48 protein-coding genes (2 of these 48 cut by a window edge) are annotated in these 57,671 nt (G+C 70.2%); 27 read left to right on the top strand and 21 right to left on the bottom strand.

All coding sequences use genetic code 11. The features are described 5' to 3' along the window. The 14 genes from PPSIR1_RS08320 to PPSIR1_RS08385 all read right to left on the bottom strand — a co-directional run. Positions 1–992 carry the 5' portion of a nucleotide sugar dehydrogenase gene (locus PPSIR1_RS08320; RefSeq protein ID WP_006970578.1) on the bottom strand. The gene continues 361 nt to the left of window position 1, outside the view, so only the first 992 of its 1,353 coding nucleotides appear in the window; the start codon lies at positions 990–992; the stop codon falls past the left edge of the window. A 36-nt stretch (positions 993–1,028) separates the two neighbouring features. Beyond that, positions 1,029–1,748 carry a hypothetical protein gene (locus tag PPSIR1_RS08325; RefSeq protein ID WP_006970579.1) on the bottom strand — a complete coding sequence of 240 codons (720 nt, stop codon included), beginning with the start codon at positions 1,746–1,748 and terminating at the stop codon, positions 1,029–1,031. A gap of 108 nt (positions 1,749–1,856) precedes the next feature. After that, positions 1,857–2,690 carry an inositol monophosphatase family protein gene (locus tag PPSIR1_RS42190; protein WP_006970580.1) on the bottom strand — a complete coding sequence of 278 codons (834 nt, stop codon included), beginning with the start codon at positions 2,688–2,690 and terminating at the stop codon, positions 1,857–1,859. Continuing rightward, positions 2,687–3,712: a homoserine kinase gene (locus tag PPSIR1_RS08335; protein ID WP_006970581.1), complete on the bottom strand. Its 1,026-nt coding sequence runs from the start codon at positions 3,710–3,712 to the stop codon at positions 2,687–2,689. Before PPSIR1_RS08335 ends, PPSIR1_RS42190 begins: the two co-directional genes overlap by 4 nt. Then, positions 3,709–4,602 (bottom strand): GNAT family N-acetyltransferase, encoded by an 894-nt coding sequence (locus PPSIR1_RS08340; RefSeq protein ID WP_006970582.1) that lies wholly within the window; start codon positions 4,600–4,602, stop codon positions 3,709–3,711. The genes PPSIR1_RS08335 and PPSIR1_RS08340 overlap by 4 nt, the downstream gene beginning before the upstream one ends. Beyond that, a complete protein-coding gene (locus tag PPSIR1_RS08345; RefSeq protein WP_006970583.1) occupies positions 4,599–5,852 on the bottom strand; it encodes a DegT/DnrJ/EryC1/StrS family aminotransferase in 1,254 nt (417 codons plus the stop codon). Before PPSIR1_RS08345 ends, PPSIR1_RS08340 begins: the two co-directional genes overlap by 4 nt. 44 nt (positions 5,853–5,896) lie before the next feature. Then, positions 5,897–7,252: a M20 family metallopeptidase gene (locus tag PPSIR1_RS08350; protein WP_006970584.1), complete on the bottom strand. Its 1,356-nt coding sequence runs from the start codon at positions 7,250–7,252 to the stop codon at positions 5,897–5,899. Next, entirely contained in the window at positions 7,195–8,154 is a 960-nt protein-coding gene (locus PPSIR1_RS08355) for a TIM barrel protein (RefSeq protein ID WP_006970585.1), read from the bottom strand. Before PPSIR1_RS08355 ends, PPSIR1_RS08350 begins: the two co-directional genes overlap by 58 nt. A gap of 1 nt (position 8,155) precedes the next feature. Further along, a complete protein-coding gene (locus PPSIR1_RS08360) occupies positions 8,156–9,409 on the bottom strand; it encodes a DegT/DnrJ/EryC1/StrS family aminotransferase (protein WP_006970586.1) in 1,254 nt (417 codons plus the stop codon). Further along, positions 9,409–10,383 carry an NAD-dependent epimerase/dehydratase family protein gene (locus PPSIR1_RS08365; RefSeq protein ID WP_006970587.1) on the bottom strand — a complete coding sequence of 325 codons (975 nt, stop codon included), beginning with the start codon at positions 10,381–10,383 and terminating at the stop codon, positions 9,409–9,411. The genes PPSIR1_RS08360 and PPSIR1_RS08365 overlap by 1 nt, the downstream gene beginning before the upstream one ends. Before the next feature lie 98 nt (positions 10,384–10,481). After that, on the bottom strand, positions 10,482–11,543 hold the full coding sequence (locus tag PPSIR1_RS08370; RefSeq protein ID WP_006970588.1) for an LLM class flavin-dependent oxidoreductase: 1,062 nt from the start codon (positions 11,541–11,543) through the stop codon (positions 10,482–10,484). Between the two features lie 163 nt (positions 11,544–11,706). Next, positions 11,707–12,615, bottom strand: coding sequence for an alpha/beta hydrolase family protein (locus tag PPSIR1_RS08375; RefSeq protein WP_006970589.1), 909 nt, complete (start codon positions 12,613–12,615; stop codon positions 11,707–11,709). A 28-nt stretch (positions 12,616–12,643) separates the two neighbouring features. Beyond that, positions 12,644–13,831 (bottom strand): LuxE/PaaK family acyltransferase, encoded by a 1,188-nt coding sequence (locus PPSIR1_RS08380; protein ID WP_006970590.1) that lies wholly within the window; start codon positions 13,829–13,831, stop codon positions 12,644–12,646. Beyond that, positions 13,828–15,279, bottom strand: coding sequence for an aldehyde dehydrogenase family protein (locus tag PPSIR1_RS08385; RefSeq protein ID WP_006970591.1), 1,452 nt, complete (start codon positions 15,277–15,279; stop codon positions 13,828–13,830). Before PPSIR1_RS08385 ends, PPSIR1_RS08380 begins: the two co-directional genes overlap by 4 nt. 622 nt (positions 15,280–15,901) lie before the next feature. Here PPSIR1_RS08385 and glmS point away from each other — a divergent pair. Together glmS and acs are read left to right on the top strand one after the other, a co-directional pair. Next, positions 15,902–17,815 (top strand): glutamine--fructose-6-phosphate transaminase (isomerizing), encoded by a 1,914-nt coding sequence (gene glmS, locus PPSIR1_RS08390; RefSeq protein ID WP_045115631.1) that lies wholly within the window; start codon positions 15,902–15,904, stop codon positions 17,813–17,815. A gap of 41 nt (positions 17,816–17,856) precedes the next feature. Further along, on the top strand, positions 17,857–19,833 hold the full coding sequence (gene acs, locus PPSIR1_RS08395; RefSeq protein WP_006970593.1) for an acetate--CoA ligase: 1,977 nt from the start codon (positions 17,857–17,859) through the stop codon (positions 19,831–19,833). 153 nt (positions 19,834–19,986) lie between these two features. Here acs and PPSIR1_RS08400 read toward each other — a convergent pair whose 3' ends face one another. Both PPSIR1_RS08400 and PPSIR1_RS08405 read right to left on the bottom strand, forming a co-directional pair. Then, positions 19,987–21,219 (bottom strand): cytochrome P450 family protein, encoded by a 1,233-nt coding sequence (locus PPSIR1_RS08400; RefSeq protein WP_006970594.1) that lies wholly within the window; start codon positions 21,217–21,219, stop codon positions 19,987–19,989. Positions 21,220–21,279: 60 nt separating this feature from the next. Continuing rightward, positions 21,280–22,452, bottom strand: a complete 1,173-nt coding sequence (locus PPSIR1_RS08405) for a serine/threonine-protein kinase (protein ID WP_086001142.1) — start codon at positions 22,450–22,452, stop codon at positions 21,280–21,282. 54 nt (positions 22,453–22,506) lie between these two features. On the opposite strand from PPSIR1_RS08405, the gene PPSIR1_RS08410 reads away from it, so the two are divergent. Continuing rightward, complete coding sequence (locus PPSIR1_RS08410; RefSeq protein ID WP_006970596.1) at positions 22,507–23,370, top strand: MBL fold metallo-hydrolase; 864 nt, start codon at positions 22,507–22,509, stop codon at positions 23,368–23,370. 19 nt (positions 23,371–23,389) lie between these two features. Here the strand turns inward: PPSIR1_RS08410 and PPSIR1_RS08415 are convergent, their stop codons facing one another. Then, complete coding sequence (locus PPSIR1_RS08415) at positions 23,390–25,198, bottom strand: hypothetical protein (protein ID WP_006970597.1); 1,809 nt, start codon at positions 25,196–25,198, stop codon at positions 23,390–23,392. Between the two features lie 199 nt (positions 25,199–25,397). Between PPSIR1_RS08415 and PPSIR1_RS08420 the strand changes: the two genes are divergently transcribed. The 5 genes from PPSIR1_RS08420 (at position 25,398) to PPSIR1_RS08440 (ending at position 30,482) form a co-directional block, all read left to right on the top strand. Then, positions 25,398–26,102 (top strand): DNA alkylation repair protein, encoded by a 705-nt coding sequence (locus PPSIR1_RS08420; protein ID WP_006970598.1) that lies wholly within the window; start codon positions 25,398–25,400, stop codon positions 26,100–26,102. Continuing rightward, positions 26,102–27,061, top strand: coding sequence for a bile acid:sodium symporter family protein (locus PPSIR1_RS08425; RefSeq protein ID WP_006970599.1), 960 nt, complete (start codon positions 26,102–26,104; stop codon positions 27,059–27,061). The genes PPSIR1_RS08420 and PPSIR1_RS08425 overlap by 1 nt, the downstream gene beginning before the upstream one ends. 80 nt (positions 27,062–27,141) lie before the next feature. Then, positions 27,142–27,798, top strand: a complete 657-nt coding sequence (locus tag PPSIR1_RS42195) for a histidine phosphatase family protein (RefSeq protein WP_006970600.1) — start codon at positions 27,142–27,144, stop codon at positions 27,796–27,798. After that, a complete protein-coding gene (locus PPSIR1_RS08435; RefSeq protein ID WP_006970601.1) occupies positions 27,795–28,478 on the top strand; it encodes a hypothetical protein in 684 nt (227 codons plus the stop codon). Before PPSIR1_RS42195 ends, PPSIR1_RS08435 begins: the two co-directional genes overlap by 4 nt. A 102-nt stretch (positions 28,479–28,580) precedes the next feature. Further along, positions 28,581–30,482: a hypothetical protein gene (locus PPSIR1_RS08440; protein ID WP_006970602.1), complete on the top strand. Its 1,902-nt coding sequence runs from the start codon at positions 28,581–28,583 to the stop codon at positions 30,480–30,482. On the opposite strand, the gene PPSIR1_RS08445 is transcribed toward PPSIR1_RS08440, so the two are convergent. After that, positions 30,469–30,657 (bottom strand): hypothetical protein, encoded by a 189-nt coding sequence (locus PPSIR1_RS08445; RefSeq protein ID WP_006970603.1) that lies wholly within the window; start codon positions 30,655–30,657, stop codon positions 30,469–30,471. The two genes, PPSIR1_RS08440 and PPSIR1_RS08445, sit on opposite strands and share 14 nt — an antisense overlap. Positions 30,658–30,827: 170 nt before the next feature. On the opposite strand from PPSIR1_RS08445, the gene PPSIR1_RS08450 reads away from it, so the two are divergent. Further along, positions 30,828–31,565 carry a hypothetical protein gene (locus tag PPSIR1_RS08450; protein WP_006970604.1) on the top strand — a complete coding sequence of 246 codons (738 nt, stop codon included), beginning with the start codon at positions 30,828–30,830 and terminating at the stop codon, positions 31,563–31,565. 31 nt (positions 31,566–31,596) lie between these two features. Continuing rightward, positions 31,597–32,232 carry a hypothetical protein gene (locus tag PPSIR1_RS08455; protein WP_006970605.1) on the top strand — a complete coding sequence of 212 codons (636 nt, stop codon included), beginning with the start codon at positions 31,597–31,599 and terminating at the stop codon, positions 32,230–32,232. A 457-nt stretch (positions 32,233–32,689) separates the two neighbouring features. On the opposite strand, the gene PPSIR1_RS08460 is transcribed toward PPSIR1_RS08455, so the two are convergent. The 3 genes from PPSIR1_RS08460 to PPSIR1_RS42200 all read right to left on the bottom strand — a co-directional run bounded on the left by PPSIR1_RS08460 (position 32,690) and on the right by PPSIR1_RS42200 (position 36,056). Next, entirely contained in the window at positions 32,690–33,466 is a 777-nt protein-coding gene (locus PPSIR1_RS08460; RefSeq protein WP_157595328.1) for a hypothetical protein, read from the bottom strand. A gap of 184 nt (positions 33,467–33,650) precedes the next feature. After that, positions 33,651–34,952 (bottom strand): cysteine desulfurase-like protein, encoded by a 1,302-nt coding sequence (locus tag PPSIR1_RS08465; RefSeq protein WP_006970607.1) that lies wholly within the window; start codon positions 34,950–34,952, stop codon positions 33,651–33,653. A gap of 81 nt (positions 34,953–35,033) precedes the next feature. Next, positions 35,034–36,056 carry a lytic transglycosylase domain-containing protein gene (locus tag PPSIR1_RS42200; RefSeq protein ID WP_006970608.1) on the bottom strand — a complete coding sequence of 341 codons (1,023 nt, stop codon included), beginning with the start codon at positions 36,054–36,056 and terminating at the stop codon, positions 35,034–35,036. A gap of 311 nt (positions 36,057–36,367) precedes the next feature. On the opposite strand from PPSIR1_RS42200, the gene rplU reads away from it, so the two are divergent. From rplU to hisB, 17 genes are all read left to right on the top strand, one after another. After that, positions 36,368–36,685, top strand: coding sequence for a 50S ribosomal protein L21 (gene rplU, locus PPSIR1_RS08475; RefSeq protein WP_006970610.1), 318 nt, complete (start codon positions 36,368–36,370; stop codon positions 36,683–36,685). 28 nt (positions 36,686–36,713) lie between these two features. Next, on the top strand, positions 36,714–36,992 hold the full coding sequence (gene rpmA / locus PPSIR1_RS08480) for a 50S ribosomal protein L27 (protein ID WP_045115633.1): 279 nt from the start codon (positions 36,714–36,716) through the stop codon (positions 36,990–36,992). 117 nt (positions 36,993–37,109) lie between these two features. After that, positions 37,110–38,573, top strand: a complete 1,464-nt coding sequence (locus PPSIR1_RS51115) for an Obg family GTPase (protein WP_006970613.1) — start codon at positions 37,110–37,112, stop codon at positions 38,571–38,573. Positions 38,574–38,811: 238 nt separating this feature from the next. Further along, positions 38,812–39,720 carry a hypothetical protein gene (locus PPSIR1_RS42210; protein ID WP_006970614.1) on the top strand — a complete coding sequence of 303 codons (909 nt, stop codon included), beginning with the start codon at positions 38,812–38,814 and terminating at the stop codon, positions 39,718–39,720. Positions 39,721–39,734: 14 nt separating this feature from the next. Then, a complete protein-coding gene (locus tag PPSIR1_RS08495) occupies positions 39,735–42,176 on the top strand; it encodes a tetratricopeptide repeat protein (RefSeq protein WP_157595329.1) in 2,442 nt (813 codons plus the stop codon). Beyond that, positions 42,173–45,685, top strand: a complete 3,513-nt coding sequence (locus PPSIR1_RS08500; RefSeq protein WP_086001145.1) for a tetratricopeptide repeat protein — start codon at positions 42,173–42,175, stop codon at positions 45,683–45,685. Before PPSIR1_RS08495 ends, PPSIR1_RS08500 begins: the two co-directional genes overlap by 4 nt. Further along, the gene (locus tag PPSIR1_RS08505; protein ID WP_006970617.1) at positions 45,682–47,118 is read left to right on the top strand and encodes a tetratricopeptide repeat protein; all 1,437 of its coding nucleotides are present in this window, start codon (positions 45,682–45,684) and stop codon (positions 47,116–47,118) included. Before PPSIR1_RS08500 ends, PPSIR1_RS08505 begins: the two co-directional genes overlap by 4 nt. A gap of 506 nt (positions 47,119–47,624) precedes the next feature. Then, entirely contained in the window at positions 47,625–47,948 is a 324-nt protein-coding gene (locus tag PPSIR1_RS47550) for a hypothetical protein (RefSeq protein WP_157595330.1), read from the top strand. 136 nt (positions 47,949–48,084) lie between these two features. Continuing rightward, a complete protein-coding gene (locus tag PPSIR1_RS08510; protein ID WP_045115635.1) occupies positions 48,085–48,717 on the top strand; it encodes a MotA/TolQ/ExbB proton channel family protein in 633 nt (210 codons plus the stop codon). A 138-nt stretch (positions 48,718–48,855) separates the two neighbouring features. Then, positions 48,856–49,434 (top strand): ExbD/TolR family protein, encoded by a 579-nt coding sequence (locus PPSIR1_RS08515; protein WP_006970619.1) that lies wholly within the window; start codon positions 48,856–48,858, stop codon positions 49,432–49,434. A 107-nt stretch (positions 49,435–49,541) separates the two neighbouring features. Further along, positions 49,542–49,988 (top strand): biopolymer transporter ExbD, encoded by a 447-nt coding sequence (locus tag PPSIR1_RS08520; protein ID WP_157595331.1) that lies wholly within the window; start codon positions 49,542–49,544, stop codon positions 49,986–49,988. Between the two features lie 311 nt (positions 49,989–50,299). After that, positions 50,300–52,315, top strand: a complete 2,016-nt coding sequence (locus PPSIR1_RS08525; RefSeq protein ID WP_006970621.1) for an AgmX/PglI C-terminal domain-containing protein — start codon at positions 50,300–50,302, stop codon at positions 52,313–52,315. A gap of 227 nt (positions 52,316–52,542) precedes the next feature. Beyond that, positions 52,543–53,226 (top strand): hypothetical protein, encoded by a 684-nt coding sequence (locus PPSIR1_RS47555; RefSeq protein WP_157595332.1) that lies wholly within the window; start codon positions 52,543–52,545, stop codon positions 53,224–53,226. A 135-nt stretch (positions 53,227–53,361) separates the two neighbouring features. Then, on the top strand, positions 53,362–54,747 hold the full coding sequence (locus tag PPSIR1_RS08535; protein ID WP_006970623.1) for a hypothetical protein: 1,386 nt from the start codon (positions 53,362–53,364) through the stop codon (positions 54,745–54,747). Position 54,748: 1 nt separating this feature from the next. Further along, positions 54,749–55,342, top strand: a complete 594-nt coding sequence (locus PPSIR1_RS08540; RefSeq protein WP_006970624.1) for a polysaccharide biosynthesis/export family protein — start codon at positions 54,749–54,751, stop codon at positions 55,340–55,342. A gap of 102 nt (positions 55,343–55,444) precedes the next feature. Continuing rightward, positions 55,445–57,064: an Hsp70 family protein gene (locus tag PPSIR1_RS08545; RefSeq protein WP_006970625.1), complete on the top strand. Its 1,620-nt coding sequence runs from the start codon at positions 55,445–55,447 to the stop codon at positions 57,062–57,064. Between the two features lie 2 nt (positions 57,065–57,066). Next, positions 57,067–57,671: the 5' portion of an imidazoleglycerol-phosphate dehydratase HisB gene (gene hisB, locus PPSIR1_RS08550; protein WP_006970626.1), read on the top strand. 13 nt of this gene lie beyond the right edge of the window; the window shows 605 of its 618 coding nt (coding positions 1–605); the start codon lies at positions 57,067–57,069; its stop codon lies beyond the right edge, outside the window.

The following is a 57,671-nucleotide window of genomic DNA, read 5'->3' on the forward strand; positions in this document are numbered from 1 at the left end:
GAGAGCCCGCTGACCAGGCGCTCGACCACGTAGCGCGGCATCTCGGCGTTGATCTCCCCGGCGATCTCGAGCAGCCGCGTCTTGGCGTCGAACTCTCGGGCGCGCCACGAGAGGTAGTAGGGGTCGATGGGGATGCAGTGCCCGCCCAGGCCCGGCCCGGGGAAGAAGCGCATGTAGCCGAAGGGCTTGGTCGCGGCGGCGTCGATGACCTCGTGCACGTCGATGTCCACGCCGCCCTCGCTGAAGCGCTGGCAGGCGACCTTGAGCTCGTTGACCAGGCCGATGTTGACCATGCGGAACACGTTCTCGAAGATCTTGGCCATCTCGGCGATCTCGGGGCTCGACACCGGCACGACGTTGTCGATGCCGACGCGGTAGAGGCTGAGCGCGCGCCGGGTGCAGCGGGCCGTCATCCCGCCGACGAGCTTGGGGATGGTCCGGGTGCCGAAGTGGGCGTTGCCCGGGTCCTCGCGCTCGGGGCTGAAGGCCACGCAAAAGTCCGCGCCGGGGCGCAGGCCCGTGCGCTTGGCGATGAGCTCGGCGACGACCTCGCGGGTGGTCCCGGGGTAGGTCGTGGACTCGAGGCAGACCAGGGCGCCGGCTTCGACGTAGCGGCTGATCGAGCGGATCGCCGCGTGGATGAAGCGCATGTCGGGCTCGCGCTGGCGGGTCAGCGGCGTGGGCACGCACAGGATGAAGGCGTCGGCGCCCGCGACCGCGGCGGCCGAGCTCGTCGGGCGCAGGCGGCCGGTGGCCATGGCCGCGCGCACGGGATCGTCGTCGAGGGTGCCGAGGTAGCTGCGGCCCTCGAGCAGGGCGTCGACCTTGCGGGTGTCGACGTCGAGGCCGACGACCTCGGCGCCGCCCTCGACGAAGGACAGGGCCAGGGGCAGGCCGACGTAGCCCAGGCCGATGATCGCGACCTTGGGCTTGCGCGGGGCCTCGCCGGCGGACCACCACGCGTCGTGTTCGGTGTTGGCGATGCTTTGCATGGTTCGTGTTGTCTCCAAGTGAGGGCGAAGGAGGGTTCAGGCCGCGGGCTGGAGGGCGGCGCGGGCCCGCTGCCGGGCGCGGCGCAGGCCCTCGAAGTCGTACTTGCGCGGGGCTCGGACCGCGTCGGCGCAGACCAGGGCCTCGGCGGCCGAGAGCGTGCACAGGGCGGCGGTGGTCAGGGCCTCGGACCGACGCCGGCGCAGGTTCGCGTCCTCGAGGGCGATGAGGGTCTCGACCTGCGCCGGCCGCTTGCCGCCGAGGGCCTCGTAGGCCGCCCAGCCCTGGCCGACGAAGTCGTCGGACAGGCCGTGGTCGCGGAGGCGGTCGCGGAGCGAGGAGCTCTCGGGCACGAGGATGAGCAGCTCGCGGCGCAGCTGGTCGAGGTCGGCGGGGTCTTGCTTGCCCAGGCGCAGGCGGCCGGCGAGGGCGAGGTCGTCGGTGCCGTGCGCGGCGACGTAGCGCTCGGCGGCGTCGTTGGCCTGGGCCAGCCAGGCGCGGGCGGGCTCGACCTCGGGGGTGACCTGGGCGTCGACCTCGACGCAGCCGTCGAGGACCTCGGCCTCGGCCTCGACGCTCGCGCGCAGGCGATCGGTCAGGGCGACGAGGCGCTCGCGGACATGGGCGAGGTCGAGGCCGGCGCGTTCGCGGAAGGCCTCGACGCGGGTCTCGGGCTCTTGGGCCAGGCGCGCGGCGGTGGCCTCGAGGGTCTCGAACAAGGTGGCGGTGGGGACGTGAAAGAGCTGGGCTTCGAACATTTGGACGTAGCGGTGGGAGCCCCCCGAGCGCGCGGGAGGGTGGGGGGCCGCGCCCTCCCAAGGTGGGGCGAGACCGGTTGAAGTTGTTGGCTAGCTAGCGAGGAAGAACTAAGCGGCTCCGAGGAGGTCGCGCATCCACTGCACGCCAGCCTCGCAGCCCGAGATCACCGTGCTGCGCCGGGGATCGTTGCGGTCGGGGAAGCGGGCCACGACGCCGCCCGCCTCCTCGACGAGCAGGCGCGTGGTCGCGAGGTCCCAGCGCTCCATGGCGGCGTCGAGGACCAGCGCCGCGCTGCCGCGGGCGACTAAATAGTGCCCAAAGGCGTCCGTGTACGAGCGGAAGAACTTGAGCCGACCCTGGGCCCGCTCGATCCACTCGCTGTGCCCGGACAGCGCGAAGGTGTAGGGGTCGCCGTGACAGACGATGTCCTGCTCGGGGTCGAAGCTCGGGCTGACTCGCACGGGGCGGCCGTCTTCGTGGGTCCCGCAGCCGCGCACGGCGTGCAGGCGCCGGCCGATGCTCGGGAAGTCGGCGACGGCGACCACGGGCACGCCGCGCTCGCGCAGGCAGATCAGCGTGGCCGCCAGGGGCACGCCGTGGACGAAGCCGGCGGTGCCGTCGATGGGATCGATGACCCACTCGTAGTCGGCCGCGGGCTCCGGTGAAGCTCCGCCTTCGTGGTCGGAGAGCTCCTCGCCGAGGATGGCGTGGTCGGGGAAGTGGGCGCAGATCAGCGCGCGGATCCTGGCCTCGACCTCGAGGTCGACGGCCGTGACCACCGAGCCGTCCAGCTTCATGCGGGCCCCGAGGGAGTCCGAGCCCGAGCCCTCGGCCGCGCGCACGAGCTCGCGGGCGAGATCGGCCGCGCGCAGGGCCAGGGCCAGGGCGCGGCGATGCAGCTGCGGCGCTGCGTCCAGGGGCTGGGCGCGCGGGGTGGTCACGCGGGGACCTCCACGGCCGCGGCGATCATCGCCTCGACCTTCGCCCGGATCTCGGGCCGCGCCAGGTAGTCGATGCGCGCGATGTACTCGTTGCCCAGCAGGGCCTCGCCCGCGTACTCGGGCAGATCGGCGGTGTAGCCGAGGTACTTGTAGCAGGCGCAGATCATCCCGTCGTGGAGCAGGTGGGCCTCGCCCTTGGCCTCGGGCCGGCGGGCGTAGTAGCGCCGGAGCAGGCGCTCGCCCAGCTCGAAGTCGAGGGCGTCGGCCTCGACGAAGGTGAACTCCATCAAGGTCACGGCCAGGTCGATGAGGAACAGGCCGAAGTAGCTGTCGTCGAAGTCGATGACCCCGCGGATCTGATCGCCCTCGACGATGACGTTGTCGAAGTAGAGGTCGGCGTGCACGACCCCGCGCTCGAGGGCCGGCACGCTGCCCTTGGGCTGGTCGAAGCGGGCGTGGCTGCGGGCCCACACCTGGCGCAGGCGCTCGGCCGTGGCCGGACCCTCCCCGGGCAACGCGGCGATGCGGTCCAAGGTGGCCTGGCCGAGCTCGCGCACGAACTCGAGGTCGGCGCGGGGCTTGTCGCCCTCGGGCACGAAGCCGCTGAGGGTGCGCTGCATGTCCGCGAACAAGCTGCCGATCTGGTCGACGACGCCAGCGTCGATGGCCTCCCGGGGCAAGGTGGTGCCGGGGATGAACTCGAGCACGGCGTAGTGGCGGGCGTGGGCCTCGGACCAGGCGACGGTCTTGCCCTCGCGGTTGGCGATCACCCGCGGGCAGGGGAAGTTGGCCTCGGCCAGGCGCGCGAGGGTCGAGAACTCGAAGCGCAGGGCGTCGGCGCTGCGCTCGGGCGGGTACAGGCGCAGGAGGAAGTCGCCGGCGTCGGTGCGCAGGACGTAGTTGGTGTTGATGATCCCCGTGACCAGGGGCTCGACGGAGCGCAGCTCGCCGAGGCTGTAGTCGGCGGTCAGGTCCGCGACGGCGCCGCGGTCGAGGTCGATGAAGGCGTGGAGTCGGTTCATGATCGGGTGTGCTGGGCCGGGTTGGGCAAGCGGAGGAAGGTGTGAAGCTCGGCGCCCCAGCGCCGCTTGTGATCGGCGAGGGCGCGCTGATGGGAGAAGCCGAGGTCGACGCGCTCGACACCGCGGAGGCTCAGGAGCTGGAAGGCGGCGTCGAGCATGGCGTAGTTGGGGCCGAGCTCGCGGGCGCGCGCGCTCCAGCCGTTGAGATAGTAGGCAGCCTCGCGGTTGTTGGGGCTGAGCACGAAGCAACCCACGCTGATCAGCTCGTCGCGCAGCCACGCGCCGACGGCCAAAAAGTTTGGGCTGGGGGCCTCGGGGATCATCCCCTCGATCAGCGCGGGCGGGCTGAGGTAGGGGGACTCGACCCGCGCCTGGGTGGCGTGGATCAGCTCGACGGCGTCGCCGCGCTCGCGCGCCGTCAGCAGCCCGACGCGCAGCCCGGGTCGACGAAGGATCTTGCGCAGGGCGGTCCGCACGGCTCCGTCATAGCTCGCCCGGAGCTCGCCGCCGAGGACTTTGACCGCGGTCTGGGAGCGGTGCGCGTCCCAGCGCGGGGCGCTGAGCTGCTCGGGGCGCAGGGGCGGCGTGACCAGGCGCAGGCAGGGCTCGCCGAGGGTCTCGCCGAGCTGGGCGAGGGCGTCGAGCTGGTGGCGCAAGGGCGCCGGCTGGCCCGCGCGGTCGTAGACCCCGCCGTAGCCGATGTGCCCGCACACGAAGCCCTCGGCGGCCAGGCGTCCGCCCCGGAGGATCGGCACGTGGAGCTCGCGGGCTTTCTTGCCACCCGTACCGAGGGTCACGACGTGACGCTCGAAGCGGCCGCCGAACACCGCGGCGACGTGGCGGCCCCAGGCCTCGCTGGCGTAGGGGGACCAGCGCGCGTCGACGCTCACGGCTGCACCTCCGCGCTCGCGGGCTCGAGCTGAGCGAGGCTGGCGAGGGCCTCGGCGACGCGCTCGACCTGCGCGGGGCTCAGCCAGCCGCGGCAGGGCAGGAGCAGCAGCTTGGGCCACAGCGCCTCGGCGTGGATGAGCGGGGCTCGGGTGTAGCCGGCGTAGCGCGGGCTGTGGTGCAGCGGGAGGTAGAGCCAGCTGGTCTCGACGCCTGCCGCCGCCAGGGAGCCCGCGAGGACGTGGCGCTCGGAGGGCGGGACCTCGACGGCGAAGTAGAGCCGCGGCAGCGCAGGATCGTGGGGTCGCAGACGGAGCCTGGCGGGCGTGCGCGCGGCGAGGCGCTCGGCGACGCGGGCGGCGAGCTCGGGCTCGTCGGTCTCGGCGAGGCGAGCGAACACCCGCACGGCCGTCGCTCCGTCCATGTCGGCGGCGTAGGGCGGCGGCAGGGGATGGGCGAGGGCGTCGGCGACGTCCGTGAACCACGGCCGGGGCGTCGCCGGCTCGTCGGCGCGGGCGCGGGCGAAGGCGGCCCGGCGCCAGCGGATGTCGAGCTGCTCCCGCGCCGCCTGCACGAAGGGCGCGAGGGCGGGGGCGTTGACGACCAGGGCGCCGCCTTCGCCCACGCACACGGGCTTGTGGCGGCCAAAGCTGAGCACGCCGAGCTGACCGCCCGCGCCGGGGCAGCGCCCGGACTTCGGCGCGCCCGCGAAGGCCTGGGCGGCGTCGTCGATGACGGCCACGCCCGCGGCCTCGGCCCACGCCTCGACGGCCTCGAGATCGACGCGCTCGCCGAGCACCGACGCGGCCACGAGCGCGAGGCTGCGCTCGCTGGCGACGGCCTCGATGGCCGCCAGATCGGGCACGGCTCGGTCCGGCGCCGTGTCGCACAGCACCGGGGTCAGGCCCACGTCGAGCACGGCCTCGATGACCTGCGGGCAGCCGAAGCTGGGCACGATGACCTCGTCGCGGCGCCGGCCCTGGAGCGCGCCAGCGCTCGCGTCGAGCTTGGCCAGAGACAGCGCGTGGAGGGCGAGGCTCAGGGCCGCGCGCCCGCTCGTGGTCGGCACGACGCGCTCGGGTTCGCGGCCGAGCTGGCGGCCCAGCTCGTCGCGGAGGGCCCGGAGCGTGCCGCGGGCGCTGCCGTGCTCCGAGCCGTCACCGAAGGCGAGGGCCTGGTCGATGGCGAGGGCGGGCGGCCGGCACAGGGGCACGGCCAGCTCGCGCGGGTAGGGGTTGTAGCGCGTGTCCACGAGCGTCGACTCAGCTGCTTCGAAGGTGGCCTGGACGGCTCGGCTCAGCGGGACAGCTCGGTGTCCCCGGAGAAGGCGGCGCGCAGGGTCTGGTGGACCACCTTGGTGTAGACGCTGAGCTCGTCGAGGCTGACGTACTCGTCGGGGCCGTGGGCGCGGGCGAGGCTGCCGGGGCCGTAGATGACCGTGGGGATCGAGAAGGACTCGAAGATCCGCGCATCGCAGGCGCTCGGGAAGTCCCGGGCCTCGCGGCGCGCCGCGTCGACCTTGGCGATGCCCTCGAGCTCGACGCGCAGCCCCGCGGCGAGGCCCTCGTGGCCCTCTTGGCTGGCCGGGAAGCGCAGGCCGTAGGGGGCGACCTGGGGCGGCTCGGCGTCGGGGAAGGCCGCGCGCAGCCGGGCCTCGAGCTCGGCGATCACGGCGTCGAAGGTCAGCGAGGGCGGCAGCGCGGCGGTGACCAGGAGCTCGGCCGAGGCCGCGGGCACGGCCGCGTCGGAGCCCCCGCGCAGGACGCCCGCGCACAGCGAGCGCACCGGGTCGCCGCCGAGCTGATCGCGGCACCACTGGTCGAGCTCCTCGAGGATGGTGAACACGCGCACGGCCTGGCTCAGGGCGTTGGCCGAGCCGTCGCTCAGGCACATGTGCCGGGGCCGGCCGCCGCACACGACCTTGAACTGCTCGAAGGAGCGGGTCCGCGTGCACACGGCTCCGTCCGTGGGCTCGCCGATGAGCGCGGCGTCGACCTTGCCGTCGAGGGTCGAGAGCGTGGCCAGGGTCCCGTTGCCGCCGATCTCCTCGTCGACGACGAAGTGCAGCAGCAAGCGCCCGCCCAGGCGCGCGCCCTCGGCCTTGGCCCGGCTCAGGGCCTCGGCGACGGCGACGAAGCAGGCCACGGCGCCGAGCATGTCGCTGCTCCCGCGGCCGTAGAGGAGCCCGTCCTCGACCCTCGGCTTGCGCCAGCCCTCGGGCTTGGACCACTGCTCCGGCGCGGTCACGAACTCGACGTCGACGTGGCCGTTGAGCAGCACCGTGGGTCCGGGCTCGCCGAAGTCGAGCTCGCACACCAGGTTCTCGCGCACGGTCTCGCGGTAGCCCGCGAAGGGCCCGCCGAAGTTCTCGACGTGCACGTAGCAGGGGTGCTTTTCGATCTCCTCGTCGTAGATCCGGCAGCGGCGGATGCTGGCCCCGAGGGCGCGCATGCGCTGCTCGAGGTAGTCCATGGCGTGGCGCTGGCCGGCGCTGTCGTAGACGGGGTGCATGGCGATGAGCGCCGAGGCGGTCTCGACGATGGCCGCGGTGTCCAGCGGCGAGCCAGCAGTGGTCGGGGTGGCGATGGGCGTGTTCATGATCGGGAAGGGCTCGCGGGTGCGGGGCTGGGGGCGGACGGTTGCGCGTCGCACCAGCGCATCACGGCGCGGGTGTTGACGCGGTTGCGGTAGTCGTCCTCGGCGACCTCGAAGGTGACCTGCTGGACGTGGGGGAGGCCGCGCATGGCGGCCAGCAGCTGGGCGTAGGTCGACTCGGGCACGCTCGCGGCCCAGGGCGTCTGGCCCTCGTGGCAGCGCTCGCGCCGGCCGTCGGGGCCCGGCTGGGTCCGGGCGAGGCCGCGGAACGCAGAGAAGTGCCAGTGGACGATGTCGGGGGCCAGGTCGAGGAAGTCGAACAGCCCGTGCTCGCGCAGCGAGGGGTAGGCGCGGCGCTCTCGCTCGTCGAGCACGCCGGCGCGCAGCTGCTCGACCACGTACATGGTGTAGCTGTAGTGGCAAAGGTCCCAGGTGACGCGCAGCTGGCCGCCGCACAACCCCTCGAAGTCGCTGGGGAAGACCAGGGTCGGGTCGAGCTCCCGGCCGTAGTTGCCCATGATCGGCATGTTCTCGAGGCCGACCCAAAAGGGCGCGTCGCGCAGGCGGTCGCGCAGGTGCACGCAGAACTCGGCGAAGCGATCGCGGGTCCGCACGGCCAGGTCCGGGGTCCAGTCCTCGACGGGGCGGATCTGGTTGGAGTGCAGCACGACCCCGGCGACGCCGAACTGAGCGGCCAGCTCGAAGCACTGCCACAGCCGCCGGCGCACGGCCTCGTCCTCGACGTAGTTGGCCCGGTTGACGGGGAAGTGGAACAGCATGCGCCCGGGCGGCATGCGCACGGCGACCTCGGCGAGGTTGCGCCGGACGAGGGCCCAGCGCTCGGCCTCGAGCAGGTCCTCGGCGTCGAACACCACGGCCTCCACGGCCAGGTCCTGCTCGGCCCAGTCGGGGTCGAACTGGCTCAGGTCCGTGGCCAGAAAGGGCAGGCAGTAGCGCATCTCAGCGGCCTCCGAGGGCGCCGTCGAGGGCGGCGAGGACCCGGCGCTGGGCGGCCTCGTCGAGCTCGGGGAACATCGGCAGGCTGAGCAGGCGCGGGCCGATGGCGTCGAGGCCGGGGAAGCGCGCGCTGGCGACGAGCGGCTGGTCGGCGAACGCGGGCTGCTGGTGCAGGGGCACGTAGTGGACCTGCGGGCGGACCCCTTCGGCGGACAGGCGCTCGAACAGGGTGAAGCGATCGACGGCGGTGTCCTCGAGGGTGACCGGGAACAGGTGGTAGGCCGAGTCGCCCAGGCGCGCGGGCGTGCGGCAGCGCAGCCGGGGATCGCTGGCGAAGGCGTGGTGGTAGCGATCGGCGATCGCCAGGCGACGCTCGCGGTTGGCCGCTAGCCGGCCGAGCTGCACGTGGGCGATGGCCGCGTGGAACTCGGACAGGCGCAGGTTCAGGCCCGGGGTCGCGACCTCGTAAAACCAGGGGTTGCGCGCGCCTCGGGTCGTCGCCAGCTCGGGCGCGCCGCCGCTGCGATCCATGTTGTGGTTGCGGAGCATCCGAAGGCGCGCGGCGAGCTCGGGGGAGCGGGTGAACACGGCCCCGCCCTCGCCGCTGGCGACGTTCTTGGTCGGGTGGAAGCTGAACACCGCGCCCATGGAGCTGGCCGCGGGCTGCCAGTGGCGCAGGCCCTCGCCGGCCTGGCGGAACAGGCCCAGGCCGTGGCAGCCGTCCTCGAACAGCACCGCGTCGTGGGCCTGGGCGAGCTCGGCGATGGCGTCGAGGCCCGCGTCGGAGCCGGCGAACAGCACGGGGTTGACGACGATCAGCTCGTAGTCGCCGCGGACCCGCTCGAGCAGGGCGGACAGGGCCGCCGGCGACATGTTGAGGGTCTCGGGGTCGACGTCGACGAGGCCGATCTCGTAGCCGGTCCGCAGGGCGCAGGCGGGCCCGGCCGCGAAGTTGAGGGCCGAGCTGAGGTAGAGGGCGCGGCGGCGGGGCGCGGCGCCGAAGGCCTCGTCGCGGCCGAGGCCGCGGAGCTCGGCGAGCATGGCGTAGAGGGCGAGGGTGCCGTTGGCCATGGCCACGACCTCGCCGCCCTCGCCGTCCTCGCCATCGGGAGACGCGCCGAGCAGCTCGGCGAGCTGCGCCTCGAAGCGCGCGAGGTAGGGCCCGTTGGTCCACTGCCCCGAGCTCAGCACCTCGAGCAAGGCCGCGCCCTCCTCGGGCCCCCAGCGGGGCCGCACGTAGGGGATGGTCTCGGCCATCAGGCTCGAGCCCCCGAAGCGGCGCGGGTGCGGATGTCGTCGAGGGTCCGGCGCACGCCCTCGCTCAGGGGAGTCGCCGGTCGGAAGCCGAGGGCCTCGCGGGCCTTGCCGTTGTCGGCGACGCGGCGCGAGACCTCGAAGCGCTTCGAGCGACCCACGGACGGATCCTCGTGGTCGCGGTGGATGACCTGGGGCTGCTCCCCGGCGCTCAGGCACACGAGCTGGGCCAAGCTGGCGATGGTCAGGGTCTCCTCGGACACGAGGTTGAAGACCTCGAAGCTCCCGGCCGCCCGCGCGGGGGCGCGGCGCTCGAGGGCGGCGACCATGGCCGCGGCGATGTCCTCGATGAAGGTGAAGGTCCGGGTCTGCAGGCCGTCGCCGTGGACCACGGGCGCCTCGCCCTGGAGCGCCGCCCGACAAAACGCGGGCACCACGAAGTCCGCGCGCTGGCCGGGGCCGTAGGCGTTGAACAGGCGAAAGGCGGTGTAGCTCAGGCGCGCGCCCTCGGGGCTGGCCGCGGCCGCGGCCATCAATTTTTCGCCGGCGACCTTGCTGCGCCCGTAGGCCGAGCGCGGGGCGGGCTCGTCCTGCTCGCGGAAGATTCGACCCGGCTCGCCGTCGCCGTAGATCTCGGAGGACGAGGTGAACAGCAGGTGCTCGACACTGGGGGTGGCGATGGCCGCGGCGATCACCGCCTCCATGCCGCCGACGTTGACCTGCTCGACGATGTCCTCGCGCTCTTGGCAGGCGCGCACGCCCAGGGCGGCGGCGAGGTGGAACACCGCCTGCTGCCCGGCGAAGGCCTCGCGCAGGGCGGCCTCGTCGAGGATGCTGGCCTCGATCCAGCGCGTGCTCGGGCCGAGATCGGCGGGCGCGGGCGCGGTGTCGAGGATCGTCAGGGTGTGCTCGTTGCCGAGGGCGCGGCGCAGGGCCTGGCCGACAAAGCCGGCTCCGCCGGTGATCAGGATCTTCATGGCGATGGGTCTCGCTTGGAAAAAGGCTGGGGGCGGGCCCCGGAGCGCGGCGCGGGTCCGGGGCCTCGCCAGAGGTGGGAGTGGAGAGGGGAGCGGGCTCAGATCTTGGCGCCGCGGATGTGCGGGCGGACCTGCTCGTCGAACAGCTTCATCGACTCGAGCACGCGGTCGCGGTCGCCGATGGCCTCGAAGCCGATGACCACGCGCTTGACCCCGGTCACGTCGATGACGTGCTGGATGGTCTCGATGGCGTCCTCGGGGGTGCCGATGGCGTTGAGGCGCAGCAGGTTGTCGACGACCTTGCTGATCGCGGTGTCGCCCTTGATGACCGCCTCGCGCCACTTGCGAAGGTGCCAGTCGTAGCACTCGACGCCGTGCTCGCGGACGATGTCGATGATGTTCTGGGCCTTCTCGACGGCGTCCTCGAACCAGTGCAGGTACTGGCGGCACTCCTCGCGCACGCGCTCGCGGTCGGGATCGACGGCGACGATCATCGCGATGGTGTGCTCGATCTCGTCGGGGTTGTGGCCGTGCTCCTCGGACAGGGCCCGGTAGAGCTCGACGTTGCTGGCCTTCTCGTTGTGCTCGATGTCGTGCTGCATGATCATCGGCAGGCCGTTCTTGGCGGCCCACTCGATGGTCGAGGGCGACATCGCGGCGCAGACCATGGGCATCTTGGCCGAGTAGGGCCGGGGGTTGACCGGCACCGGCGGGAAGTTGAGGAAGGGGCCGTCGCTGCCGACCACGCCCTTGGTCCACGCCTCTTGCATGATGTCGTAGTAGTTGTGGGTCATCGCGCGGGTGTCGTGGATGTCGACGCCGAACACGGTGAAGTCCTTGTCGAAGAAGCCGCGGCCGATGCCGAGGATGAAGCGCCCGTCGCTGAGCTGGTCGAGCAGCGCGGCCTGCTCGGCCATGCGCACGGGGTGCTCGAGGGGCAAGATGCTGATGGCCGTGCCGACCTTGATCCGCCGGGTCGCGCCGAGGATGTAGGAGGCCATGACCATGGGCGAGCCGCACAGGCCGTAGTCGGTGAAGTGGTGCTCGAGCATCCAGGCGCTCTCAAAGCCCATCTCCTCGGCGACCTGGCCGTAGAGCTTGGCGTTCTCCAGCACGCGCCGCTCGGTGAACTGCGGCGGGCGGGCGGTGTTCAAGAACATTCCCCATTTGATGTCTTCGGATTGCGTCATCGTGATTCGTCTCCAGGGCGCAGCCATGGCGGTGCCAGGCGTCGACCGAGGGCGGCCGAGCGCGGGCGAGGGGCTGCGCGTGTTCGTGGCTAACTATGCAGATTGGGTCTCGTCGTGGGTGTGGGTGGGGCGGTCAGCGGACCGAGCGTCGGCGCTCGGCGATGACCTGGGCGGTCAACATCTCGAAGGTGGGCTCGCGCTCGATGGCGGGGAAGCTCGGGGGCAGGCCGGCGCGCAGCCACTCGCCGCCGGTCTCCAGGGCCATGACCGCGCCGGTCAGCTCGCGCAGCATGGCCTGGGCGATGCGCGGGTTCTTGGCCAGGTTGTGGCCCGAGCCCTCGAGCTTGCACATGCGCCGCTCGGGGTGGTTGGCGAGATCGAGGGCCTCTTCGACCTCGGACTCGAGCACCCAGTCGTCGTCGCGGGCGATGAACGCGACGATCGGCACGCTCGCGCGGTCGAGCTCGGCGCGGGTGGTCTCGGCCGGGTTCCAGCCCAGCTCGTGGGCGTCGGTGGCGAAGCCCAGGGTGCGGATGTGGTGGCGCTCCTCGAACACCACCGTCTCGGGCAGCTGCTCGGGCGGCGAGGCCATGTGGTCGACGCCGAACACCCGCTCGAGGGTCGCGCGCAGGTGGGTCACGCCGACGGCGGTGACCAGGTAGGCGACGTTGTCGCGCTCGCTGGCCACGCGGTAGGCGATGCGCGCGGACAAGCTGGTGGCGATGACCCCGAGGGACTCGACGCCGCGCTCGCGGGCCAGCCAGTCGAGGACCTGGTCCATGCTGTAGCGCCCCGTGGTCATGGTGAAGTCGGCCAGCTCGCCGCTGCTCGGGCCCCGGTGGTCGAGGGGGTCGTAGCGGTACACGGCGAAGCCGTTGGCGCACAGGTAGGCGGCCATGGCCGCGAGGCTGTACATCCGGGCGCAAAAGCCCGGTGCGAGCAGGACCGTGCCGCGCACGGGCTCCTCCGACTGCGGGCGGGAGTGCCAGATCACGATCTGGCGGCCGTCCTCGAGGCGCAGCACCGACTCTTCGGTGCTCACGGCGGAGGGGAGCTTCGACTTTGCTTTCTCATCCGTTGGCATGAATTTGTCCCATCTTGAGGGCGCAGCCCTTGGCCGCGCGGGATTCGAGGCGTCGCAGGACGTCGACGCGGGTGCCCTCGCGGCCGCAGGCGCAGCGGCCCCGACGGACCACGCCCACGTCCTCGGTGACGATGAAGCAGGGGTAGGCCGAGCACGAGGCGTCGAGGTAGCTGAGCATGCCCTCCTCGCCCTCGGGCACGGGCTGGAGGGTCTCGGGGTCGCGGGCGGCGACGTGGACCCACGGCGGCACGTGCTTTTCGTGGGCCTCGCACTCGAACAATACGGTGTTGAGCTCGACTTGGTTGAACACGTCGCGGACCTGGCCCTCGCCGCGCAGGCCGAACTGGCGCGCGACCACGGCCCGGAACTCCTGCTTGGGGATGGCCCGGCCGCCGAAGCGCTTCCACCCGCCGGCGGTCAGGATCGTCGCCCCCTCGCCGGCTTGCAGCTCCACCCCGCGGCGCTGCATGTGCTCGCACAGGTCGAGGACGTGGAAGGGCGGGCCGACGACGATGAGGTGCTCGTAGTCGTCGAGCAGGCTCTGGGCGAGGCCGATGATCTCGTCGAGGGCGGCTTCGTCGCGAGGCACCCGCGACTCGGACCGGTACAGGGCCTCGATCAGGCTCATCACGTACTGGAACCACACGTCCTCGACGTGCTCGCGCCCGGGCCCGAGGTTGATGACCGCGACCTCGTCCTCGTCCCAGTCGGCGAGCAGGCCCACGCTGCCGTGGACCGAGCCGACCATGCGCTCGAGGCTGGCGCGGTCCCGGGGCACGCGGCTGGGTTGGCCCGAGGTCCCCGAGCTCCGGTACCAGCGCTCGACCTCGTGGGCCTCGACGCTGCGCAGATCGGCGAACTTGAACACGCGGGTGGATACGAGGGGGATGTCGGCGAGGGCGACGGCCCCGGGCTCGGCGGCGCCGCTGCGCGCGTAGTAGTCGCGGTAGCTGGGGCAGCGCTCGAGGTGCTCGCGCAGGGCCTGGCGGATCAGCGCGTCCGAGAGCTCGCGCTGGCGCTCGAGGGGCAGCGCGTACCAGGGGTCCTCGGCGAAGATCAGCTCGTCGATGGCCGTGCGCGCGTCGATGATGCGCACGCTCGGGCTCTGGGCCTCGGCCTCGTTGGGGGGCTGGTCCGCGCCAGCGGGCTGGGGAATGGAGGTCGCGCGGCTCATGGGATGAACTCCACGAAGCGGTCCTGCTCGAGGAACTTGGTCTGCTCGATCTTCACGGTCATGACCTTGGTGACGTAGGCCGAGGGCAGCTCCGTCGAGGCGAAGCGAACCATGCGCTGGAGGGGGAACATCCCGTCGTGGGCGCCCCCGGGGCGGAACACGTTGCTCATCCCCGACTCGACCACCCGGGACACGCCGGCGCGGCAGACCGCGTCGCGGATCGGCCGGAGCTTGGCCCAGGGAAACAGCGCCACGGTCTGGGTGTCGCCGGTGACCTGCGCGCCGGGGTCGAGGTCCGCGGGCCAGTCGTGCAGGTAGACCGTGCGGCTCAGGGGGTGCTGGGCGGCGAAGCTCGGCGGGCAGTGGATGATCGCCCAGCTGCCGTCCTTGGCCTCCCAGCACGAAAAGCCCAGGAAGCGGGCCTCGGCCAGGGTCAGCGCCCGCGCGCCCCGGTCGTCGAAGCCCTGGGCGCTCGGCGGGAGGATCTCGGTGTAGTTGTCGAGGGCCTCGCTCAAGGCGGGGACCAGCTGCGCGGGGGAGGGCCGCACGAAGGCCTGCTGCGACGAAAAACAAGCCCGCTGGTCGCGGAAGCACACGTCGTGGGCCAGGCCGCGGGCGGCGTCTTCGGGGCGCTCGCCCGCGTCGACGAAGGCCAGGCTGCGCTTGGGCCCAAAGCGCACGACCTCGGCGTCGGGGCGGGCGGCTTTGCGGGCCCAGTCGACGGCCGACTGCCCGCCCCAGGCACAGATCACGTCGCTGGCCGCAACGATGCGCTCGCCGGCCTCGCCGGGCGCTCCGGCGGGCCAGTAGACCACCGACAGCGCCCGGGTCACCGGGTGGTCGGCGTCCACGTCCGCGAAGCTCTGGGCCAGGGCCACGGGCGTGAAGGGGTCCTCGGACGAGCTCTTGGCGATGACCTGGTTTTTGGTCACGAGCGCCCGGACCACCGAGACCACCGCCGAAAAGGGCACGTTGCCCGGCATGATGTGCAGCGAGCGGCCCTTGGGGTAGGCGCGGACCTGGGCCTCCTCCCGGGGGATCCACTCGTCGAGGATGAAGCGGTGGCCGAGCTCGGACGCGATGATGTCGTAGAGGCCCGCGTAGCCCGAGAGGATCATCGCGATCCAGTTGGCCTCGAGCTTGGCCATCTCCGGGGAGTAGCCCAGCTGGTTGATCAGCTCGCGGATGTAGAGGCGCCGGCGCACGTACTCGCTGGACTTCCAGTTTTGCCCGGCGGCGTAGAGGAAGTTGACGATCTCCTGGGTGGGGAGCTCGGCGAGGCGGTCCCGGGGGCCGTCGGCGAGGATCGTGTCCACGTCGCTCATGGCGAGCAGGGGCACGCGCAGCTCGTGGCCGGTCACCGTGGTGCTGGTGTGATGGCCCGCGGGCGCGGAACGGACGACTGTCCCGCAGACCACGCTGGGCAGGGTCTTGGTCTTGGTAGCCATGCTTTGCAGTGTGACTGTAGCGATGTCTGCGTTCGATCGAGACCACGCATTCATGGGGCTCGCGGTCTCGACGAGGCGGTGGACATCTTACGGGCGTCGCTTTGCGCGGCAAGTTGATTCGCGCGATTAAATCGTCCGTTTTTTGTGGTGATGACGGGGCACGCAGTGCTTTGGCCCATCACGTGTTTGGTAATTTAATGGGGGTACTTCGAAGGTCCGATCCGTGTTTGACACGCGGGTTCCCTGCTCGGCGGCGAGGGGGCGCGGCAGCTGTCGGGCGAATTCGCGTGCTTGCGCGGAGGTCGCGTAGACTCCGCGTTCTCGGGACCAAGCCGGATGTAGGGGTGCTAGAGCGCGTTTCAGCCGGTCTGATGGCTAGGCCACCGCCCGCGCGGAGGGCCTGGGGCAGCCGCGGTTGGGCGATCGCCTCCCTCGGGGCGGGCGCGCAGGCCCGCGGCGGCACGGATTACACAATCAACAATCAACGGACAGCTGGCCGGTCTTGGATGGGGGATTCACCCGATCTCGAGATTGAGCCGATGTATTTGTGAGCGCCCGCGAATTGCCAAAATGTCCGATCGGAACACCTCGACATTAAATGAAGCTACATCAAGCTTCGAACATGTGCGGAATCATTGCCTATATGGGAGCGCGGGAGGCCGCGCCGATCTTGGTGGCTGGGCTGCGCCGCCTCGAGTACCGCGGCTACGACTCGGCCGGGATCGCGGTGCTCGACGAGCGACGCCCGGGGGGGATCCAGCGGGTCCGCGCCGCCGGCAAGATCGCGGCCCTGGCCGACAAGCTCGGCGTCGAGGAGCCCACGGGCCGCGCGGGCATCGGGCACACGCGCTGGGCGACGCACGGGCGCCCCTGCGAGCGCAACGCCCATCCGCACCGCGGCGGCTCGGTGTGCGTGGTCCACAACGGGATCATCGAGAACCACGCCGAGCTGCGGGCGCGGCTAGAGGAAGAGGAGGGGCGGCGGCTGACCAGCGACACGGACACGGAGGTCATCGCCCACCTCGTCGACAGCCACTACGGCCGGCTGCGCGCCGCGGCCCTCGCCCAAGCGGGCGGGGAGGGTGCGCGCCTCGTCGCCGCGGTTCAGGCCAGCCTCGCCGAGCTCCGGGGCGCCTACGCCCTCGCCCTCATCCACGACGATCACCCTGGGACCATCGTCGGCGCGCGCTCGGCCTCGCCGTTGATCGTTGGCGTTGGTGAAGGTGGAGAGGCGGCCGAGCTGTTCCTGGCCTCGGACGTCGCGGCGATCCTCGAGCACACGCGCACGGTCCTCGACCTCGAGGACGGCGACGTGGTCCACCTCGACGCCGACGCGGGGCTGGCGATCCACGACCTGGCAGGTCAGATCGTCGAGCGGCCGCGCCGGCGGGTCGAGTGGAGCCCGGTCGCCGTCGAGAAGCAGGGCTTCTCCCACTTCATGGCCAAGGAGATCTTCGAGCAGCCCCAGGCGATCCGAGCGACGACCAGCGGCCGGCTCCCGCGGGCTGGCGAGGACGACCTGGGCCGGGGCGAGCCGAGCTTCCCGGAGCTCGCCGAGCTCGACGTCCCCGCCCTGGCGGCGCGCGCCAAGGTCACCATGCTCGCCTGCGGGACGTCCTGGCACGCGGCGCTGGCGGGCAAGTACCTGTTCGAGCAGCTCGCCCGGGTGCCCGTGGAGGTCGACCTGGCCAGCGAGTTTCGCTACCGCCAGCCGATCGTGCGCCCCGGCGACCTGGCCGTGGCGATCTCGCAGTCCGGGGAGACGGCGGACACCCGCGCGGCCTTGATGGAGGCGCGGCGCCTGGGCGCGACGGGGCTGGCGATCTGCAACGTCGTCGACTCGTCCATCGCCCGCGAGGCCGACCGGGTGCTCTACACCCACGCCGGCCCCGAGATCTCCGTGGCCTCGACCAAGGCCTTCACCACCCAGCTGGCCATGCTGACCCTGCTCGCCGTGCACCTTGGCCGGCGCACGGGCGCGCTGACCCTGGAGCGCGCGGCTGGTCTGCTCGACGGGCTGCGCGAGCTCCCGGTGGCCCTCGACGCCGTGCTCGGGCAGGCGGCGGCCATCGAGATCATCGCCCGGCGCTGGCGCAGCGCTCGCGACTGGCTCTACCTGGGCCGCGGCCTGGCCTTCCCCGTGGCCCTCGAGGGCGCGCTCAAGCTCAAGGAGATCAGCTACGTGCACGCCGAGGGCTACGCCTGCGGGGAGATCAAGCACGGGCCCATCGCCCTCGTCGACGAGCGCGTGCCGGTGGTCGTGCTCGCCCTCGAGGGCCCCGGCTACCACAAGACCCTGGCCAGCCTCGAAGAGGTGCGCGCCCGGGGTGGCAAGATCATCGCCCTGGCCTCGGCGGGGGACCGGCGCATCGGGGACCTGGCGGACGACGTGATCCTCGTGCCGCAGGTCGACCCCTACCTCCAACCGATCCTCGCCTCCGTGCCCCTGCAGCTCCTCGCCTATCACCTCGCGCGGCTCGAGGGCCGCGACGTCGATCAGCCGCGCAACCTGGCCAAGTCGGTCACGGTCGAATAGCCAGTCCCAAAGGCGGGGGCTGTGCGACAATCCCCGCGCCCATGACCACCGCCGTAGACGAGCGACCCGACATCATCGACGTTGACGACCGCGTGCGCGAGGGGAGCACCTCGCAGATCCAGGACATGCCCGCCTACCGCGAGCACTGGTCCCGGGGCGAGGCCGACCCCAGCGGCTACTGGCTGGCCCAGACCAAGCAGCGGGTCCACTGGCGCAAGGCGCCGACGCAGGGCCTCGAGGGCGACTGCTGGAGCGTGTGCGACGGCCCCATCACCTGGTTCGCCGACGGCGAGCTCAACGTCACCGAGTCCTGCCTCGATCGTCAGCTCGCCAAGCGCGGGGACAAGGTCGCGATCGTGTGGGAGGGCGACGAGCCCGGCGACGTCCGCGAGCTGACCTATAAAGAGCTGCACGCCGAGGTCTGCCGCTGCGCCAACGCCCTGCGCGAGCTCGGCCTCAAAAAGGGCGAGCGGGCCATCATCTACATGGGCATGGTGCCCGAGGCGGCCGTGGCCATGCTGGCCTGCGCGCGCCTGGGCGCGGTCCACTCCGTGGTGTTCGGGGGCTTCTCGGCCGAGGCCCTGCGCGACCGCGTGCGGGACTGCGGCGCGAGCGTGGTCATCACCCAGGACGTCGGCAAGCGCGGCAGCAAGAACATCCCGCTCAAGGCGACCACCGACCAGGCCCTCGAGGGCGAGGCTGGCGTGGAAGCCGTGCTCGTCTACCAGCGCGACGCGTCCGTCGAGGTCGCCATGAAGGCGGGCCGGGACCACTGGTGGCACGAGACCGTCAGCCCGGCCTCGGCCGAGTGCGAGGCCGTGGTCTGCAAGGCCGAGGACCCGCTCTTCGTGCTCTACACCTCGGGGTCCACGGGGCGCCCCAAGGGCCTGGTCCATACTTGCGGCGGCTACCTGACGTGGACGGCCTATACCCACGCCGTCACCTTCGACCTGCGCGAGGACGACGTCTACGCCTGCGTCGCCGACATCGGGTGGATCACCGGGCACAGCTACATCGTCTACGGCCCGCTGTGCAACGGCGCGACCAGCTTGATGTTCGAGTCCGTGCCGACCTACCCCGACGTCGACCGCTACTGGGACATGGTCGCGCGCCACAAGATCACGATTTTTTACACGGCGCCCACGGCCATCCGCGTGCTCGCGGCCCAGGGGCCCGGGCCCGTGCGCAAGCACGACCTGAGCTCGCTGCGGGTGCTCGGGACCGTCGGCGAGCCCATCGATCCCGTGGCTTGGCGCTGGTACTACGAGGTCGTCGGCCAAGAGCGCTGCGCCGTCGTCGATACCTGGTGGCAGACCGAGACCGGCGGCCACTGCATCACGCCCATCGCCCCGGCGACCCCAGAAAAGCCCGGCTCGGCGACCCTGCCCATGCCTGGAATCATGCCGGTGCTCGTCAACGAGCACGGCCGGCCCATGGTCGGCCCCGGCGAGGGGCGGCTGTGCATCGCCCACCCCTGGCCGGGCATGGCGCGGACCGTGTGGGGGGACCACGCCCGCTACGTGATGACCTACTTCACGACCTTCCCGGGCTTTTACTTCACCGGGGACGGCTGCCGCCGCGACGCCGACGGCTACTACTGGATCACCGGCCGCGTCGACGACGTGCTCAACGTCTCGGGCCACCGCATGGGCACGGCCGAGTTCGAGGCCGCGCTCATCGCCATCGACGAGCTCGCCGAGGCGGCGGTCGTGGGCTACCCCCACGCGGTCAAGGGCCAGGGCGTGCACGCCTACGTGGTCGCGCAGCCTGGGGTCGAGGCCGACGACGCGCTCACGGCCAAGGCCCACGAGGCCGTGCGCGGGTCGATCGGGGCGCACGCGCGGATCGATCGCTTGCAGTACGTCCCCGGCCTGCCCAAGACCCGCTCGGGCAAGTGCATGCGCCGGATCCTGCGCAAGATCGCCGAGGGCGAGCCCGACAAGCTCGGCGACGTCTCGACCCTCGCGGACCCCAGCGTGGTCGATGCGATCATCGAGGGCGCGAAGAGCTTCGGGTAGCGGGCTGCCGGGTTACCGGGCTACGGGTGTAAGCCGGGCCGTACTGGATCTCGTCGAGCTTCCCGCGATGCGCTTGGGGAGCGCGGCCCCGGGCGGTGTTCGAGCACAGGAGATGTCTGTACCGACATGTCTCTTGCGGCGCTCGCGAGGGCGTCAGCGAACCCGCAGCGGCAGCGCGTCGTAGCGGTGCCACAGCGGCATGCCCTGGAGCACCAGCTGCGACTCGGGCACGGCCAGCTCGATGTGCTCGAAGCGGCGCAGTAGCGCCCGCAGGGCGACCTTGGTCTCGAGCCGAGCCAGCGCCGCGCCGAGGCAAAAGTGCGGCCCGCCGCCGAAGCTGAGGTGGCGCCGCTTGGGCCGGTGGATGTCGAAGCGATCGGGGTCCTCGAACACGGCCGGATCGCGGTTGGCCGTGGCCAGGCAGGGCATGATCAGGGTGCCCCGGGGCAGCTCGGCGCCCGCGAACACCAGGTCTTGCTTGGGGAACACGGGCTTGGTGGTCTGGATCGGCCCGCGCACGCGCAGGACCTCCTCGACGGCGGCGTCGAGCAGCGGCCCGTCGAGGTCCGCACGAATCTCGGCGAGCTGCTCGGGGTGCTGCAGCAAGGTCAGCACCGCGTTGGCGATGAGGTGCACCGTGGTCTCGTAGCCCGCGACGATGATCGTGTAGGCCAGGGACAGCAGCTCCTCGTGGTTGAGCTTGTCGCCGGCCTCCTCGACGCGGATGAGCGCCGAGAGCAGGTCGTCCTCGGGCTCGCCCCGCTTGGCCTCGATCATCGCGTCGAGGATGCGCACGGTCCGGGGCATGTGCACGAACAGCATGGTCAGCATCGGGATGAGCTCGGTCATGCGCTGGAGCCCGCGCAGCCCCGCCTGGATCTTCGGCATGTCCTCGGCCGGCACGCCCATCATCTCGCGGATCACCGTGGTCGGGATGGGCAGGCTGTAGGCCTCGATGAAGTCGAAGGGCTGGTCGCGGGGGAAGTCGTCGAGGAGCTCGGCGCACAGGCCCTCGACGCGCTCGCCGAGGGTCGCGATGGCCTTGGGCGTGAACACCTTGGCGACCAGGGAGCGCAGCCGCCGGTGCTCCGGGTCGTCCTCGGTGACCATGTTGTTGTTGAGGATCCGGACCGTGCGCGGCATCGGCAGCGGGCTCTTGGTCCGGGCCCCGGTCTTGCGGCGGTCGCGGGTGAAGCGGTCGTCCTCGAGCAGCGCCTTGCAGTCCTCGTAGCCCGCGACGAGCACGGCGTTGATGACGGCGATCTTGGTTCTACACACCGGCGCGTGGGCGTGCATCCAGCGAAAGTGGGCGGGAGCGTCGGCGAGGAAGGCCGGGGTTCCGGGCTTGGCCGAGAGCTTGGGGAGCTCGCGCAGCGGGGTGGGCATGTCCGCAGTCTAGGCCCCTCGGAGCGTCGACGCCCGCCGACTCGAGGTGCCCGCGCGCCTTTAGCTGGGGATGGCTTCGGCCATCTCTTGGGCCGAGCCAAAGCGCTGCTCGGGCGCCTTGCTCAGCGCCTGGAGCACGAAGCCGTCCCACGCCTCGCTCAGCTCCGGACGCAGCTGGCTCGGGGGCGTGGGCTCGTTCGTCGCCTGGGCCAGGCTCACCGCGATGGGCGTCTCTCCCGTGAACGGTGGCCGGCCGGTGAGCACGTGGTAGGCGAGGGCTCCGAGGGCATACAGGTCCGTGCGGGCGTCGACCGCCTCGCCCTTGACTTGTTCCGGGGCCATGTACTCCGGCGTGCCCATGAGCATGCCGGTGGCGGTCATGCCCTCGAGGTTGGCGAGGCGGGCGAGGCCGAAGTCGATGATCTTGACGCGCTGATCGTTGGCCACGATGACGTTGCCGGGCTTGAGGTCGCGGTGGACGACGCCCTGCTCGTGGGCGGCGGCGAGGCCCTTGCACAGCTGGGCGAGGATCTTGCGGGCGCGGGCCAGGGGCAGGGGGCCGTAGCGGCCGATCAGCGCCGACAGGCTCTGGCCCTCGACGTACTCCATGGACAGGAACAGGTGGCCCTCGTCCTGGCCGACGTCGTGGATCTTGACCACGTTGACGTGGCTGATACGGCGGGCGGCGCTGGCCTCTCGGCGCAGGCGATCCTCGGCGGCCGGGTCGAGCAGCGCCAGGCCGTGCATGATCTTGAGCGCGACCTGCTCGTGCAGCTGCTCGTCGTGGGCGAGGTAGACCGCGCCCATGCCCCCCTGGCCCAGGGCCTGCTCGATGCGAAAGCGCTTGGCGAGGGTCTGTCCCGGCTCGAGCACGAAGGCCTTGGCGCGCGGGGTGAACTTCGCGCTCATGGCTTCGCCGCCTCCGGCCGCCAGGGCCTTGGTCGCCGCGTTGCCGATCTCGAGCTGGCGGGTGGCGAGGCGGTTGAGCTTGGCGTTGAGCTCGAAGTCCACGCTGCACACGATGGTCTCGAGGTGCTCGACGCGGGCGCGGAGCTCCTCGATGGTCTGCTGGTCTTCGGGGGTGCCTCCAGCGGCGCCCTTGCCGGGCGGGAGCGCGTGCTGCTTGCGCTGCTCGATCTCCGCCATGCGCTCTTTGTGGCGGATGCCGAGGAAGCGCCACAGGGAGATCGAGCCGAACACGATCGCCACGATGAGCACGGGGAGTGTGGTCATGGCCCGGATGCTAACGCAGTCGGCGCGCGGGCCTGAGCGTGCTATGTCGGGGCCATGCAGCTCGACTCCATCGAGGGGAACACGCAGCGCCTGGACGGGGGCTCGATGTTTGGCAATTGTCCGCGGGCGGTGTGGGAGCGCTGGGCGCCCGCCGACGAGCTCCACCGCATCGATCTGGCCTGCCGCTGCCTGCTGGTGCGCACCGAGGGCCGCACGATCTTGCTCGAGACCGGGATCGGGGCCTTCTTCGAGCCCAAGATGCGCGCGCGCTTCGGCGTGCAGCAAGAGCAGCACGTGCTGCTCGAGTCCCTCGCGGCCAAGGGCGTCGCACCTGGTGACGTCGACGTGATTGCGCTCTCGCACATGCACTTCGACCACGCCGGGGGCCTGCTGCAGCCCTACGAGGCGGGGCGCGAGGGCGTGGCCCTGGCCTTCCCAAACGCGGCCTACGTCGTCGGCGCGCGGGCCTGGGAGCGGGCCCTCAACCCGCACCCGCGCGACCGGGCGAGCTTCATCCCGGGGCTGTGCGCGGCCATCGAGGCCACCGGCAAGCTCGAGCTCGTCGACGGCGAGCGCTCCGAGACCCTCGGCCCGAAGTTCAGCTTCTCCTACAGCGAGGGCCACACCCCCGGGCTGACCCTGACCCGCGTCGAGACCCCCCGCGGGCCGGTGACCTTCATGGGCGACCTCATCCCCGGGGCGCCCTGGGTGCACCTGCCCATCACCATGGGCTACGACCGCTACCCCGAGCTGCTCATCGACGAGAAGAAGGCCATGCTCGAGCGCGTGGTCGCCGAGGACGGCTGGGCCTTCTTCACCCACGACGCGCGGATCGCCGCGGCCAAGGTCCGGGTCAACGCCAAGGGCAAGTACGAGGCCTACGAGAGCCTCGAGACCTTGACCTGGGCGGACGCGTAGCCGGGGGAGCCGGCTCGCGTCAGGGCAGGCCGCCCGTGGCGTTGCGCTCGACCCCGCGGCCGCCCTGGCCGTTGGGCAGCGGCGGCTGGCGCTGGATCACCGCGCGTTGACCAGGCTTGCCGCTCCCGGACGTGCCCCCGAGGGCGTCGCTGGAGCCCGAGCGCCCGCCCTGATCGCCGTGGCCGCCCTCGGCCGTGGCCTCGCCGCCAGGACCCGCGAGCCCCTGGAGGTTGTCCGGGTCGCCGCCGCGACCACCCCGGGCGATCGCCACGCCGCCGTCGACCTGGGGCGCCCGGCCGGCGTCGCCCTCGGCCCGCGCGTCGCCTCCCTTGGCGGCCGGGGTGCCCTGGACCCGCGCCATCGCGTTGTTGACCGGGACGCACTGGATGAACTCGACGCTCCCGGCACGGCCGGCGTCGCCGCCCTCGGCCATGGATCCGAGCGGACCCCCGAAGGCGTCGGCGTCACCGCCCTCGTTCGCCCGACCCACGCCGACGATGGGCCTGGACAAGGCGACCGCGCCCGGGGCGTTGACGGCCACGGAGCACTGCCCCTTGCCGATGCCCTCGAACACGACCGAGCCGTTCGCGCCACCCTTGCCGCCGCGCGCCCGAGCCCAGCCCGTGTTCCCGGCGAGGGCGAAGGCCGAGCCACCGACCCCGCCCGCGCCCGCGGTGATGGTGCCGTCGACGGTGACCTGGTTGACGGCGCAGACGCGGACCTGGCCGGCGTGGGCGCCCCATCCGGCGTGGGCGATGGCCGAGGCGTTGTTCGAGCGCAGGTCGAGGGCCTCCCCGTCTCCGCCGTCGCCGCCCCACACCTGGGAGCCCGCCTTGAAGGTCACGTTTTGACCGACGATCTTGACCCAGCCGCCGAGGCCTCCGTGCTGGCCGTGGACCGTGACGCCCGCGTTGGCCTGGATCCGCGTCAGCTTGTGGTCCAGGCCGTCCGTCCCGTCCACGATGCTGTCGATGATGACGTCGCCCTCGAGGCTGACCAGGGTCACGTGGCTCGGCTGGGCGGCGTTGTTGGGCATGGTGATCAGGCCGGACACGACGACGTCGCCGTCGGCGATGAGGGTCACGTCGCCCGCGGGGAAGATGGCGTTGGGCACGGTGATCGTCCCGGTCGCGCGCACCACCCCGCCCTGGAAATTGGCCGGCACGACCACGTTGCCGGGGACCGCTCCGGGGGCCTGGGGGACGCTGCAGTCGAGCTCGGCGGGTTCGGGGAGCGGCTCGCCCTCGGGCAGCAAGGGCAGCTCGCCGAAGCTCTCCGGGGAGGCTGGCAGCGGCGTTTCGCCCTCGCCCTCACTCTTGCCGTCGTTGCCAAACAGGCACAGCTGCGGGACGCCGAGGGCCGCGCCCAGGGGGCAGGGCTCGGTCTTGCCCTCGGCCACGCCCACGACCACGCTGAGCTGATCTTCGCCCTCGGGGCTCCGGGCCGTCAACGCCAGCTCGTGCTCCCCGGCCTCGACGAACACCGGCACGATCCCCGCGAAGGTCTGGAGGCCGTCCTCTCCCGGCGCGGGGGCCTGGGTCTGCAGCAGCACCTCGACCTCGCCGAGGCGCGCGACGACCTCGAGGGCCTCGGGCGCGACCACGGTGACGACTAGAGGCTGGCCGGGCTCGAGCCAGTCGGCGCTCAGCGAGAGGTCTTCGATGAGCGGGAGGGTCTCGCTCGGCGCTTCGCCGGGGCAGTCCTCGCTCGCGCGCAGGCTCGCGGGCTCCTCGTCGCACCCTCCCAGAGTTCCCGCGAGGACGAGGCTCGCGGCCAGGGTCGTCGCCAGGCGAAGGTGAGGGCGGTGATGGTTGTCGAAGGTGCTCACGGCCTGGCCATACGGAGCGCCGCCAGACATGGATCACCATCGTCGAGCAATTTTTTAGGACCCGCCGTCACCACCGACGCTGCGACTAGTGGGTGATCTCGTCGTGCTCTGAATGGCTCGACTGGTCGAAGCTATTGCCGATGGCTCGCGCGCGCACGAACGGTGGCGTTCGTGCCACCATGAGCTCGATGGAGGACCGATGGCGAAGGCGTTGAGCGAGGTGATGGCCAAGCTGGAGGCCGAGGGCAACCTCCACGCGCGCAACACCTACGGCCGCCACGGCGCGACCGGGCCGATGTTCGGCGTGCGCACCTCCAAGCTCAGCCGCATGGCGCGGGACTACGGCCCCGACCAGGAGCTCGCGGACGCGCTGTGGGCCACGGGCAACGTCGACGCGCGCCTGCTCGCGGCCAAGGTCGCGGACCACGAGGCGATCACCGCCGCGCGGCTCGAGGCCTGGGTCGAGGACTGCGACTGGTACATGCTCGTCGACGGCTTCGTGGCGGACTGCGCGGCCCGGACTCGCCACGTCCGCGCGCTCGCGGAGCAATGGCGCGGCAGCGAGGCCGAGTACCGGGGTCGGGCGGGCTGGTCGCTGGTCGCTCACCTCGCTCGACAAGGAGAGGTCGGCGGCGCGCTGTTCGAGACCTGCCTGGATGAGATCGCCGCGGGCATCCACGCCGCCGCCAACCGCAAGCGCGAGGCGATGAACGCCGCCTTGATCGCCATCGGCGGGCACCGGGCGGGGCTGCGCGAGCGGGCCGTGGCCGTGGCCGAGGCCGTCGGCGCGGTCGAGGTCGACCACGGCGAGACCGGCATGGTCACCCCGGACGCCCGGGCCTACCTCGAGCAGATGGCCCGCTACGCCAACCGGCGCTCCGGCGACGGGGGAGCGGCGCGCTAGTGCTTCCCGAGCTGAGCTCCGTCGACTCGGTCCACCTGGCCTTCGACAAAAACAACCTCTTCGTGCTCGAGATCGTCCTGGGCTTCGTGATGTTCGGCGTCGCCCTCGACCTGCGCGTGGACGACTTTCGCACCCTCGGACGCTCGCCAAAGGCCCCGGGCATCGGCCTGGTCTGCCAGTTCCTGCTGCTCCCGGCGCTGACCTGGGCGCTGTCTCGCCTGCTCGTGACGGTCGGGCTGATCCCCCCGAGCATGGCCCTGGGCATGATCCTCGTCGCGGCCTGCCCCGGCGGCAACATCTCGAACTTCATCACCCACCTCGGCGGCGGGCGGACGACGACCTCGATCGGCATGACCGCGGTCTCGACCCTGGCCTCGATGATCATGACCCCGCTGAACTTCGCGCTGTGGGGCTCGATGTCGCCGGACACCGCGGCGATCCTCGAGGAGGTCGCCATGGACCCGCTGGGCATGTTCCGCGCGGTGATGTTCATGCTCGGCATTCCCATCACCGTGGGCGTGTTCCTGGCCACGCGCTGGCCCAAGGTGGCGAAGAAGCTGCACCCGCTCTTCAAGCGCTTGTCGCTGCTGTTCTTCGTCACCTTCATCGTCATGGCGGTGCGGGCCAACTTCGACGACTTCATGACCTACCTGCCCCTGGTGTTCCTCCCGGTGCTGATCATGAACGCCTTCGCGCTGGCCCTGGGCTTTTACGTCGCGCGCTTGTCGGGCCTCGACCAGGCCGACCAGCGGGCGGTGTCGATCGAGGTCGGGATCCAAAACTCGGGCCTCGGCCTCATCCTGATCTTCAGCTTCTTCGAGGGCCTCGGCGGCATGGCGATCATCGCGGCGTGGTGGGGGATCTGGCACATCCTCGCGGGCTTGAGCCTGGCGGGCTTGTGGGTGCGCAAGGACCGGCGAGCCGAAGCGGCGGAGCAGGCCGAGGCCGGCGCGGCCTGAGCCAAAGCAGCGTCTGGTTGGGCCCCGATCGGGCAGGGGCCGCCGCGCGGTTTGGGGGTCCGAGCTGCTATGGTCCCCCCGTGCTCGAGCTCGTCCTCGTTCGCCATGGCGAGACCGTGGGTCAGTCGTCGATCCGTCTGTACGGGGCCACGGACGTCGCCCTCGCCCCGGAAGGGGAGGAGCAGGTCGCGGTCGCCGGTCGGGCGCTGCGGGGTTGGCTCGGCTCCGAGCGCAGCTTCGATCGCGTGTTCACCAGCCCGCTGATCCGCGCCCAACGCTCGGCGCAGGTCGTGCTCGGGGAGCTCGGCGGGTCCGCGGCCGCGCGCCTGGCCGAGCAGGTGCAGGTCGTCGAGGGCTTTCGCGAGGTCGACTTTGGCGACTGGGAGGGCTGGACCTGGGCCGAGGTCGAAGCCCGCGACCCCGACAACCACCGCCGCTGGGCCGCCGAGGGCCCGCGCTTCACCTACCCCGGGGGCGAGTCCCGGGAGGCCTTCGTCGCCCGGGTCCAGGCCGCGGTCGAGCCGAGCCTGGGCGCGGCCTTTTCGAGCGGCGCCAAGCGGGTGCTCTGCGTGGTCCACAAGGGCGTGATCCGGGCGATCGCGGCGCGCTTGTTGGCCCGCGAGGTCGGCTCCCTCGGCGACGCGTGGGGCCTGCCGCTGGGCGGCTACCGCCGGCTGTGCGCCCCCGAGCTGGGCGGTCCGTGGACGCTGTCGGCCTTCGACGAGGACCCGCGATGAATTTTTTCTCCCACGCAGTCCTGGCCGCCCGGCGCAGCGAAGAGCCCGAGTACATCGTCGGCTCCATGGCCCCGGACTTCGCCAGCATGGCGGGCATGCGCCTGACCGAGATCCGCGACACGGGCAGCCTCGCGGCGGGCGTCGACTTCCACCACCGCAGCGACGACGCCTTCCACGGCGCGCCGATCTTCGTCGAGCTCATGGAGGACGCGCGCATCGAGCTCGAAGAGCGGGGCCTCGGCTTTGGTCCGGCGGCGGCGATCGGCCACGTCGGCGTGGAGCTGGTCCTCGACGGCTGGCTCGTCGACGAGCTCGGCGAGGTGCCCGAGAGCTACCGGGCGGCCATGCGCGCGGCCGCCGACGTCGACCAGCGCCTGCGCTTTTACGAGGTCGACTACTACGCGGGCTGCCGGCGGTGGCGGGACCTTTGTTCGCGGTTGCTGCGGGCGCCCGTGCCCGAGGGCTACCGCGACGGCGAGTTCGTGGCGGCTCGGCTCGTGCAGATTCTCTCTCGTCGACCTCGCCTCGCCGTCGCCCCGGGCGATGAACCTGAAGTCGTGGCCTGGGCCAAACGCGCGTATGGGGTCGTCGGGGCCCGCGCACCCGCGCTCTTGGACCAGGTCGAGGAGCGCCTGGTGATGCTCGCCGAGCGGGCCGCGAACAAGACCGCCTCCGACTGACGCGAGCGGGCCTACAGCCATCACCGCCGGTGATAGTTCCGGCCATGCGTCGTGGTGACAGGCGTAAGATCGGCGTCCATGAGGCGCATCGACGTTGCTCTGTTGACCCTTGCCTGTCTCAACTTCGCAGCCTGTGCGCAGGGTGGGGATCCTTCGGCGGACACCCTCGATCCGACCTTCGGCGACGACGGCTTCGACGACGAGGCTGACGAGTCGACGACGGACCCCACCCAGGAGACGGGGACCGACGCGGGCACCGAGGACACCAGCGACACCGAGGACACCACCGTCGACGCCGGGGGCGAGTGCGGCAACGGCGTGGTCGAGGCGGGCGAGCAGTGCGACGGCGGCGACCTCGGCGGGGCGACCTGCGAGAGCGAGGGCTTCGGCGGCGGCGGCCTGCTGTGCACGGCCGACTGCACCCTCGACACCAGCAACTGCACCCTGTGCGGCAACGGGGTCGTCGACGAGGACGAGGAGTGCGACGGCGAGGACCTCGGCGAGAGCTCGACCTGCGCCGACCTCAACCTCGGCTCCGCCGACGAGCCCCTCGGGTGCACGGCGGACTGCACCTACGACTTCGGCCAGTGCAGCGGCTGCGGCGACGGCATCGTGACCCCGCCCGAGGAGTGCGAGCCCCCGGGTGACCTGCTCGAGAAGGCCGAGCTCAACGGCGAGACCTGCATGAGCCTGGGCTTCGACGACGGCCTGCTCGACTGCACCGAGGGCTGCACCTTCAACACCGACAGCTGCTACATCTGCGGCGACGCCGTGCAGCAGGGCCAAGAGGAGTGCGACGGCGCCGACTTTGGCGACCTGAGCTGCGGCGACTACATCGCGATGAGCGGCGACCCCTACGACTCGGGCTCGCTCAGCTGCGGGGCGGACTGCAGCGTCGACACCAGCAACTGCTCGCTGTGCGGCGACGGGGTGATCACCGGGGCCGAGGTCTGCGACCCGGGCGACCTGGGCGGCGAGACCTGCCAGAGCCAGGGCCTCGACGGCGGCCTGCTCGGCTGCAACGCCGACTGCTCGGGCTTCGACCTGTCGGCGTGCACGGACTGCGGCGACGGGGTCATCGAGGGCGACGAGCAGTGCGACTTCAACAACCTCGGGGGCGAGAGCTGCGTGAGCCAGGGCTTCCCCGGCGGCGGCGATCTCCAGTGCACCCTCGAGTGCGTCCTCGACACCAGCCAGTGCGCCGACAACTTCTGCGGCGACGGCATCGTCAACGGCTCCGACGAGTGCGACTGCGGCAACCAGGGGGTCAACTGCACGGCGGCCCAGCTCGGCAACCAAAGCTGCGTCGGCCTGGGCTTCGACGGGGGCGCGCTGGCCTGCAACAGCCCCAACAACTGCGGCTACGACACCACGGGCTGCTACGAGTGCGGCGACGGCAACGTCGACCCCGGGGAGCAGTGCGACGGCGGCAACCTCGACGGGGAGAGCTGCACCACCCAGGGCTTCGGCGGCGGCGGCAGCCTGGGCTGCAACAGCAGCTGCGGCTTCGACACCAGCGGCTGCGTCGACGTGCAAAACCCCTTCACGCAGTGCGTCAATACCAGCGTGCAGATCTCCGGAGCCGGCCCGGGCGCGGCCAACCCGATCATCATCAACGTGCCCGACAGCGGCACCGTGACCGACGTCGACGTGTCCGTGGACTGCCTGCACACCTGGCCGGGCGACCTGGTCTTCACCGTCAGCCACGGCGGGCAGTCGGCGATCATCATGGATCAGCCGGGCGCGCCGGCTTCGACCTACGGCTGCTCCACGGACAACATCGACGCGGTGTTCGACGACGAGGGCTCGCAGACGGCCGAGGACACCTGCAACATCACCGCCCCGGGCCTGGGCAGCCCGCCCAACCTCACCCCCAACAACCCGCTGTCGATCTTCGACGGCGCCAACATGTCGGGCAACTGGAACCTGATCATCGACGACACCTTCTCGGCGGGCGACGACGGGACGCTGCTGCAGTTTTGCGTGACGGTCACTTGGAACTGACGCGGCCGTAGGTCGTGCGCGCGGGCCCGCTCGGCTCCCGGCGCTTCGGGGCTGGCGTGGATCCGCGCTCGTCCTCGGCGGGGCCCGCAGCGCCCTCGTCTGCACGCACGAACTCGGGGAGCTCGAAGGGATCGATCCAGTGCAAGCGACGATCGTGGCTCTCACGGGTGGTCATGGCTCAGGGAGCCTGATCCCGAAGAGCCTGCGCGACAAGCTGCGAATTGGTCTTTGGGACAGTTCGATTGTGAGAAATTCGACGGGCTATCCGAGGTGCGCGGGGCCGCCCGGAGTCCGCCCCGCGCGCGGCCCTGGACGCTGCCTGGGGTGTTGGGTACTCCGCGGTGCATGTCTCGCGCCCTGACCCGCGCCCGCGAACGCTACGAGGCGACGCCGCGCAAGCTCGACGATGACGAGGCGATGACGCGGCTGGCCCGCGGCGATCGGGGCTGCCTCGGCGACGCGATGTCGGCCGTCGGCGCCGTGACCCTCATGGTCCTGCTCGTGCTCGTGGGCACGGGCAAGCTCGCCTTCGCCTGGGTCTACATCGGCGTGGCGCTGTTCGTCGGCGGCTTCTTCACGGGCGTCGTCCACCAGTCGCGCTCGGGCCGGGAGCGGCAGGCCGCGCTCGAGTCCGGGCCCCTCGCCGTGGGCGTGGTCCTGCGCGCGGTCGAGCACCTGCGTCGACCGGGCAAGCGCGTCGGTCGGGCCGTGGTGCTCATCGCCCCGAGCGGCGCGCGCAGCCTCGATCGAGCGTGGCTCGAGGGCGCCGTGGCGAGCCTGGAGACCTGGCTCGACTCGGGCTCGAGCTCGGGCGCGGGGCTGCGCGAGCTCATCGCCGAGGAGGAGCGCTTTGCGATCGTCCCCGTCCCCGACGCGGCCTTGCCCGAGCACGACGCCGGCCCGGTCTACCTGGCCAGCGTGTTCGTCCACCCCGAGCACCTCGAGGGCAGCTACCTCGGCGCCGAAGAGGACGAGGCCGCGGAGGCCGAAGACGCCGACCTCGACGCGCCCGTGCGCCCCGCGGCGATCCCGGTGATCGTCGACGTCGAGCGCAACTTCATCGAGCAAGTGCCGAGCCCCTGAGTCGTGGACGTGGGGCAGGGAGGGCGCGTCCATGGGTACCTTGCTTCCGCTGCTGGCGACCTTCCTCGCGCTCTCGTTCACGGCTGGGCTGGTCGCCACGGTGGGCCGACGGCGGCGGCGTCGAGATCGAGGGACTCGGCGGGCGCTCGCGCCGGCCAAGCTCGAGGCCCTCGCCCTGGTCGTCGGCGAGGACCTGATCGAGTTGATCCGCGCCAGCGCGGAGCTACGCGTGCGCCTCGAGGACGCCCTCGCCGGCGGTCGCCAGATGCTGGCGGTCGAGGAGCAGCTCAGCGGCGTCCACCGGCGGCCGCTGTGGCGGCAGATCGAGGACGCCAACTACGGCCACGCCCTCGGCGGCGTGCGCTCGGCCGTCGACGCCTGGCTCGCCCGGGTCGACGGCCTCGGCGTCAGCGAGCGGCAGATCCTCGACTTCACCCGCCTGTCCGAGGCGCCGCTGCGCGCCCTCGCCGAGGTCCTGGTCGAGCTCGGCGGGAGCGCGGAGGCCGAGGAGGTTCAGCTCGGGGTCCTCGCTGGCGACGCGGTCCAGGTCGTGGGCGATCGGCGCGAGAGCATCGCCGAGATGATCGCGAGCCTCGAGGCCGCCATCGCCTGCCTGGTCCGCTTCGAGTCCGAGCTCAGCAGCTACCGCCCCCAGGGCTACCGCTGAGTTTCTGTTTTGCCCCCACAGCCGCCTGGGACCGGGGGCGCTTCGTCGCTCCGCTCCTCCGCTTTGGCTTGGTGGGCAATGGGGTTCGTGCCCTCGAGAGGGCATGTGGTCGCCCCCGCGAGCGGGGGCGTGGATTCGTTGACAGTGGCTGAGTCTATTCGTGGGGCAGGGAGGGCGTGGAGTTGTCCACGACAGCTAAAGAAGACAGAGACTGTGGATTCGTTGACAGTGGCTGAGAGGGTCGGCCAGAATAAGGCGCGTCGCCTCGCGCCGGGCCTGGCGGCGAGATCGAGGAGCCGAAGCGAAGGCGTATCGAGCATACTTCGAGCTTCGGCGACAACGAGCCTCGTCGTCAGGAACAAGCGAGGCGGCGTGGCTTATTCTGGTCGACCCTCTGAGTCGTGGACGTGAGGCAGGGTGGGTGTGGCGTCGTCCACGACGGCTAAAGTGGCTGAGCCTATTCGTGGGGGTCTTCGACGACGAGGTCGAAGATGCTCGCGCCGTCCTCGTCGATGAAGCCCATCAGCGAGTAGTGGGAGAACTCCGCGTCGTCGTCGAAGTCGGCCCAGGCCTCGGCGATGACCTCGCAGGCGCCGTAGCCGAAGCCCTCGTTGACGACCTGGACGTTGTAGCGGAACTCGTGGGGGACATCGACGGGCCGCATCCAGTCGACGCCTTGCCACACGATGTTGTCGGCCCATAGCGCGTGGTCGTAGTAGCCCGCACCGCCCCCGCCGATCACGGGGATGCACTTGCCCTCGGGGCCGGAGTTGCAGTTGAACAGCATCGGTGGGGTATCGCCAGATTCCCCGCCGAGGGGGACCCCGTCGGGGTGCGGGCACTTGTGGAGGGGACCCGGCTCGGTCTGCTCGATCTCGAAGAAGTCGAAGGCGCCGAGGACGATGAGCTGGAGCTCGCCGGGGATGGCCGCGATCTCGGCGAGGTCCTCGGGGCTGAGCTCGAAGCCGGTGTCGGTCTCCGTGTCTTCTTCGGTGGACTCGGTCGCGTCGTCTTCGGTGGACTCGGTCGTGTCGTCTTCGGTGGACTCGGTCGTGTCGTCTTCGGTGGACTCGGTCGTGTCCTCGCTCGTCGCTTCGTCTTCGCTCTCCCCGGTCTCGTCGTCGGCACTGGGCGTAGGGAGGGTCGAGTCGACGCAGGCCAGGGAGAGCGCCGAGCAGGCGCCGAGGCACAGGAGGGTATGGCCAACGCGATGGGAGGCGAGGGTCCGGTTCATGCCCATGAGCTAGCACTGCCGTCAGCGCTTCGCCGCTGACAAAATTGGTCACGAACGCCTGCGTAGCCCATCCCACGACCCGAATTGTCGCTCCGGTGACGCGTTGCGTCCGCGCGGGGGAGCGCTTTGTCAGACCTTTCAGCGCGCTTTCAGGTGACGCAGATCGCCGCCCGAAAATTGGCAGTCACAACAGCTCGTCGAGGGCGGCGGTCAGGCGCTCGACCTCGGCGAGGGTGTTGTAGTGGACCATGCTGACGCGGACGATGCCGTCGCGGGCCTCGAGGCCCAGGGCGCGGATGGCTCGCTCGGCGTAGAAGTGGCCCCAGCGGATCGCGATCTTGCGCGCGTCGAGCAGCGGCGGGAGCTCGCTCGCCTTGCGGCCCTCGACGGTGAACGCGAGGGTCGGCACGCGCAGCTCGGCGTCGCTGGTCTCGGGGCCGACGACGCGGACCTTGGGGTGGGCGCGGAGGAAGTCGAGCAGGGCCTCGGCGAGGGCGACCTCGTGGGCGGCGAAGCGCGCGAAGGTCCGGGCCAGGGCCGCGCGGCTCGGCAGCGCGTCGGCGCCCTCGGCGTCGTCCTCGCCCGCTCCCTGGTGGTGAACGTCGACGGCCCCGAGGTAGTCGAGGATGCCCGGCAGCCCCGCGCTCAGCTCGTGGGTCACGTTGCCCGGCTCGAACTTGTAGGGCACCTGCGCCTCGTCGATGAAGTAGTGGTTTTGCCCGCGGGCGGCCTCGAGCAGCTCCCGGCGTCCCCACAACAGGCCCTGGTGCGGGCCGTAGACCTTGTAGAGGCTCAGCAGGTAGTAGTCGGCGCCGAGGCTCGAGACGTCGACGAGGCGGTGCGGGGCGTAGGCGACCCCATCCACGCACAGCTGGGCCCCGGCCGCGTGCACGCGCTCGGCGACGGCCGGGATGTCGTGGATGCGGCCGACCACGTTGGCGCAGTGGGTCATGGCGACCAGGCGCAGCTGGCCGGTGGCCCGGGTAGCGAGCGCGGCGATCATCGCCTCGAGGTCGTCGAGGGCGAGGTCGGCGGTGTCGGGGCGCAGCTTCCAGATCTGGACCTCGACGCCCGTTTCGCCCAGGCGCACCCACGGCCCGACGTTGGCCTCGTGGTCGAGCTCGCTGACGATCACCACGTCGCCATCGGACCACAGCGGGCGCAGGGCCCGGGACAAGAGCGCGGCGTTGACCGTGGTCGAAGGCCCGAGCACGACCTCACCCTCGGCCGCGCCGACGAGGCGCTCGGCCGCCCGGTGGCCGAGCTGGACCTGGGCGCCCGCGCGCTGGGACAGGGGGTAGCTCGCCCCGAGCTGCATCATGTGGCGCTCGAGGTAGTCGCTGATCCGCCGGTGGACCTGGCGCGGGACCACCGAGCCGCCGGCGTTGTCCATCAGCGCCCACTCGGGGTGGTGCTCGGACAGCGCGGGGAACTGTCGGCGGACGAAGTCGAGGTCGAGGGAGCGGTCAGACGCGTCCGAGGGCATGGCCCGAGGCTCGCACGCTCGCGGGCGCAGATCGACGCTTCAAAACCGTTCCAAACCCGCTAGAGAACCGCTAGAGAACCGCTAGAGATCTGGCAGCACGCCCAGGCCCGTCTCTTCCGACTTGGGCTTGGGGGCGGGCTTGGGCTGGGGGGCAGGCTTGGCCTTGGGCCGCGGCGCAGCCTTGGGTTTGGGCCGGGGCGCGGGCTTGGCCTTGGGCTCGTCGCGCTGCCACCCAGCGGGCGCACGCCGCTCGCCCTTGTCGAGCTCGGGGTGCGGCACGAACACGGGCTCCGTGGCGATCTCGGGCTCGGGTTTGGGGGCAGGCACGGGCTTGGGCGCGGGCTTGGACTCGGGCTCGTCGGGGCTCGCGTAGGGATCGTAGTCGAGCTCCCGAGCGACGCCGTGGATCTCGGCGGCGTCGGGCAAGCTGTCGACGTCGGGGACCTCCAGGGGCTCGTCGGCCTCGAGCCCCGCGGCCTTGCTGCTCTTGCCATGGATGACCGCGGCCGAGCCCGACACGCCGTCGAAGCGCGCCCGGGCGTCCATGACCTTGGCGACGTAGGCCTGGCTGTAGTCGGGGAAGTCCTCCCCGGCCTCGACCCAGCGCTTCACGTTGCCGGGGCCCGCGTGGTAGGCCGCGACCGCGTGGTGCTCGTCCTCGAAGCGATCGAGCATCTCGCTGAGGTAGAGGGCGCCGGCGCGGACGTTGAACTCGGGGTCGTAGGCCCGGGCCGAGTGCTCGCCCATGCGCTTGGCGAGGTAGGCCGCCGTCGCGGGCATCAGCTGCATGAGCCCGCGCGCGCCCGCCGAGGACTTGGCCCGCGGGTTGAACCGACTCTCGACCCAGATGATCGCGTTGAGCAGCTCGGGGTCGAGGCCGTGCTCGTCGGCGGCGGCGGTCACGATCGCCTGGACGGCGAGGATGCGCGCTTGCTCCTCCGCCGAGAACTGATCGAGGTTGGCGTGCTTCGCGGACTTGGCGCCGCCTGCGCTGTCGGCCTGCGGGGCTTGCGTCGAGCTGCCGGCCGAGATCGCACAACCACTCGCCGCGAGGATCACGCCGAGGAGCACGCTGGGCAGGGAAGGAGAGGCGAGATCGGCCATGGTGCCCCGAACATAGGGAGGACGGGCCAGAACCCGAATTTTCTGGCGTTCTCGCCGGGTCTGGGCGCGCTCGGCGTGTCAGGCTGAGCGCCGAGGCGGGCCGAGGCCAGCCGCGACCGCCTCAGGTCCGTTCAGGATCGGCCCACGCGCCCACGGGACACACGACATTTCGTGTCCGCCCACACGCTCTTCGTCTTGACCCGCGGCCACAGATCCATATTCTTCGCCTCCCCCTGCGCCCAAGCGCGGGGCCCCGAGCTCTGGGTCGAGAGCTCCGCCAGGGCGAGCGCATCGTCGACGGACGAGAAACAGTGACGGATCAAGCCATCATCAAGACCGGCGGCAAGCAGTACCGCGTCGCCGTGGGAGACAAGCTCCGCATCGAGAAGCTCACCGCCGACGTCGGCGCGAACGTGGACTTCGCCGAGGTGCTCTTCGTGGGCGCGGGCGCGGACGCCCGCATCGGCACCCCGCTGGTCGAGGGCGCCAAGGTCAACGCCGTGGTCCGCAGCCACGGCCGCGGCAAGAAGCTCATCGTCTACAAGTTCCGCCGTCGCAAGAACTACCGCCGCAAGAACGGCCACCGCCAGCCCTACACCGAGGTCGAGATCACCGGGATCTCCGCCTGATCCGACAGGACCGAAAGGACACACCGACATGGCACATAAAAAAGGTCAGGGATCCATCAAGAACGGCCGCGACTCGAACGCACAGTTCCGCGGCGTCAAGAAGTTCGGTGGCCAGTACGTGAAGGCCGGCAACATCCTCGTTCGCCAGGTCGGCTCCAAGTTTTGGGCCGGCGAGGGCGCGGGTCAGGGCCGGGACTTCACCATCTTCGCCAAGCGCGACGGCGTGGTCCGCTTCTACAAAGCTGGCCCCAAGGCTCAGCGGCGCTCCTTCATCGCCATCGACCCCGTCGCCGAAGCGGCGGAGTGATCGCGTCGAGCCGGGCGCGCCTCGGCTCGAAGATCCGGCTGACGAAGGCCCTCCGACCCCTCCCGGGTTGCGAGGGCTTTCGCGCGTTTTGAACTTCAACACACTCCACGGGACCCCATGCGCTTCATCGATCGAGTTCGCATCCAAGTTTGTGCCGGAGACGGTGGCAACGGCGCCGTCGCCTGGCGGCGAGAAGCCCACGTGCCCAAGGGCGGTCCCGCCGGGGGCGACGGTGGCAACGGCGGCGACATCTGGCTCGTCGCCGACGAGGGCCTCTCGACCCTCCTCGACCTCAAGTACCGCCAGCACCACCGCGCGCAGCCCGGCCGGGCCGGGGCCGGGGCGGGCAAGAACGGCCGCGGGGGCGAAGACTGGGTCATCAAGGTCCCCGTGGGCACGGCGGTCTACTTCGAGGGCGTCGCGGGTGACCCCGGGGATCCGCTGCCGTGGCAAGACGACGAGGCCCAAAGCGGCATCGTCGTCGAGGACGACGACGAGGGCATGGAGAACGTGTGGATCGTCGACGGCCAGCAGTTCGCGGGGCCGCCGGTGGTCGAGCTCGACGGCGAAGACGCTGACGAAGACGACGAAGACGACGAGGACGACGAGGACGACGAGGAAGATGAGGGCGAGCCCGATGACGCCGCCCTCGCCCTGGCCATCGCCGCCTCCCTCGACGCGGGTGAGCTGGGCGGTCCGCTGCCCGAGTCGGCCCAGGAGCTCCTCGACGCCGGAGCCACGCCGGCGATCATCGCCGCCTTGCCCCAGGGCGCCTCGATCACCGAGGGGGCCCAGCGCCGGAACATGCGAGACAAGCGTCGAGCCAAGCGCGAGGTCCGGCCCACCTACGAGCGCGGCGATCTCATCGGCGATCTCCAGGACCACGGCGATCGCCTGCTCGTCGCCCGCGGCGGTCGGGGCGGGCGCGGCAACATCCACTTCCGCTCGTCGACCAACCGCACCCCCGACCGCGCCGAGCCCGGGACCGAGGGCGAGGCCCGCTGGCTCCGCCTCGAGCTCAAGCTGCTCGCGGACGTGGGCATCGTCGGCTACCCCAACGTCGGCAAGTCCACGCTGATCTCGAGCATCTCCCGGGCGCGCCCGGAGATCGGCGCCTACCCCTTCACCACGCTCACGCCCCAGCTCGGCGTGGTGTCCCTGTCCGACGAGCGGACCATGGTCGTCGCCGACGTACCGGGCCTGGTCGACGGCGCGAGCGAGGGGCGCGGGTTGGGCCACGAGTTTCTCCGCCACCTCGAGCGCACCCGCGTGCTCTTGCACCTGCTGGCCCCGGACCCGACCGAGGGTCGGGAGCCCCTGGTCGACCTCGAGGCCCTCGAGGGCGAGCTGCGCCGCTACGGCTCGATGTTCGACGGGCGCCCGCGGGTCGTGGCGCTCAACAAGATCGACACGCCCGAGGGCGAGGCGATGATCCGCCGCACTCGGCGAGCGCTGCGGAAGCGGAACATTCCCCTGTTCCCGATCTGTGCGGTCACCGGCGAAGGCACCGAGGCGCTGCTCGAGGCGCTGTGGCGCCGCCTGGTGCTGGTCCGCGAGCGCGAGCGCTCCGGCTTGGGCTGAGCGCGGGGAGCTTCGCGGGGCTCGTAGCGAGGCCGATCGGGACGGAGCCCTGGGTCTGCATGGCGACACCCGAGCGTTGCCTTCAAAGTTTCTGACCCCGCCTCGACTTGGCCCCAGGCGCACTGAACGTGCGCCCGGATTGGGGCCGACAATGGTGTCTAGACCGGCGCGGAAGCTGGCCAGGGTCCACCCGCCCTGATACCGTAATGCCGTGTCTCGGGTTGATCGCAGGACTCTCGTGGGCTCCAAGTGTTGGACCCTGCTCGCGGCTTTGATGCTCTTGGTTGCCCTCGCCGTGCCGACGGCCGGGGCCATCGCAGCGCCCCCGGCAACCCCGAGCACCTCGCCGAGCAGCGCGGGCGCGGTGCCCAGCGGCGACCTGCCCGGAGACTCGGCCGGCCCTGCGCCGGACGGCTCGGGCGGCGCGAGTGCGGACGCCGGCGGTGGCGGTGGCGAAGATCTGTTCCAGACCACCGAGACCCCCGAGGGCGTCGACAGCTCGCGGCGCGAGTCCGAGGTCTACGGCGCGCGCATCGACGGCATGCAGGCCGACGTCGACGACCTCAAGGAGCGGATCTTCCGCAGCAAGGCGCGGCTGTCCGTGCTCAAGGAGACCGTGCTCCACGGCGTGCTCGCGGGCAGCCGGGTCATCATCGTCCACCGCAACTTGATGGGCTCGCAGTTTCGCCTGACCAAGCTCGCGGTCATCCTCGATGGCGCGCAGATCTACGCGCGCACCGACGACAGCGGGACCCTCGACTCCGAGGACGAGATCGTGGTCCTCGACGGCAACATCGTCCCCGGCCCGCACACCATCACCGTCGAGCTCACCTACCAGGGCCAGGGCTTCGGCGTGTTCAGCTACCTCAACGGCTACACCTTCGAGAGCCGCAGCTCGCACAACTTCACGGCGCCGGAGAACGGGGCCCTGCGCCTGCTCAGCGCTGGCTACGAGAAGGGCAACCTGAGCACCGAGATGCGCGACCGCCCGAGCATCGACTGGCAAGAGATTCCCCTGGACGCGTCCGGCAAGCCCCTGCCCAAGAGCGCGCGGCCGACCAAGAAGTCGAAGACCAAGACCAAGAAGACCAAGTCCAGCGCTCAAAAGCCGACCAAGAAGCCGGCCCAAAAGCCCAAGAAGAAGTGAGCGCGGACGCGGCCATGGGCGCACAGCTTCACAGGCGTGAGAGTCGTCGACGGCTCGTCGGCGCGTCGCTGGCGGCGGCGCTGCTGCTCGGCGGCGTGGTCTCGGCTCCGGCCCCGGCCGAGGCCGCCCCGCGGCGCTCGACCTTCGACATCGACGACGCGGTCCAGCGCATCGCCGACATCGAGTCGGTGATCGTCGCGGCCGAGACCGCGGCCAACGAGGACCCCGAGCAGACCGAAGAGGAGCTGGCCAAGCGCGTCGTCGCCGGCCAGCTGATGCTCGTCGACCGCGACGTCGAAGGGGCCGCGATCGTGTTCCTCGACGTGCTCGAGAACCACCCCGACAGCCTCGCCGCGAGCCAGGCCCTGTACTTCCTGGGCGAGGCCCTGGTCCTGCTGAGCATGGACCGCTGGGCCATCGAGTGCTTCCAGGGCAACCTCGTCGACCAGAGCGAGGACGGCCGCCGCTACCACCAGCGCTCCATGGCGCGGATGTTCGACCTGCACGTGCCGCGGCGCGAGGACGGCTTCGCCCGCCGCCCCGGCCTGAGCGCGACCCCCGAGGTCCGCGCGCGCTTGCAGGCGATCGGCATCGACGTCGAGGCCAAGCCGCCCGAGGGCCTCGTCGACGAGGCGGACATCCTGCGCGTCAGCGTGGCCGTGGGCGCCATCGCGCCCGAGGAGCGCGAACTCGAGCTGCGCTACGCCTACGGCCGCTGGCTCTACTTTCGCGGCGAGTGGGAGCAGGCCCTGGCCTCCCTCGACAGCGTCTCGCCCCTCGACGTGCCCATGTCTTCGGGCGGCGTCGGGGCGCAGTGGCGGGTGCGCGCGGCCTACATGGCCGCGACCGCGAGCCTGGCCAAGGGCGACATCGACGACGCCCTGACCCGCTTTGGCCTGCTGACCCAGTCCTTCCCCAAGGGCGAGCGAGACAAGCGCATCGTCGAGCTGGCCAACCTCGCCCTCGCCCGCATCCACCACGATCAAGGCGAGACCGAGCTGGCGGTCAAGTCCTACCGCCGCATCTCCAGGGACTCGCCCTTCTTCCCCGAGGCGATGTACGAGACGGCCTGGACCCTGCTGGCCGCCGGCGCCCACGACCGGGCCCTGCAGGCCCTCGACCTGCTGCTGGTCTACGACCCGGACAGCCCCATCGTCCCCGAGATCAAGCAGCTGCGCGGCAAGGTCAAGATCCAGATGCGCGACTGGCAGGGGGCCGAGGGCGAGTTCCTGGCCCTGCGCCGCGAGTTCGACGAGCTGTCCAAGCGCCTCGGCCGTCAGCTCGAGGCCAAGGGCGACGCGGCCAGCTACTTCTCGGCCGTCGCGTCCGAGGACATGGAGCACTTCAGCCTCGGCGCCGTCATGCCCGTCGAGGCCGCGGCCGTCGCCCAGACCCTGCCCCGGGCCACGCAGACCGTCGACCTGGTCAACGAGGTCGGCGAGGTCGACGCGATGCTGTTCGAGACCCGGGCCCTGCTCGCGCGCATGGAAGAGGCCGTCGAGGCCAAAGAGCGCGCCCGCTTGTTCACGGACCTGGGCGCGCACCTGAGCTCGCTCGACTCCTCGGACCTCGAGATCCTCGATCTCAAGGAAAAATTGCTGTTCCGCTCGACGGCCAAGGTCGGCGGGGCCGGGCTCGTCGAGATCGAGTCCCAGCGCAAGGCCCTGGCCAAGCGCGTGACCAACCCGCTGGGCGACGGCAGCTCCCGCGACGACACCTCCGGGGGCCTGCGCAGCCGGGCCGAGGAGATCCACCAGCTCGACCTGACCGTCCAGGCCCTGCGCGCCCAGCTGATCGCGACCGAGCGCTACTACGACGAGACCCGCAAGGACCAGCGCATCGACCACGAGGCCTTCCTCAAGCAGGCCGCGGAGCTGCGCGACGAGGTCGCGGGGCTCGAGCGCGAGGTCGCCGAGATGGAGGCCGAGGTCGAGAAGGCCCAGACCGCGATCCGCTTCGCCGATCCCTGGGCCGAGGCCCAGCGCGCGGCCGTCGAGGACTACTCGGTGTTCCTCGATCAGGCCTTCGCGGCGGTGCTCGAGGCCAACCCCGACGCCGCGGCCAAGAAGGTCTGGGACCGGGCCAACAGCCTGCGCGGGCGCATCGTCGAGGGCCGCGAGCGCCTCGACGCGGCCGCCGGTCGCCGGCTGCGGCGGGCCATGCAGATCCTCCGCGAGGAGCGGGTCAACCTCGACGCCTACAAGGAAGAGCTCGAGGCCAAGCGCGGGGAGACCCGCGAGCTCGTCGGCGACGTGATGCAGGCGAGCTACCGCGACGTGGTCGGCGAGCTCGCCAACTTGGTGACGCGCTCCGAGGTCGGCCTGCTCGACGTCGCCTGGGCCATCCAGGAGGTCGAGTCCGAGGAGATTCGCCGGCTCGAGACCCACCGCGACCGGGACCTGCGCGAGCTCGACCGCGTCCTCGACCAGGGCCTCCAGGAGGACGGGAACCGATGACTGTGTACCGCCGCGCTCGCTCTTTGTTGGCCCTGTCCGTGGCCTCCGTGGTCGCGCTCAGCCCGGTGGTCGCCCAGGCCTCGAAGCCCTCGGGCGCCGCGCCCGATCCCGCGACCCTCGGGCGCGGGGGCGAGCCCGGCTCGGGCGTGGCGCGGGTCGTCGAAGGGGGCGGGGACCCCAACCGCTTGCAAGCCCCGCTGCCCCGGCGCCCGCGCAGCGAGGACGAAGCCGTCGCCATCGAGGACCTCGAGGAGATCTTCAAGCGCTTCGACGCCGCCGCCTCGGCGACCGAGGACACCCTCGTCGACCAGCTGATCATCGAGGCCGAGAAGGGCCGCGCCGAGCTCGAGAAGGGCTACGACTCGCAGATCAAGGAGCACCGCGCCCAGGCCCGAGTGCTGCGCAGCAAGGCGATCACCCGCTACGAGGACTTTTTGAAGCTCCACCCCAACGACGCGGCGTGGACCCCCGAGATCATGTTCCGCCTCGCGGAGCTGCACTTCGAGTCCTCCCTCGAGCGTTACCAGCGGCAAGAGGACGCGTGGCAGACCCAGCTCATGGCCCTCGAGGAGCGGCGCCAAAACGGCGAAGAGAAGGTCCCCGATCCGCCGGCCTCGCCGACCGTCGACTACAAGCGCTCCATCGAGCTGCTCAGCGAGGTCGTCACCCGCTTCCCCGACTACAGCCTCAACGACGCCGCGCTCTACCGCATGGGCGTGCTGCTCTACGAGAGCGAGGACTTCGAGCCGAGCCGCCAGGCCTTCCTGGCGCTCGCGTGCAGCAACCGCTACGCCGTCCCGGCCGCGGACTTCAGCAACATCGTGCCCTCGACGAGCTTCCGCGACGGGGACTACGAGGGCTGCGCCCCGCTGCGCCAGGAGAGCCAGTTCACCGCCGAGAGCTGGCTGCGCGTGGGCGAGCTGCACTACGACGTCGACGAGTTCGACCCTGCGCTCGAGGCCTTCACCCAGGCCCTGGGCAAGCCGGGCAGCTCGCTCTACGCGCTGTCGATGATCCGCATCGCCTTGACCCTCTACCTCAAGCGCGACTTCGCCGGGTCCATCGCGCGCCTCGACGAGTACATCCTCTACCTCGACTCCTACAAGGGCACGCCCGAGTACGACGAGATCCCCAACTACCGGGACGAGGCCATCAAGTGGATGGCCAAGACCTACAACGAGGACGACTGGGACGGGAACGGCCGCCGCGATCGCCCCGCGGGGCTCAAGCGCCTCGAGCGGGACTACGCCGAGCGCAAGGCCGAGCCCCACGTGCCCGAGCTCTACGCCGCCTACGCGGACTTGCTCGCCTACGAGACCGAGTTCCAGGGCGCCATCGAGATCTACGAGCTCGCCCTGGATCGCTGGCCCCTGGCCGCCGCCGCGCCAGAGATCCAGTTCAAGGTCATGGCCTCGTGGAAGCTGCTGCGCGAGGACCGGAAGGTCACCGAGGCCCGCGACAAGCTGGCGACCAACTACCTGCGCGGGACGAGCTGGTACTACGCCAACGAGGCCGACCCCGACGCGATCGAGAAGGCCTTCAAGCTGGCCGAGGACGCGCTCGTGGCCACCGCCGTCGACCACCAGGCGCGGGCCCAGGAGCTGCGCTCGGAGGGCCGCGACGAGGAGGCCAAGGTCGAGTACGAGATCGCCGCGCGGGCCTACGCCGCCTACCTCGAGCGCTTCCCGAACACCCAGAGCTCCTACGAGTACCGGTTCAACTTCGCCGACTCGCTCTACTACTCGGACCAGTTCCTCGACGCCGCCAAGCAGTTCGCGGTCGTGCGCGACTCGAACCTCGACAACCGCCTGCAGGCCGACGCGGCCGAGGGCGTGATGAGCTCGCTCGAGAACTACGCCGAGCTCCAGGAGGCCGAGGGCAAGTACACCCTGCCCGACATGCCCAAGGACCCGGACGCCGGGCCCTACGAGGCCCAGGACATCCCGCCCCTGGCGCGGGCGCTCCAGGACGCCTACGACCGCTACTCCGAGCTCGTCCCGGACGCCGAGGACGCGGCCACGGTCATGTACAAGTCGGGCGAGATCAGCCAGCGCCACAACCAATTCGCCGAGGCCCGGACCCGCTTCCAGCGCGTCGTCGATCGCCACTGCGGCGAGGACGTGGCGATCAACGCCGGCTACGCGATGATCGACGGCTACACCGTCCAGGGCGACCTGGCCAACGTGTCCAAGACCATCGAGATGCTCGAGGGCAAGGCCTGCGGCACGGGCGACGCGAAGAACGAGTTCGCCGGCAAGCTGCGCAGCATCGGCAACGCGGTCATCTTCCAGGAGGCGACCTTGCTGTTCGAGGCCGGCGAGTTCGAGGCCGCGGCCGACCGCTACGTCGCCCTGGTCAACGAGGCGCCGGACGACCCCAACGCCGACAACGCCCTCAACAACGCCGCCGTCGCCTACGAGAACATCGGCCGCTTCGAGAGCGCGACCAAGACCTACGAGCGCATCTACACCACCTACAAGCCCTGCGACTCGCCCAAGCTCAAAGAGGGCGACAAGTGCAGCGAGTTCGCCGACGAGGCGCTGCTGCGCACGGGCTTCAACCACGCGCGCTTTTTCGAGTTCGAGGAGGCCGTGCAGAGCTACCTGGTCCTGGCCACGGACGGGGACTACTCCAACAGCGAGTACCGCCTGCTGGCCATGCGCAACGCCGCGGGCTTGCAGGACAACCTGCAAAACTACGAGAAGTCCGCGAAGCTCTACTACCGGGTCGCCGACAAGTCGGGCTCGACCGAGGAGAAGGCCGAGGCCTACTACAACGCCGCCACGGTGCTCGAGAAGGCCGGCAACGACTCCAAGACCATCGCGGCCTACAAGAAGTACCTCAAGGCCTTCGCCGGGGCCGAGGGCCAGGCCGTGCGCGAGGTCGAGGCGCACCTGCGCCTGGGCAAGCTCTACCGCGACAACAAAAAGCGCAAGGACTCGATCCGCGAGCTCGAGGCCGCGATCTCGATCTTCGACGCCCGCGGCCTGCAAAAGGGCACGCCCGAGGCGGCGCTGCCCGCCGAGGCGCAGTTCATCCTCGCCGAGTACCAGCTCGAGGGCGCGCTCAAGCTCAAGCTCAAGTCGACCAGCGGCAAGGCGCTCGAGAAGGAGGCCAAGAAATTGTTCGAGGCCCTCGTCGCGGTGACCACCGAGTACGACAAGGTGTTCTCCTACCGCTCCTTCGACTGGGTGCTCGCGGCCATGTACCGCCGCGGCTACGCCTTCGAGACCATCGCCAGCAAGGTCATCGACGCGCCCGTGCCCAAGCAGCTGCGCAAGGGCTCGGAGGCCTACTACGCCTACAAGATCACCATCGCCGAGCAGATGGAGCCCTTCATCCAAAAGGCCATCCTGCTCTACGAGGAGTGCGTCAAGCGCAGCAAGGAGTTCCGGGTCAACAACGCCTGGACCTCGCGCGCGCTCGAGCGCCTCAACGTCTACAAGGCCGACGAGTACCCGCTGTTGCGGGACCCCGCCCTGACCCTGGAACTGGAGGATCGACGATGACGCGGACGTGGCTCTCGAACTGGACCCTGGTCGCTTTGCTGGGTGGGGTGAGCGTGGCGGCGCCGGGCTGCGCCAAGGACGGTGAGCGGAGCACCGACGCGCCCGAGGAGCTCGACCTGCCCCCGGAGAAGAAGGTCGCCGACACCAACGGGCCCGAGAAGAAGGGCCCGGCCGACGCCAAGAAGGCCAAGCAGCAAGAGCCCAAGGACGTCGCCGACGAGAAGGTCGAGGCCAAGAAGATCGACGGGGAGGGGGGCAAGCCGGCGGTCAGCCATCCGCAGGACCGCGACCCCAACCAAGAGAAGGCCAAGATGACGCGCTCGCGCAAGCACAGCGCCAAGGCCAAGCAGCTGCTGCGCAGCAACCAGGGCGACAAGGCCGTGGCCGAGGCCCGCCGAGCCCTGCGCGAGCACGAGCAGAACGTCGAGGCGATGCTGGTCATCGCCGAGGTCTTCTACCGCCAGGGCAAGCACGAGCTCGTGCAGTCCGTGACCGGCTCGATCCTCAAGGTCGACGCCAAGGTGCTCAGCCCCGAGGAGAAGTCCCAGGCCTACAACTTGATGGGCTTCGCCTACCTGCAGGCGGGCAAGCGCGTCGACGCCTTCCGCTCGTTCAAGAGCGCCGCCGAGACCGACGACAAGAACGCCTCTGCGTGGAACAACCTCGGCGTGCAGTACATGTGGCGCGGGGACCCGAAGACCGCCGAGTCTTGCTTTTCCTACGCCGCCGAGCTCGACCCCAAGTTCGCCGAGGCGCACCTCAACCACGGCGCCTCGCTGCGCGCCAACGGCAAGCTGACGGAGGCCGAGCTGGCCTTCAACAGCGCCGCCAAGCTGCGCCCGGACTGGGCCGAGGTCCAGTTCAACCTCGGCGTGCTCTACCTCGACGCCGACCAGATCGGCACCTTCGACGAGATCGCCAAGCTCGAGGCCTGCATCAAGGCCTTCGAGCGCTACAAGAGCCTGGTCGGCCAGGGCAAGAGCTCGCTCGAGCGCAGCACCAAGCAGTCGGGCCCCACCGACGCGATGGGTAACGAGCTCGTCTCGGTGGCCCAGGCGGACCTCTACATCAAGGCCGCCAACAAGGCGATCGAGTCGGCCGAGCGCAAGGCCGAGCGCGACGAGAAACGCAAGCAGCGTGAAGCCAAGAAGGCCGCCGAGGAGGCCGAGGAAGCGAAGAAGCCTGGAGAGGGCGAGGGCGAAGACGCCCCCAAGGCCGACGAGCCCAAGGCCGACACGCCGAAGGAAGAGCCGCCCAAGGCCGACACGTCGAAGGAAGAGCCGCCCAAGAGCGAGCCGCCGAAGACTCAGCCGAGCAAGCCCAAGCAGCCGGCCAAGCCGCAAAAGCCGGGGGCGCAAAAGCCGGGAGCGCAAAAGCCGGGAGCGCAAAAGCCCAAGGCCCAGAAACCCAAGCCACAAAAGCCGGGAGGCTGAGCGAGATCTCTGGCGGGAGTTTTTTGACTTTGGTGAGATCCTCCAGGAATTGGAGTCGTTCGCCCATGCCGTCAGGCGCAAGCTAGCCGCCAAAACCCCGCCAACGTGATAATTCGCCCATTAAATGTGAATCACAGGTGTGACGGACGGCTTGCACTCGGTACTATCCCTCCGGGCCCTGTCCGATCTAAGATGCCCCAACTTTCGTAGACAGCGTTTTCGACGCCCTACTGAGCATCTGCTGCGCATTCTGCGAAGACCGACGGGTCAACGACCGCCTCGAGCCACACCATCCACACCCTTCACAGTTCACCAAAAGCTGCCAAATGCGAGATTTCTTGGAACTTGACGCACGCTCGGTCGACGAAGCCACCGCTTCGGACCCCTGGTGCCGTCACGGCCTTCGCCCAGATCGGCGATTGCGCAGCACCAAGAGCCATTTTGGCGCGATCTCAATGAGTTCGCTCGCATGAACGAGCGAGTGGGAAGGAACCAGGGTTCAAATCATGGATAACGTCGTGTTGCTACGAAAGCGCGGTTTTTCGGTCTTGGCAGTGGGTGGAGTTTTGTCTACGATGCTGCTTCCTTGCTCGGCTCTCGCACAGGATCCAAATCCCGAAGCGAGTACCGCGGAGAGCGCCTCTGGCGAGACGCTCGAGCGCGGCGGCAAGCGGATCTCTCTCGACGACGAATTCAACGTCGAAGGCAAACTCGAAAAGCCGAGCGCATTCTTCGTGTTCAAGCGCTCAGCACTCGAGTACGACTGGGCGCGACTGGATGCACAGTTCGCGCCATTGGTACTTGAGTCCGTCCAAGATCCTCTGTTCTAATACTCCGGCTGGCTGCGCATGGTGCGCCGCCGTCTAGCCACCTTGAAGTTCAACCCCACGCAGAACTGTCAACCTAGCCCACCTCGGGCGACTTCGCAGCACTCGGGCAAAAGCCCACCCCAGGAGGACACCAGTCATGGGTGATTTCGCAACATTCTACGCCAACGGTGGTGTGTTCATGCACGCCATCGCCCTCAGCGCCATCCTTGGCCTCGCCGTCATGGTGGAGCGCTTCATCTTTCTGTTCTTCCGTTTCAACATCAACGGACAGCAGTTCTTCAACCAGATTCAAAAGCTGGTGATGGCGAACAACATCGACCGCGCCATCAAGCTGTGCAACGCCGCCGACAAGGCCGCTCTCGCTCGCGTCGTCAAGGCCGGTCTCACCCGCGCCAACAAGAGCGAGGCCGACATCTCGGCCGCCATCGAGGAGTCGATGCTCGAGGTCGGGCCCGCCATCAACAAGCGCGTCCCGATGATCGCCGCGATCGCGAACATCGCGACGCTCCTCGGTCTGCTCGGCACCATCTTCGGTATGTTGGACGCCTTCCGCGCCGTCGCCGACGCTCCCGCCGACCAGCGCTCCACCGCTCTGGCTCGCGGCATTGGTATCGCCATGAACACGACCGGCTTCGGTCTCATGGTCGCCATCCCGCTGCTCGCCTCGCACATCTTCATCTCCAACCTGGCCAAGAAGATCTCCGACGAGGTCGAGCTCTACTCGGTCAAGCTGGAGAACCTGCTCGCCGCCCGCGTGCGCCACAGCTGAATGATGGGCTGAGCCGAGTGCTGCGAAGCCTGTCGACCGCGGGCAGGGAACTCCACCCGCGGTCGACACCCCCACTCTCTGGGGGCACGGCCGCCGGCACACCACGCTCGTCAACCACTCTCGTAGAGGACCAACGCCATGGCACGCTACAGGAAAAAGAACGAGATCAAAGTCGAGGAAGCAAACGTGCTTCCCGTCATGAACATCATGTTCCTGCTCATCCCAGCTCTCCTGCTGGCCATGGAGGTTGCGAGCATGGCGGCGATCGCCGTGTCTCCGCCGAAGTTTGCGGCAGCTCCTTCTGACAAGAAGGAAGAGGAGAAGAAAGAGGAGAAGCCCTTGAAGTTCAAGGTCTTCATCCTCGAGGACGGGTTCCGAGTCAGCACGGCCGCCCAGCAAGAGGGCGCCGAGGCTGGCAAGGCCCAGGACAGTTCGAAACCCACGATCCCGCTGGCCAAGCCCAGCGCCGCGATCGATGACTATGAGCGGTACGACTACGGGAAGCTCGAGGCCAAGGCCAAAGAGCTCAAGGAGAAGTACTCGCATGAAACGGTCGTGACCATCTCGGCAGAGAACAGCATCCCCATGCAGGTGTTGATCTCGACGATGGACTCGGTCCGAGGCTCGGATTGCAAGCTCCTCACCATCAAGGAGGGTGAGGACTTCCCCGAGGAGTGCCTGTTCTTCCAACCCATCGTCGAAGCCGGAGCCGGCTGAAATCCTTCTAGGAAGGGAGCATAAAAATGACCCCCGAAGAACTCTTCGAAATCAAGAAGGAACTCAAGCGGGCCAAGCGCCGGGACAAGGAGCTTGAAGAGGCGAACATGGGACTCACGTCCCTGATGGACATCGTTTCCATCATCGTCGTCTACCTGCTCAAGTCCTACGCGAGTGACCCGGTGCTCATCACCCCGATCGCGGAGCAGAAGATCCCGATGTCCAAGATGGACGCGGCGATCAAGGAAGGCGTCCCGATCTACATCTCCTCGCGCGAGCTCATCTTCAAGGAAGAGCAAGTCGCGGTCCTCAAGGAGGGCGAGCTCGACCCGAGCGTGGTCCAGGGCCACATCATCGCCCCTCTGTTCGAGAAGCTCGAAGAGGAGACGGAGAAGTCCAAGGCCATCTTCGAAGGCCGCGGCGAGGAGTGGGTGGGCCACGTCATCCTCATCGGCGACGAGGCGCTCAAGTTCTCGACCATCGTCGACGTGATGTACACGGCTGGGCGACTCGAGTACTCCGAGTACTCCTTCTGCATCATCCAAAAGGGCTGAGCACTTCCGCTCACCCCCAGGGGCCGGTAGCGCAACTAGCGCTATCGGCCTTTAGTTTTTTGACCCGTTTGGCATGGAGTGGAGCACTGGAGCTCCGAGGTTGCGGGCCTCGGTGATCGGTTGCCCACCGTCGAGGTACTTCCAAGAAGACTCCGCGCGAAGGATCCGGCGCGCGCGGACATTCCTGTACGGGGCCTCGCGCGTCCGGCTCCGTACCCTCCGTTTGGGGACACCCAAACGGGCTGCTATGCTCCTCGATGAGCGGCGCGTTTGGCCCTAAACAGGCTCCAAAACGCCAGTTTCAAGCCCAGATGCCAGGTTCAGCTAGCAACAAGGTCCTCCGCGTCGCCGTCATCGTGGATGGTGAGTCTTGTGAGGAGCTGCGTCAGACCGAGCCTGGTGACGTCATCGTTGGCCGGGCTTCGGAGACCGGTCTGGGGATCGGCCCGAGCTCGGCCCTCGAGTACGGCGCGGCGGCCGAGGGGCCGAAGACCGCGCGCTCGATGCCGCTGGCCTTCATCGCCCTCGGCATGATCTTGATGCTGCTGATCGGCAGCTGGTTCGCGGTCAAGGTCAACGCCGCGAGCTCGGACAACGTGGTGCTCGAGTCCGCGGAGGTCGAGGCGAGCTACCAGACCGACGAGGAGCTCCTCGCGGCCACGGGCCTGACCAAAAAAGAGCTCGAGAAGAAGAAGCGGCGAGCTCGACGCGCGACCTTGGTGCTCCTCGGCGTGGGCATGCTGGGGGTGGTCCTGGTGGTCGCGGGCACGACGATGCTGCGTGGCCGCCGACGTCACCAACGGCGCGTGCTCGCGGTCTACGACGGCCACGCGAAACCTCGAGATTACCGGGCGAAGGCGCCCATCTGGCTCGGAGTGGGCGTCGCCCTCGTGCTCGGCGGCGGAGGCTTGTTCGCCTACGAGGTCGGCAAGCACGACCCGGACGCCCCGATCGCCGAGGAGACGACCCGCGGCGACATGTCGGCCTTCAAGGCGGAGGGCGACGGCGGCACGGGCGGCCTCGGCCTCGGCATCGCGCTCATCGGCATCGTGCCCCTGGTCATCGGGGCCATGGGCATCACCGAGAAGCCCCCGCGCAAGCGCAAGCGCAAGCCCAAGGGCGGCCGCGTCCCCCGAGAGCACAAGCTGTTCGAGTGGGTCGCCGAAGAGGGCACCTACTACATCAACATCCCGCCGGAGACGAAGGGCAAGCTCGTCCTCGGCAAGAACAAGGCCTCGGTCAAGTCCCTGCGCAAGCGCTTTGGGCAGCCCGACGGCACCCTGCGCGTGAAGCTGGGCCCCAAGGCCAAGGGCAAGCTGCTCCTCGGCCAGACCCGGATCATGTTCCAGACGGCCAAGCCCGCCCGGGCTGCCGCCTTGCCGACCTTCCCGCAGCAGTACGCCGACCCCTTCGCGCACCTGCGCATGTCCACCCTGGACATCGCGGCCTTCGGCGGCGTGGGCTTCATCGCCCTCGTGCTCCTGGTCTGGTTCTCGAAGTTCGCCGACCGCACTCCGCCGCCTCCCGACGAGCGCTTCGTCCAGGAGATGGGCATCCCCGCTTCTTTCTACGAAGAAGAGGAGGAGCTCGAGGAGGTCGAAGAGGAGCAGGAGGACACCCTCAAGCAAGAGGACAAGGAAGAGAAGCAAGAGGTCAAGGAAGAGAAGCAAGAGGACAACCTCGAGAAGCCCAAGAACGTGTCGGAGAAGGCCTTCAAGGAGGCCCGCGGCGTGGGTGTGGCCCGCGTCCTCGGCACCTGGGGCGGCGAGGGGGAGGGCACCGTCCTCGACGTGATCGAGTCGACGGAGAACAACCTCGGCGACCTCTTCGCCCAGGGCATGACGACCACGGGCGAGTACCAGGGCGGCGAGATCGGAGACTTCGTCGCCGGCGGCGGTGGCATCGACGCCACGGGCACCGTCGCGTCCAACGAGGCCCTGCAGACCGGCGAGGGCCCGGCCGAGGTCGGCAAGACCGAGAAGAAAGAGCGCAAGGTCCGGGGCAAGGCCAAGAGCAAGACCGGCGACGTGTTCGGCGACGTCGACAAGAAGGCCGTGTCGGCGACGATCCGTCGGCGCATGCCTGGTCTCCAGGCCTGCTACGAGAAGGCGCTGCGCTCGAACCCGCAGCTCAAGGGCAAGATGGAGTACACGATCACCATCAACCCCTCCGGGCGGGTGACGCAGGTCGACATCGAGCAGGACACCGTGGGCGACAGCTCGGTCCGGACCTGCACCGTGGGCAAGATCAAGGGCTGGCGCTTCTTCGCCGAGGGTGCCGAGGAGTCCTCCGAGGTCACCTTCTCGGTCAACTTTACTGGCAGCTGAGGGGCAGTTGCGGGGCAGCTGAGCGCCCGTACATCGTGCAAAGGTGGCCTGGGAGGCCCTGGCGCGGTTGATCCTCGGTCCGACGGGGGGCATGCTCGTAGAGGGCCCCCACGCTTCAGATTTCGCAAAGGATCTCGGCCGCCCGGCCATTCAAATCCAGAGGACCCATGCGCGACTCCATCAGCTCCACTTCGACCCGCACTACCGCCTGGATGGTCGCGGCTCCGTTGGCACTGGTCGCTGCTCTTGGCCTCGCGCGTACCGTTTGGGGTGGACCGCCAGCGTCCGAGGAGCCCACAGCAGACGCCGAGGGCCCCGCGAGTGAGCCAGCCTCAGCCGATGATCCGAGCCCGGACACGGCCGATCCGAACGTCGATCCCACGCTGCTCGGCGATCCCGAGGCGGCGCCGGAGAGCGACGCCGCGGCCGCGGCCGGCTTGACTCCAGACAGCGCGCCGAGCCTCGGGCCGACGCCGGCGGAGGCGAGCGGCCTGCGCATGCAGATGGAGACGGGCATGTCGGCGCTGGGTGAGCTCGCCGTCGAGGCGCGCTCGGACGACGACCTCGTCCGCGCGACCTGCGTGCTCGACAAGCAAGATCGCGCCGGCGACGTGATGGAGCTCGGGACCAGCGAGATGCTGGTCATCCGTGACCCCAACACGAGTGAGCAGGCTCGGGGCTTCGCCCTCGAGAAGCTCGACGCCGCGGCCTCGCGCATCGACAAGTTGGTCGAGGAGGCCAAGGAGTGCGCGGGTCAGACCGGGCCCGAGGACGAGATCGACATCACCCGGAACGAGTCGGACGAGCCGAACACGGTGCCCATGGCGGCCCCGAGCCTCGGCCTGGGCCAAAGCCCCGTTCCCCCGCCCGTCGACGGCGGCTGGCCGCCCGCGGCGAGCCCCATCGAGTGAGCGCGAGCCAGGACCTGGCCTGCTCTTTGCCGTGTCTTTGCACTCGCCCCGATTTTGGGGTGTGAATCGCTCACCTTGATCGCGTCGCCCCAGCTTCCCGCGCCCGCGGGACCCCGCCGCTCACGCCCAACTGGCGTGGCCCTGCGGCTGCTGGTGCTCGCGGTGATGGTGTCGATGGTCGCGCTGGTGATGGTCGCCGCGCCGGGTCGCGCCCACGCCGGCGCGCCCCAGGGCGCGGTCGGCAACCCGGCGACGCAGGTGCCTCGAGTCGCCGATGGCCCCGGCAGGAAGGTCGGCAAGAACTCGACCTTCCACGGCGGCGCGGCCTTGGCCATCGGCTTCGACTCCAACGTGTTCTCCGAGTCCCGGGCGAGCTCGCCGGTGCGCGCGGCCTACGGCTTGCCCTCGGCCTGGCTGTCGATCGGCAACCGGCAGCTGCGCGCGGGCGTGCTCGACACGCCGCCCAAGGCCAGCGGGCGCAAGGCCGACTACTACCTCGGGGTCATCACCGGCTGGCGCCTGTACATGTCCGGCCAGCCCACGGTCTGGCAGGCGAGCAAGTTCAACATCGGCCTCAACCTGCGGACCATGTTCGCCCCGGGTCGGCACTTCTCCGTCGGCATCCAAAACGACCTGTACCGCCTCGGCGAGCCGACCAACTTCCAGGCCGCGCGCGAGTTCAACTTCAACCGCATCAGCAACTCGGCCAAGCTGCACTTCATCCTGCGCCCCAGCGGCGGCCGCTTCAGCCTCGACGTCGGCTACCGCAACCAGCTGCTGGTGTTCGAGAACGGCGACTTCTTCCGCTCGAACCGCCTGGTCAACGGCCTCGAGACCGAGACCAAGTACCGCCTCCGCGATCGCACGGCCTTCGCGATTCGCTACGACTACCACTACACCTACTACTTTTGCTGCACCGACCTGGGCGTCGGGCGCAACGAGGACTCCCACGCGCACCGGGTCCTGGGCGGCTTCTCGGGCCAGCTCGGCGACAAGGTGGTGCTCGACGCCTTCGCGGGCGCGGGCTTTGGTCTGTACAAGCAAGACCGCAGCGGCCCGGACTTCGACAGCTTCATCGGCTACGTGGCGCTGGGCTGGTTCCCGAGCTCGAAGACCCAGATCGGCCTGCGCCTCGGTCGCGAGTTCAACGACTCGCTGTGGGGCAACTACTACACCGACATCGGCGGCTCGCTCTCGGCCGGCCACGTGTTCAAGTGGAACATGCGCCTGGACGCGGGCTTTGGGGTCTACGGGCGGCGCTACGCGGGCCTGCCGATCCCCGGCGAGGACACCCAGGACATCACCAGCTACGTCGCGGCCGACGGCTTCGTCCGCCGCGACACGCTGATCAGCCTCAACGTCCAGCTCGAGCAGGCCCTCGGCAAGTACTTCGTCGTCGGAGGCCGCTACGCCCTCGGGGCCGACCTGACCGACTTCCAGGTGACCTACTCCAACGGCTTCACCCAGGCCGGCCGCTTCAACCGGAGCCTGCTGATGGTGTTCGGCGCGGTGAGGTACTGAGGTGCGGCGGCGCTGGAGCTGGCTGCTCGCGCTGACGCTGGTCTCGGCGGGCGCGTGCTTCGAGCCCGACCACGGCCTGATCCCGCCGGCCAAGCCGGTCGAGCTGACCTCGGGCCTGAGCTCGGGCGACGTGTTCGAGGTCCGGGTGTTCGGCGAGGCCGAGGTCGGCGGCACCTTCCAGGTTCAAGAAGACGGCAGCATCGTGTTCCCGCTCATCGGTCGGGTCGAGGTCATCGACAAGACCCAGGCCGAGATCGCCGGGCTGCTCGAGCAGCGCCTGGCCGACGGCTACCTGCGTGATCCGCAGGTCACCGTGGTGCTCACGGCGCGGGAGAACTTCGAGGTCAGCGTCCTGGGCGAGGTCGAGCGCCCGGGGACCTTCGGCTTCGTCGAGCAGATGACCCTGGTCCAGGCGATCTCCGACGCCGGCGGCCTCACGGAGGTCGCGCGAGTGCGCCGGGTCCGGCTGACGCGCAAGACGGACGGGGGCCAAAAGACCTACGAGGTCTCGGTCAAGGCGATCACCGACGGGCGCGAGCCGGACATCCTGCTCCAGCCCGGGGACATCATCTTCGTGCCCGAGAGCCCGATCTGACGCCCTGACCGGTCCACTGCGGGCTGCGACTGTGTGTTTGTTCGGGTCGCGAGGCTCACCGAATTTTCTCCCCAGCAATCCGCGGGATACACTGGCGACCAAATGGCCGAACCGAACATCGTCCTGGGTATCGACCTGGGAACGACCAATTCGGCTTGCGCCGTCGTTCGCGACGGCCGCGCCTCGGTCGTGCGCCGGGGTGACGATCGCATCGTGCCCTCGGTGGTCGCGGCCCTGTCCAACGGGCAGTTCGCCGTGGGCAACGAGGCCAAGCAGCTGCGCTCGGTCGACCCGACCCAGGTGGTCTACAGCGCCAAGCGCCTGATCGGCCGGCGGTTCAGCTCGCCCGAGGTCCAGCGCCACCGCGAGACGGTGCCCTACCGCATCGTCGAGGGGCCCAACGAGTCGGTGATGATCGAGCTCGGCGGCCGCCGGCTGAGCATCGTCGAGATCAGCTCGCAGATCCTCCGCTACCTCAAGGACATGGCCGAGGAGGCCCTGGGCCAGCGGGTCAAGAAGGCGGTCATCGCGGTCCCGGCCAACTTCACCGACTCCCAGCGATCGGCGACGCGCATCGCCGCGCGCCTGGCCGGCCTCGACGTGATCCGCGTGATCAACGAGCCGACCGCGGCGGCCCTGGCCTACGGCTACATCGAGGACATGGACCGGCGCATCGCGGTCTACGACTTCGGCGGCGGCACCTTCGACGTCACGATCTTGCAGATCACCCGCAACGTCTTCGAGGTGCTCTCGACCTCGGGCGAGATGTTCCTCGGCGGCGACGACCTCGACGCCGAGATCCTCGAGCGCATGGTCGCGACCTACCAGGTCCAGCACGGCTTCAACCTGCACGGCGACGCCCGGGCCCTCGAGCAGCTGCGCATCGCCGCGGAGCAGGTCAAGATTCAGCTCTCGGAGCAGCCCAGCGCCTCGGTCCGCGTCGAGAACATCCCCAAGGGCAGCGGCCGCCACCTCGACTTCAGCCTCAGCGAGCGAGACCTGCGGACCATCGTCGAGCCCATCGTCCGGCGGACCACGCCCGTGTGCGAGGACGCGATGCGGGTCGCGGGGGTGAGCGCGGAGCAGATCGACGAGATCGTCCTCGTAGGCGGCACCACCCGCGTGCCCCTGGTCCGCGAGGTCGTCGAGGACATCTTCGGCAAGGCGCCGCAGACCTCGATCAACCCCATGAGCGTCGTGGCCGTGGGCGCGGCGATCCAGGGCGCGGCGCTGCTCGGCTCGTTGGTGCCGATGGCCACCGGCGGCGTCTCGGCCCCCTCGGCGGCCCAGAGCGCGGTGCTCCTCGACGTGACCCCGCGCAGCCTCGGCGTCGGCACCATCGGGGGCAACGTCGACTTCATCATCGAGCGCAACTCGGTCATCCCCGTCGAGCAGACCCGGCTGTTCACGACCACCGCGGACAACCAACGCTTCGTCCGCATCCAGGTCTGCCAGGGCGAGAGCTCCGAGTTCGGGGGCAATACCAAGCTCGGCGAGGTGACCCTCTCGGGCCTGCGCCAGGCCCCGCGGGGCTCGGTGACCGTGGCCGTGACCTTCGAGATCAACACCGACGGTCTGCTCGAAGTCCGCGCCCTCGATCAGGACACGGGCCAGGAGCAGATCGCGACCATGCGCGTGCTCGGTGGCCTGCCCCAGGAAGAGGTCGACGCGATCCTCGAGCGCGCGCGGACCCCAGCTTCTCCTCCGCCACCGCCCCAGTAGCCATGACAAGCAGCCCAGCAGCCCGCACGGCCCAGGTCGAACGCAACACCCGCGAGACGCAGATCCGCGTGGCCCTGACCCTCCCCGGCGACGCCCCGGCGCCGCCCAAGGTCGACACGCCGGTGCCCTTCCTCTCGCACATGCTCGAGGCCCTCGGGCGCCACGGGGCCATGGCCCTCGAGGTCGAGGCCAAGGGCGATGTCGAGATCGACGATCACCACACCGTCGAGGACGTCGGCCTGGTGCTCGGGGCGGCCCTCGACCAGGCCCTCGGCGACCGCAAGGGCATCTACCGCTACGGCCACTTCTCCCTGGCCATGGACGAGACCCTCGTCGACGTCGCCCTCGATCTGGGCGGGCGGCCCTACCTCGTCTACGACCTGCCGGCGATCTCGGGCAAGTGGATCGGCCGCTTCGACTGCGAGCTCGTGCGCGAGTTCTATCAGGCCCTCGCGGTCCAGGCCCGGATGAACCTGCACATCCACCTGCGCGCCGGCGGCAACGCCCACCACGTCGTCGAGGCCAGCTTCAAGGGCCTGGCCCGGGCGCTGCGCATGGCCTGCGCCCACGACCCGGCGATGCTCGGGGCGGTGCCCTCGACCAAGGG

Origin of the sequence: Plesiocystis pacifica SIR-1 (genome assembly GCF_000170895.1) — a bacterium.
In the GTDB taxonomy this organism is placed as follows: Bacteria; Myxococcota_A; Polyangia; order Nannocystales; family Nannocystaceae; genus Plesiocystis; species Plesiocystis pacifica.

What these genes read in the sequence shown, in the direction of transcription:
- PPSIR1_RS08335 (WP_006970581.1), bottom strand. Translation starts at nt 3,712, where the DNA reads ATGAACCGACTCCACGCCTTCATCGACCTCGACCGCGGCGCCGTCGCG.
- PPSIR1_RS08495 (WP_157595329.1), top strand. Translation starts at nt 39,735, where the DNA reads ATGGGCGCACAGCTTCACAGGCGTGAGAGTCGTCGACGGCTCGTCGGC.
- PPSIR1_RS08410 (WP_006970596.1), top strand. Translation starts at nt 22,507, where the DNA reads ATGCAGCTCGACTCCATCGAGGGGAACACGCAGCGCCTGGACGGGGGC.
- acs (WP_006970593.1), top strand. Translation starts at nt 17,857, where the DNA reads ATGACCACCGCCGTAGACGAGCGACCCGACATCATCGACGTTGACGAC.
- PPSIR1_RS08365 (WP_006970587.1), bottom strand. Translation starts at nt 10,383, where the DNA reads ATGAAGATCCTGATCACCGGCGGAGCCGGCTTTGTCGGCCAGGCCCTG.
- PPSIR1_RS08400 (WP_006970594.1), bottom strand. Translation starts at nt 21,219, where the DNA reads ATGCCCACCCCGCTGCGCGAGCTCCCCAAGCTCTCGGCCAAGCCCGGA.
- PPSIR1_RS51115 (WP_006970613.1), top strand. Translation starts at nt 37,110, where the DNA reads ATGCGCTTCATCGATCGAGTTCGCATCCAAGTTTGTGCCGGAGACGGT.
- PPSIR1_RS08420 (WP_006970598.1), top strand. Translation starts at nt 25,398, where the DNA reads ATGGCGAAGGCGTTGAGCGAGGTGATGGCCAAGCTGGAGGCCGAGGGC.
- PPSIR1_RS08545 (WP_006970625.1), top strand. Translation starts at nt 55,445, where the DNA reads ATGGCCGAACCGAACATCGTCCTGGGTATCGACCTGGGAACGACCAAT.
- PPSIR1_RS08405 (WP_086001142.1), bottom strand. Translation starts at nt 22,452, where the DNA reads ATGACCACACTCCCCGTGCTCATCGTGGCGATCGTGTTCGGCTCGATC.
- PPSIR1_RS08380 (WP_006970590.1), bottom strand. Translation starts at nt 13,831, where the DNA reads ATGAGCCGCGCGACCTCCATTCCCCAGCCCGCTGGCGCGGACCAGCCC.
- PPSIR1_RS08450 (WP_006970604.1), top strand. Translation starts at nt 30,828, where the DNA reads ATGTCTCGCGCCCTGACCCGCGCCCGCGAACGCTACGAGGCGACGCCG.
- PPSIR1_RS08370 (WP_006970588.1), bottom strand. Translation starts at nt 11,543, where the DNA reads ATGTTCTTGAACACCGCCCGCCCGCCGCAGTTCACCGAGCGGCGCGTG.
- PPSIR1_RS08520 (WP_157595331.1), top strand. Translation starts at nt 49,542, where the DNA reads ATGGGACTCACGTCCCTGATGGACATCGTTTCCATCATCGTCGTCTAC.
- PPSIR1_RS08505 (WP_006970617.1), top strand. Translation starts at nt 45,682, where the DNA reads ATGACGCGGACGTGGCTCTCGAACTGGACCCTGGTCGCTTTGCTGGGT.
- PPSIR1_RS08515 (WP_006970619.1), top strand. Translation starts at nt 48,856, where the DNA reads ATGGCACGCTACAGGAAAAAGAACGAGATCAAAGTCGAGGAAGCAAAC.
- PPSIR1_RS08355 (WP_006970585.1), bottom strand. Translation starts at nt 8,154, where the DNA reads ATGCGCTACTGCCTGCCCTTTCTGGCCACGGACCTGAGCCAGTTCGAC.
- PPSIR1_RS42200 (WP_006970608.1), bottom strand. Translation starts at nt 36,056, where the DNA reads ATGGCCGATCTCGCCTCTCCTTCCCTGCCCAGCGTGCTCCTCGGCGTG.
- PPSIR1_RS08360 (WP_006970586.1), bottom strand. Translation starts at nt 9,409, where the DNA reads ATGGCCGAGACCATCCCCTACGTGCGGCCCCGCTGGGGGCCCGAGGAG.
- PPSIR1_RS08500 (WP_086001145.1), top strand. Translation starts at nt 42,173, where the DNA reads ATGACTGTGTACCGCCGCGCTCGCTCTTTGTTGGCCCTGTCCGTGGCC.
- rpmA (WP_045115633.1), top strand. Translation starts at nt 36,714, where the DNA reads ATGGCACATAAAAAAGGTCAGGGATCCATCAAGAACGGCCGCGACTCG.
- PPSIR1_RS08455 (WP_006970605.1), top strand. Translation starts at nt 31,597, where the DNA reads ATGGGTACCTTGCTTCCGCTGCTGGCGACCTTCCTCGCGCTCTCGTTC.
- PPSIR1_RS08460 (WP_157595328.1), bottom strand. Translation starts at nt 33,466, where the DNA reads ATGAACCGGACCCTCGCCTCCCATCGCGTTGGCCATACCCTCCTGTGC.
- PPSIR1_RS08385 (WP_006970591.1), bottom strand. Translation starts at nt 15,279, where the DNA reads ATGGCTACCAAGACCAAGACCCTGCCCAGCGTGGTCTGCGGGACAGTC.
- PPSIR1_RS08525 (WP_006970621.1), top strand. Translation starts at nt 50,300, where the DNA reads ATGCCAGGTTCAGCTAGCAACAAGGTCCTCCGCGTCGCCGTCATCGTG.
- PPSIR1_RS08445 (WP_006970603.1), bottom strand. Translation starts at nt 30,657, where the DNA reads ATGACCACCCGTGAGAGCCACGATCGTCGCTTGCACTGGATCGATCCC.
- glmS (WP_045115631.1), top strand. Translation starts at nt 15,902, where the DNA reads ATGTGCGGAATCATTGCCTATATGGGAGCGCGGGAGGCCGCGCCGATC.
- PPSIR1_RS08325 (WP_006970579.1), bottom strand. Translation starts at nt 1,748, where the DNA reads ATGTTCGAAGCCCAGCTCTTTCACGTCCCCACCGCCACCTTGTTCGAG.
- PPSIR1_RS47550 (WP_157595330.1), top strand. Translation starts at nt 47,625, where the DNA reads ATGGATAACGTCGTGTTGCTACGAAAGCGCGGTTTTTCGGTCTTGGCA.
- PPSIR1_RS08465 (WP_006970607.1), bottom strand. Translation starts at nt 34,952, where the DNA reads ATGCCCTCGGACGCGTCTGACCGCTCCCTCGACCTCGACTTCGTCCGC.
- PPSIR1_RS08510 (WP_045115635.1), top strand. Translation starts at nt 48,085, where the DNA reads ATGGGTGATTTCGCAACATTCTACGCCAACGGTGGTGTGTTCATGCAC.
- PPSIR1_RS08435 (WP_006970601.1), top strand. Translation starts at nt 27,795, where the DNA reads ATGAATTTTTTCTCCCACGCAGTCCTGGCCGCCCGGCGCAGCGAAGAG.